The 55075-nt window shown below is 62.5% G+C and carries 48 protein-coding genes and 2 tRNA genes; 39 read left to right on the forward strand and 11 right to left on the reverse strand.

Features of this window, described 5'->3' with window-relative positions:
* The first annotated feature begins 348 nt into the window (after positions 1-348).
* The 3 genes from AC1MHZ_RS22405 to AC1MHZ_RS22415 all read left to right on the forward strand — a co-directional run bounded on the left by AC1MHZ_RS22405 (position 349) and on the right by AC1MHZ_RS22415 (position 6834).
* Positions 349-2850 carry a hypothetical protein gene (locus AC1MHZ_RS22405; RefSeq protein WP_482966938.1) on the forward strand — a complete coding sequence of 834 codons (2502 nt, stop codon included), beginning with the start codon at positions 349-351 and terminating at the stop codon, positions 2848-2850.
* A 56-nt stretch (positions 2851-2906) separates the two neighbouring features.
* The gene (locus tag AC1MHZ_RS22410; protein ID WP_482966939.1) at positions 2907-5069 is read left to right on the forward strand and encodes a hypothetical protein; all 2163 of its coding nucleotides are present in this window, start codon (positions 2907-2909) and stop codon (positions 5067-5069) included.
* A 79-nt stretch (positions 5070-5148) separates the two neighbouring features.
* Positions 5149-6834 carry a hypothetical protein gene (locus tag AC1MHZ_RS22415; protein WP_482966940.1) on the forward strand — a complete coding sequence of 562 codons (1686 nt, stop codon included), beginning with the start codon at positions 5149-5151 and terminating at the stop codon, positions 6832-6834.
* A 138-nt stretch (positions 6835-6972) separates the two neighbouring features.
* Here the strand turns inward: AC1MHZ_RS22415 and AC1MHZ_RS22420 are convergent, their stop codons facing one another.
* Both AC1MHZ_RS22420 and AC1MHZ_RS22425 read right to left on the reverse strand, forming a co-directional pair.
* A complete protein-coding gene (locus tag AC1MHZ_RS22420) occupies positions 6973-7383 on the reverse strand; it encodes a PA2817 family protein (protein WP_465001851.1) in 411 nt (136 codons plus the stop codon).
* Between the two features lie 155 nt (positions 7384-7538).
* Positions 7539-9986 carry an acyl-CoA dehydrogenase gene (locus AC1MHZ_RS22425; protein ID WP_465001852.1) on the reverse strand — a complete coding sequence of 816 codons (2448 nt, stop codon included), beginning with the start codon at positions 9984-9986 and terminating at the stop codon, positions 7539-7541.
* A gap of 204 nt (positions 9987-10190) precedes the next feature.
* Here AC1MHZ_RS22425 and AC1MHZ_RS22430 point away from each other — a divergent pair, with 204 nt between their 5' ends.
* A complete protein-coding gene (locus AC1MHZ_RS22430; protein WP_482966941.1) occupies positions 10191-11933 on the forward strand; it encodes a hypothetical protein in 1743 nt (580 codons plus the stop codon).
* Positions 11934-11987: 54 nt separating this feature from the next.
* On the opposite strand, the gene AC1MHZ_RS22435 is transcribed toward AC1MHZ_RS22430, so the two are convergent.
* The 4 genes from AC1MHZ_RS22435 to AC1MHZ_RS22450 form a co-directional block, all read right to left on the reverse strand.
* Positions 11988-13034 carry a fimbrial protein gene (locus tag AC1MHZ_RS22435; protein ID WP_482966942.1) on the reverse strand — a complete coding sequence of 349 codons (1047 nt, stop codon included), beginning with the start codon at positions 13032-13034 and terminating at the stop codon, positions 11988-11990.
* 55 nt (positions 13035-13089) lie between these two features.
* Positions 13090-15519, reverse strand: a complete 2430-nt coding sequence (locus AC1MHZ_RS22440; protein ID WP_482966943.1) for a fimbria/pilus outer membrane usher protein — start codon at positions 15517-15519, stop codon at positions 13090-13092.
* 99 nt (positions 15520-15618) lie between these two features.
* Entirely contained in the window at positions 15619-16356 is a 738-nt protein-coding gene (locus tag AC1MHZ_RS22445) for a fimbrial biogenesis chaperone (RefSeq protein WP_482966944.1), read from the reverse strand.
* A gap of 56 nt (positions 16357-16412) precedes the next feature.
* Positions 16413-16943, reverse strand: coding sequence for a fimbrial protein (locus tag AC1MHZ_RS22450; protein ID WP_324815366.1), 531 nt, complete (start codon positions 16941-16943; stop codon positions 16413-16415).
* 363 nt (positions 16944-17306) lie between these two features.
* Here AC1MHZ_RS22450 and AC1MHZ_RS22455 point away from each other — a divergent pair, with 363 nt between their 5' ends.
* The 3 genes from AC1MHZ_RS22455 to AC1MHZ_RS22465 all read left to right on the forward strand — a co-directional run bounded on the left by AC1MHZ_RS22455 (position 17307) and on the right by AC1MHZ_RS22465 (position 19778).
* Positions 17307-17930 carry a glutathione S-transferase gene (locus tag AC1MHZ_RS22455; protein WP_084855008.1) on the forward strand — a complete coding sequence of 208 codons (624 nt, stop codon included), beginning with the start codon at positions 17307-17309 and terminating at the stop codon, positions 17928-17930.
* A gap of 139 nt (positions 17931-18069) precedes the next feature.
* Positions 18070-19002: an ABC transporter ATP-binding protein gene (locus AC1MHZ_RS22460; protein WP_084855009.1), complete on the forward strand. Its 933-nt coding sequence runs from the start codon at positions 18070-18072 to the stop codon at positions 19000-19002.
* Positions 18999-19778 (forward strand): ABC transporter permease, encoded by a 780-nt coding sequence (locus tag AC1MHZ_RS22465; RefSeq protein WP_084855010.1) that lies wholly within the window; start codon positions 18999-19001, stop codon positions 19776-19778. Before AC1MHZ_RS22460 ends, AC1MHZ_RS22465 begins: the two co-directional genes overlap by 4 nt.
* Here AC1MHZ_RS22465 and AC1MHZ_RS22470 read toward each other — a convergent pair.
* Positions 19662-20291, reverse strand: coding sequence for a DUF2062 domain-containing protein (locus AC1MHZ_RS22470; RefSeq protein ID WP_143515168.1), 630 nt, complete (start codon positions 20289-20291; stop codon positions 19662-19664). The two genes, AC1MHZ_RS22465 and AC1MHZ_RS22470, sit on opposite strands and share 117 nt — an antisense overlap.
* 143 nt (positions 20292-20434) lie before the next feature.
* Between AC1MHZ_RS22470 and AC1MHZ_RS22475 the strand changes: the two genes are divergently transcribed.
* The 9 genes from AC1MHZ_RS22475 to AC1MHZ_RS22515 all read left to right on the forward strand — a co-directional run bounded on the left by AC1MHZ_RS22475 (position 20435) and on the right by AC1MHZ_RS22515 (position 27882).
* Positions 20435-22654 carry a DNA internalization-related competence protein ComEC/Rec2 gene (locus AC1MHZ_RS22475; RefSeq protein WP_482966945.1) on the forward strand — a complete coding sequence of 740 codons (2220 nt, stop codon included), beginning with the start codon at positions 20435-20437 and terminating at the stop codon, positions 22652-22654.
* Between the two features lie 122 nt (positions 22655-22776).
* Entirely contained in the window at positions 22777-23412 is a 636-nt protein-coding gene (locus AC1MHZ_RS22480) for a MotA/TolQ/ExbB proton channel family protein (RefSeq protein ID WP_084855012.1), read from the forward strand.
* Positions 23409-23843 (forward strand): ExbD/TolR family protein, encoded by a 435-nt coding sequence (locus AC1MHZ_RS22485; RefSeq protein ID WP_084855013.1) that lies wholly within the window; start codon positions 23409-23411, stop codon positions 23841-23843. The genes AC1MHZ_RS22480 and AC1MHZ_RS22485 overlap by 4 nt, the downstream gene beginning before the upstream one ends.
* Positions 23843-24862, forward strand: a complete 1020-nt coding sequence (gene lpxK, locus AC1MHZ_RS22490; RefSeq protein WP_084855014.1) for a tetraacyldisaccharide 4'-kinase — start codon at positions 23843-23845, stop codon at positions 24860-24862. Before AC1MHZ_RS22485 ends, lpxK begins: the two co-directional genes overlap by 1 nt.
* 33 nt (positions 24863-24895) lie before the next feature.
* Complete coding sequence (locus tag AC1MHZ_RS22495) at positions 24896-25081, forward strand: Trm112 family protein (protein WP_003247142.1); 186 nt, start codon at positions 24896-24898, stop codon at positions 25079-25081.
* Positions 25078-25842 (forward strand): 3-deoxy-manno-octulosonate cytidylyltransferase, encoded by a 765-nt coding sequence (kdsB, locus tag AC1MHZ_RS22500; RefSeq protein ID WP_482966946.1) that lies wholly within the window; start codon positions 25078-25080, stop codon positions 25840-25842. The genes AC1MHZ_RS22495 and kdsB overlap by 4 nt, the downstream gene beginning before the upstream one ends.
* A complete protein-coding gene (locus tag AC1MHZ_RS22505; RefSeq protein ID WP_482966947.1) occupies positions 25842-26306 on the forward strand; it encodes a low molecular weight protein-tyrosine-phosphatase in 465 nt (154 codons plus the stop codon). Before kdsB ends, AC1MHZ_RS22505 begins: the two co-directional genes overlap by 1 nt.
* Positions 26303-27322 (forward strand): UDP-N-acetylmuramate dehydrogenase, encoded by a 1020-nt coding sequence (gene murB / locus AC1MHZ_RS22510; protein WP_482966948.1) that lies wholly within the window; start codon positions 26303-26305, stop codon positions 27320-27322. The genes AC1MHZ_RS22505 and murB overlap by 4 nt, the downstream gene beginning before the upstream one ends.
* A gap of 104 nt (positions 27323-27426) precedes the next feature.
* Entirely contained in the window at positions 27427-27882 is a 456-nt protein-coding gene (locus tag AC1MHZ_RS22515) for an REP-associated tyrosine transposase (protein WP_084855018.1), read from the forward strand.
* A 173-nt stretch (positions 27883-28055) separates the two neighbouring features.
* Here AC1MHZ_RS22515 and rne read toward each other — a convergent pair whose 3' ends face one another.
* Entirely contained in the window at positions 28056-31301 is a 3246-nt protein-coding gene (gene rne / locus AC1MHZ_RS22520; protein WP_482966949.1) for a ribonuclease E, read from the reverse strand.
* 785 nt (positions 31302-32086) lie between these two features.
* Between rne and rluC the strand changes: the two genes are divergently transcribed.
* The 3 genes from rluC to sppA are packed head-to-tail and all read left to right on the forward strand — an operon-like array spanning position 32087 to position 34721.
* Complete coding sequence (gene rluC, locus AC1MHZ_RS22525) at positions 32087-33043, forward strand: 23S rRNA pseudouridine(955/2504/2580) synthase RluC (protein WP_084855020.1); 957 nt, start codon at positions 32087-32089, stop codon at positions 33041-33043.
* A gap of 6 nt (positions 33044-33049) precedes the next feature.
* Positions 33050-33736, forward strand: coding sequence for an HAD family hydrolase (locus AC1MHZ_RS22530; protein ID WP_084855021.1), 687 nt, complete (start codon positions 33050-33052; stop codon positions 33734-33736).
* Positions 33729-34721: a signal peptide peptidase SppA gene (gene sppA / locus AC1MHZ_RS22535; protein ID WP_482966950.1), complete on the forward strand. Its 993-nt coding sequence runs from the start codon at positions 33729-33731 to the stop codon at positions 34719-34721. The genes AC1MHZ_RS22530 and sppA overlap by 8 nt, the downstream gene beginning before the upstream one ends.
* Before the next feature lie 76 nt (positions 34722-34797).
* On the opposite strand, the gene AC1MHZ_RS22540 is transcribed toward sppA, so the two are convergent.
* Entirely contained in the window at positions 34798-35376 is a 579-nt protein-coding gene (locus AC1MHZ_RS22540) for a Maf family protein (protein ID WP_084855023.1), read from the reverse strand.
* A 96-nt stretch (positions 35377-35472) separates the two neighbouring features.
* Between AC1MHZ_RS22540 and AC1MHZ_RS22545 the strand changes: the two genes are divergently transcribed.
* From AC1MHZ_RS22545 to AC1MHZ_RS22625, 17 genes are all read left to right on the forward strand, one after another.
* Positions 35473-36000, forward strand: a complete 528-nt coding sequence (locus AC1MHZ_RS22545) for a YceD family protein (RefSeq protein WP_084855024.1) — start codon at positions 35473-35475, stop codon at positions 35998-36000.
* Positions 36001-36013: 13 nt separating this feature from the next.
* Positions 36014-36196, forward strand: a complete 183-nt coding sequence (gene rpmF / locus AC1MHZ_RS22550) for a 50S ribosomal protein L32 (RefSeq protein ID WP_008096416.1) — start codon at positions 36014-36016, stop codon at positions 36194-36196.
* A 3-nt stretch (positions 36197-36199) separates the two neighbouring features.
* On the forward strand, positions 36200-37210 hold the full coding sequence (plsX, locus tag AC1MHZ_RS22555) for a phosphate acyltransferase PlsX (RefSeq protein WP_482966951.1): 1011 nt from the start codon (positions 36200-36202) through the stop codon (positions 37208-37210).
* A gap of 124 nt (positions 37211-37334) precedes the next feature.
* Positions 37335-38273 carry an ACP S-malonyltransferase gene (fabD, locus tag AC1MHZ_RS22560; RefSeq protein WP_465001861.1) on the forward strand — a complete coding sequence of 313 codons (939 nt, stop codon included), beginning with the start codon at positions 37335-37337 and terminating at the stop codon, positions 38271-38273.
* Positions 38274-38289: 16 nt separating this feature from the next.
* Positions 38290-39030 carry a 3-oxoacyl-ACP reductase FabG gene (fabG, locus tag AC1MHZ_RS22565; protein ID WP_084855027.1) on the forward strand — a complete coding sequence of 247 codons (741 nt, stop codon included), beginning with the start codon at positions 38290-38292 and terminating at the stop codon, positions 39028-39030.
* A 204-nt stretch (positions 39031-39234) separates the two neighbouring features.
* Complete coding sequence (gene acpP / locus AC1MHZ_RS22570) at positions 39235-39471, forward strand: acyl carrier protein (protein WP_084855028.1); 237 nt, start codon at positions 39235-39237, stop codon at positions 39469-39471.
* A 153-nt stretch (positions 39472-39624) separates the two neighbouring features.
* Positions 39625-40869 carry a beta-ketoacyl-ACP synthase II gene (gene fabF / locus AC1MHZ_RS22575; protein ID WP_084855029.1) on the forward strand — a complete coding sequence of 415 codons (1245 nt, stop codon included), beginning with the start codon at positions 39625-39627 and terminating at the stop codon, positions 40867-40869.
* Positions 40869-41690 carry an aminodeoxychorismate lyase gene (gene pabC, locus AC1MHZ_RS22580; RefSeq protein WP_482966952.1) on the forward strand — a complete coding sequence of 274 codons (822 nt, stop codon included), beginning with the start codon at positions 40869-40871 and terminating at the stop codon, positions 41688-41690. The genes fabF and pabC overlap by 1 nt, the downstream gene beginning before the upstream one ends.
* Positions 41691-41693: 3 nt before the next feature.
* Entirely contained in the window at positions 41694-42875 is a 1182-nt protein-coding gene (gene mltG, locus AC1MHZ_RS22585) for an endolytic transglycosylase MltG (RefSeq protein ID WP_084855031.1), read from the forward strand.
* Between the two features lie 9 nt (positions 42876-42884).
* Positions 42885-43517 (forward strand): dTMP kinase, encoded by a 633-nt coding sequence (gene tmk, locus AC1MHZ_RS22590; RefSeq protein WP_224458408.1) that lies wholly within the window; start codon positions 42885-42887, stop codon positions 43515-43517.
* Positions 43510-44496, forward strand: coding sequence for a DNA polymerase III subunit delta' (locus AC1MHZ_RS22595; RefSeq protein ID WP_084855033.1), 987 nt, complete (start codon positions 43510-43512; stop codon positions 44494-44496). The genes tmk and AC1MHZ_RS22595 overlap by 8 nt, the downstream gene beginning before the upstream one ends.
* A gap of 36 nt (positions 44497-44532) precedes the next feature.
* Positions 44533-45315 carry a TatD family hydrolase gene (locus tag AC1MHZ_RS22600; RefSeq protein ID WP_084855034.1) on the forward strand — a complete coding sequence of 261 codons (783 nt, stop codon included), beginning with the start codon at positions 44533-44535 and terminating at the stop codon, positions 45313-45315.
* A gap of 418 nt (positions 45316-45733) precedes the next feature.
* A complete protein-coding gene (locus AC1MHZ_RS22605; RefSeq protein ID WP_084855035.1) occupies positions 45734-46369 on the forward strand; it encodes a TetR/AcrR family transcriptional regulator in 636 nt (211 codons plus the stop codon).
* Between the two features lie 177 nt (positions 46370-46546).
* Entirely contained in the window at positions 46547-47515 is a 969-nt protein-coding gene (locus AC1MHZ_RS22610; RefSeq protein WP_084855036.1) for a GTP 3',8-cyclase MoaA, read from the forward strand.
* A gap of 65 nt (positions 47516-47580) precedes the next feature.
* A complete protein-coding gene (locus AC1MHZ_RS22615; protein ID WP_084855037.1) occupies positions 47581-48186 on the forward strand; it encodes a DUF4823 domain-containing protein in 606 nt (201 codons plus the stop codon).
* Positions 48187-48196: 10 nt separating this feature from the next.
* Positions 48197-48754: a DUF1285 domain-containing protein gene (locus AC1MHZ_RS22620; protein WP_084855038.1), complete on the forward strand. Its 558-nt coding sequence runs from the start codon at positions 48197-48199 to the stop codon at positions 48752-48754.
* A 158-nt stretch (positions 48755-48912) separates the two neighbouring features.
* Positions 48913-49326 (forward strand): cupin domain-containing protein, encoded by a 414-nt coding sequence (locus tag AC1MHZ_RS22625; protein ID WP_084855039.1) that lies wholly within the window; start codon positions 48913-48915, stop codon positions 49324-49326.
* A 65-nt stretch (positions 49327-49391) separates the two neighbouring features.
* Here AC1MHZ_RS22625 and AC1MHZ_RS22630 read toward each other — a convergent pair.
* Both AC1MHZ_RS22630 and AC1MHZ_RS22635 read right to left on the reverse strand, forming a co-directional pair.
* A tRNA-Asn gene (locus AC1MHZ_RS22630) sits at positions 49392-49467 on the reverse strand.
* 63 nt (positions 49468-49530) lie between these two features.
* Complete coding sequence (locus AC1MHZ_RS22635) at positions 49531-50727, reverse strand: amino acid aminotransferase (RefSeq protein WP_324813962.1); 1197 nt, start codon at positions 50725-50727, stop codon at positions 49531-49533.
* 277 nt (positions 50728-51004) lie between these two features.
* Between AC1MHZ_RS22635 and uvrB the strand changes: the two genes are divergently transcribed.
* From uvrB to AC1MHZ_RS22650, 3 genes are all read left to right on the forward strand, one after another.
* The gene (uvrB, locus tag AC1MHZ_RS22640) at positions 51005-53020 is read left to right on the forward strand and encodes an excinuclease ABC subunit UvrB (RefSeq protein ID WP_368829251.1); all 2016 of its coding nucleotides are present in this window, start codon (positions 51005-51007) and stop codon (positions 53018-53020) included.
* Between the two features lie 164 nt (positions 53021-53184).
* Positions 53185-54666 carry a glutamate--tRNA ligase gene (gltX, locus tag AC1MHZ_RS22645; RefSeq protein ID WP_084855042.1) on the forward strand — a complete coding sequence of 494 codons (1482 nt, stop codon included), beginning with the start codon at positions 53185-53187 and terminating at the stop codon, positions 54664-54666.
* A gap of 333 nt (positions 54667-54999) precedes the next feature.
* A tRNA-Ala gene (locus AC1MHZ_RS22650) sits at positions 55000-55075 on the forward strand.

Genomic DNA, 55075 nt, shown 5'->3' on the forward strand with positions numbered 1-55075 from the left:
GGGAATAGCTCAGTTGGTAGAGCACGACCTTGCCAAGGTCGGGGTCGCGAGTTCGAGTCTCGTTTCCCGCTCCAAATCGAAAACGCCCTCTCAATCGAGAGGGCGTTTTTTTATGCCTGGAATTTGATGGCTGTGCGGTTTGAGCCTTGTGGGGCGTCAATCGAGCACTGTGAACGCATCGCAACCGCCTTGTTCACGATATTTTTCATCCCCAGCCTAGTAGTTCAATCAGTTTCCCCGCTCCACCTCCTGTGTCGAAATAGTAGCGTTGAATAGGGCTTCGTTTGTAAGTCGTTATTCGATGTTCTTGCTGATTGTTTCGATATTTAATTGGAAGGGTGGAAAACTATGTCTGGCTATTCTGAAAAAGAATTGGTGGCGTGGATGAAGGAGAAGGATGAACATAATATAGATAAAATGTTCGGTTGGGGGATTATTGCGGCTGTGCAACGCGTGAAGGCCAATCATGTGATATTACAGGCGTATATCAGGCACTTCGAGAGAGGTTCATATATTGAACCACAGTCCGGTGAAGTCCAGACCGATGGAGGTAATAAGTACATAATCGAAAACGCTGTATTGGATGTGCCTCGGATGTCGTTCGAAAATGCCCGTCTGCTCGATTCAAAGTCGCGCTTGCGCATGGCGATGGTGGGGGGGAATCTCGTTGAAATTGAAGAAAAAGTTAGGGCTGTGGTGCGTTCGATAGCGCAATATGGTCCGATATTACGCCCTGAACTGCAGATGGACCTTGCGTTGACGGAAGCGAATGGCCATGTGGCAGCCGGTGGGGAAATTTACCTCAACCTGGCGAAGGCCACTAATTTTCTGTTCAATTTTGGCGGGGTGCCGGAGGCGCAAGCGAAACTGGGCGCGTTCTTCGAGAAGAAGTTCAAGGCGCTGCCTGAGGAAAAATGTATCTATCAGTTGGGGCGCATTATGCCGGGCGGTAACGAAGCGATGCGCCCGGATGAGTTCATGTTGGTCACTCACCCGCGTGACCCCGAGAACCTGGACGGTGAAGGGGCCATTATCAGTTTAATTAAGTTGGAAGGGGATAAACGCGGGACGATCCCCAGTGACGACACCCAATTAAAATACTTGATTCCTAATGATGCCGGTAAAGACTACTCGGCTACCGTGATGCTTGGCAGTAGGCGTCTGGCACTAGGGCAGATGATGCACGCGCTGCGGGAGGTAATCGAGGACGCGACATTTGAACTCGAATACAAAGACGAAGGCGGGCAGCGATTGCTCACTGGGGCCAAGCTGACTAAAGGAGAGCTCAGGATCCCGGCGCAGGATGTTGAAATCACCCATGATGCAGGTGCTTTGTTTAGGGAACTCATTGCTTCGATTCACATTGATAGTATTCATTGTGACCTGGCGAACAGCTTAAAAATTAAATTTGGCGCTGATGGGGTCATAGAGCTCGATATGGAGCTCATGGGGTGGGTCACGTGTAAGACAACGAACGTGAGAAGTAAAAACGGATACGGGTTTCTCGAATGGTGGGTAAAGGTACATGGTATTGATTTGGAAAGACTGTATAAATCTAGTTCCGAAACATTTGTAGCTGATGTCTCTGCGGGTTATAAACTGGTTGCGGACGAGGGCGGTAAACTAGAAAAACAATACTTTGAATATAAGCCGCGTTATCTGGCGTCGCACGCTGATCCAGCGTCGGCATGTGCAGGTCCAGCTAAAGATGATGAGGCGGATTCAGAGACATCAAGTGAGGATTTGACTTTGCCTGAATTCTTGCTGACTATTCTTGCGACGGCTCAGTTACTTACGATCCTCCGGCTTTTTTACGAGGTCGGAGCAATTCCGAATGCTACCTCCGTTCGCGGCGTGCTCGAAGATACATTAAATAAGACTTTCTCGTTACCCTCTACAGTCAAAACCCTTATCGATGACACGATAAAATTCAACTTCGGCAATGCGATCATCGCCGATAACACCCATTTGCCTTCGGGTGCCGTGGCATTCGGCAGGGTCAACCCTAATACCATCAGCTTCGTCATTGATGACCTGGAACCTATCCTAGGGAGCGGTCAAAAACATAAGTTCAATACAGTGCCTGCCCGAAAGGGGTTGACATGGCGAGTTGAGTCCCTGGGCGGGCAGGCTGGCACTATTACCCCAGACGGTGAGTACACCGCGCCAGAGGCCGAACATATCGATGGCCTATTCACGCGAGTACGAGTGGTTGCCACGGATGGTCAATTCGAAAGTTCAGCATTGGCCACCGTGGTTCGCCAGAGTCTTATGATCACCCCCTTGGTAGCAACAACCTGGGGCTATGAAAAGGGCACTGCCGAGGGCGATAAAAAGACCGTTGACTTGCAGGTTGGCGCATTGGGTGCGGCGGCAGACTTTGAATGGGGCTTCGAGAATGACAATCCCCACGGTACGCTAAAAAAATCTGAAGCTACAACAGCAGCAATTACCTATGTAGCAGGCCCCGAGTTAAAGGACAAAGACTTCGTTATCGATGTTATATCGGCGCGTAATATAGCCACTGGCGAGAAGGTCGAAAGTGTTATCGTCACCGAGGCTGCTGTCCCGACCCTGAGCCTGGAAACTATCGACACCAATGTCGATGAGGGTACTGTCAGTTTTCGCGCCAAGTTACTTAGAATGGATGTTACTGACCGGACTGAGTTTAAGATAGCCTATGGGTCAGGCGAATTCAAAGGCGCTACTTATACTGTCGACAAATCGAAGCCTGCGTCGTTCGTCATAGTGACTGGTGAATGTGATGGTTACGCGAGTTTCATCATCATACCCCTGCCGCTGGCTAAAAATACTCGGGCACTCGAGGCCCTTCGCGTAAAGGCTAATTGAAAATGACATATACTATAAATCCAGACCTGCTCGCCTGGGTGTATGAGCACCCAAACTTGTATGGCTTCGATACATTGACCACCGTTTCGGTCGATCAGCTCAATACTGCTATTGAGAAAGAGCACCGGATTCGCTTGAGCACTGAGAAAGTACTTGTCGATATTAGCGGCCGCATCTCCGATGGGGTGGGCAATATTGACTATCACTTGGCGGGCTATCACATGGCGGCACCTTCGCTGGAAACGCCCACCGCTACCAGGTTCGTTATAACCAGCCAGTTGGACAGTGGCGTGCAGGTTCAAACAAGGAGTGGCGAAGTGGAGTCGGTGTCGCAACACGATGCACTGGATTCCCTGCCGCTGAGCTGCGCTGTGATGTTAAGCACGACTGTTTCAGCTTCGCAGTTGCAGTTGGATGTGGCTCAAGGTTTGGAGATGCGACTGGGCATGAGCGAGTACGACGCGCTGAATAAGCGTGGTGGTGAGTTCATCCAGGCACTGATGAAAGAACAAGCGCAGCTCAATGAGCCATATGTTTTGGTGGGCATGGGGCAGGGTGCGGACAGTGCTGTGGACATGAAGCGCATCGACTTGCGAGTACAGAAAGACTCCAAGGGCGAGCAGCGTGATCTGCTGCTGTGGGGGGTGACGCAACTGGGCAAGACAGGGGTGATTCCGCACGATGCTCATGTTCCAGGGCTCGATCCTGCTGTCAACACGAGCGTGGTCAGTGAGCCCTTGTTGTATCGCGTCAGTTATGGTCAAGGTCTTTCGAAGTTGCTCGTGGATGGCGAGTTCGAAGAGCGACGGGATTTGAACGACATGCTGGTTGGCCTGAACGCCACGGCCGGGCATTTGGCCGTCCCAACGTCCAAGTACCAAAGCGCCGAGTTCGCCTTCGTGTGCGAAGCGTTCACGGTTCCGGCAGTGGGGCTGTCGGTCAACTTTGAAAAAAACGGAGTCGATCAGGCCTGGAAGTCGCAGTGCATCGTTAAGTTGCGTTACGTCCCTCTGTTGGGGGGCGATACAAAGGAGTTCACGGTCACCTTCCAATTGGATCTGACGCACCGCTTCGACCTGCTCAAAGGCCAACGCCAACCCGGTTACATTCTTCAGGGGCAACTCTACTCGCCTTGGTCGGCCAATGCGCAAGTCACCGCTCTCTCTGGCTTGCCCGGTGAAATTAAAGGCCCTGAGCGTGCACAGATCGAAGAGTTCGTCTCGCATGCGGTCAAGCGTGCGATCGTTTCCGGCCTGTCGAAAAGGCTGAGCGCGGACGTACCGGAACGCTGGTTGGCCGGTGTGCAGATAGGGGCAGACCAGGGGATGTTCCTGCAGGCAGCGGATGTCACGCCAAGCAACGATGTGGTCATGATCACGACGCCCACCGAGTTTCGTGTCGAGCCCAGCAATGTCGTGGTGCTGGCGGGTGGGGAATGTGATGTGCGTCTGGTTCCGCCGCGATCGAATGTCTACTGGGAGGTCCAAAGTATATCCGTCAGCGCCGACGATCCAGGGACGATGCTCAAAAACCGGGGAGAGGAAGGGATCTATCTGGCCGCGCCAGCTTCCTCTCTGGATGGCAAGCCGAGCAAAGTACTGGTACTGGCGAAGGATGAGGAGTCGAGCGAGGTGCTGGCTTCGGCGTTGGTGACCACTGTGCCTCGGGCCGTGACGGTGAATCCAATGATTCATACCTGTTACACGACAACAGAACTGACCCTTACTGCGGGGTCGTTGGCGGGCGGTAATCTGGAGTGGGACAAGACGGGTGTGAAAGGTACGCTGACCCCCGAACAGGGTGGCAAGCGTTGTCATTACAAGCCGGCCCCTGCAGACGACGAGATATATGTCCTCGACAAGATACAGGTAAAGGACTCTGAAACGGGAGATCAATGCACGGTCTATGTATTGGTGATACATGATGAAGTAACTGTGAAGGTCAAGGCGATTCCTCAGGAGGACGGCAGCCTTGCGTTGGAGGCCTATGTTTTGAACAAGCCGTTCGACAAGGTGAAATGGTCATTACCCATTGAAGGTCAAGGCACCATCGACAATGGGAGGTATGTGCCTGCCGATGCCCATAAGGCGGGGTTTGTCCTGATTTTTGCCGAAGGCACATATGACGACAGCATTGCTGTGAGTGGCCATTTGATCTTGCCATGGCCATTGACCGATTTTCCTGCGCTCACCCAACAACTGCTTGCGCCTGGCGCATGATCGTGCGTGCTGGTTGCTGACACCATTCAAGGAGATCCGGAAAATGTCCGGCAATTCTATCGAGCACGTGCTCGAAACCATGAAAGCAATCAACGTGACCCTGGGATGGGGCGCGTTGGCTGTCTATAACCGCAGTTGTATGAACGACCTGCTCAAGCGCCATTATCTGGAGCGGTTGCATGACTTGCGTTCGTTGCCGCTGTTCGAGGCGATGATCGACCCTGACGGGCAGGGGCGCACGCAGGTGCAGGCTATCGAATTCGGTATGCCGACCCTGTCCTTCGCCACTGCCTCGGCCGGTGGCCGGCGCGTGCAGGTGACCCTGCCGATCCTGTCGGGGACCTACCGGCGTGAAGGGCAGTACGCCGATGGCGAGCAGCACTATTTCGTCATCAATGAAGCCATGGGCTATGCGGTGCAAGCCGATGTCGATCTGGAGGTGCTCTCCTACAAGGAGCGTTGGGGCCTCGTGCTCGATCTGCGCAATGTGTCGCGTGTACGTTGCAATCTGGGTGTGGCCGATGACCGCCTGCCCGCTGAGCTGGCGCGATGGTTCCGCGATTTGCCTGACTACCAGAGCCAGTTCGCCCTGGTGAATGTCGATCGTCAGGGCGATGAACCCTGGACACCGACCGGCATGCGGGTATACACCCAGGCGGCGCCTGGTTCGCAGGCGCCCGACGCGGCCAACCATGGGCAAGGTGCGCTCTTGGTGTTCTTCAAGGTCAAGGCAAGAGCGCGCGAGGGCTTTGCGCCGACGGATACTTTCCCCTACCTGGTCGTGGATGAGCAGGGGATCGAACCCTATCCAGCGGCTCTGGTGCAGGACCGGGCGTTGAATCATCTGCAGGGCAGCCTGTCGCAAAAACTGTGGTACCAGCCGAGCCCGTACGGCTTCGCCGAGCGCGCCAGGCATGTGCCGTTCGATACCGTCATGTTCGGTGACCTGCTGCCACTTGGGCCGTCGTTCACCGTGGAAGCACCTCGCTACACGATGATGGTGGGCCGCAGTTACGACTTCATCATGCGCGACCAACACGGCAAGGCCGTCCAGGCCTCACGCTGGACGGTAAGCGGTCTTGATGCGTCGGGCTCTGGGGAATATGGGCATATCGATGCGAAGGATGGCCGCTACCGGTTTGAATCGGTCGAGCGCCTCAAGCCGGGTGGGCAGGCCATCATGGTGACCGCCGAGCTGTACCAAGATGGCATGTTCTACAAGGCGTCGGCACGCGCACGGGTATCGGTCGAGTTTTTCGAGCTGCAGCCGGAAGTCGCGTTCATCTCCCCCAAGGCACCGATCGAGCTGCAGATGGCCGGGGTGGGGCCAGGTTATGCCTGGCGACTGCTGGGTGAACGTAATGGCCAGCTACAGTTGCACAACTTCAAGCAGGCGACGTTCATCCCCGACGCTGCCGCCAAGCGCAAGGGGCTGGTCATTCAGCAAGTGGGGGTCGACAGCAAACACCGTCGCAGGTTCTCGATTGTCATGGCCAATGGGCCGCAGCTGTTGTCTGTCCGGCCTGGGGTGTTCCGAAAGGTCGGGTACCGAGATTCGTTGCGCCTGGAGGAGCAGGACACCAGTTTCATGCCGGAGGCGAAACGGTGTTGGCGGCTGTTTGGCGTCGGTGAGTTGAGTGAGGATGGGCTCTTTACCGCACCGGCCAGCGGTGCCCCGGGCTTTTCCGTGGTGACCTGCGAGATCGAGCACGGCGGTGTGGTGCTGGCAACAGGGTATAACGTGCTGGAAGTTGGCAGGCTGTAGACCAGGCTGCTCTGCGTCCCCTCACGGGCAAGCCCGCTCTCACAGGGATTTCGCAAGTCTTGAAAGCGGCGCAATCTCGGTGGGAGCTGGCGACAGCCTGCGATGGGCTGCGAAGCAGCCCCAAGCCCTCAAAGCACGTCAGTGCTTCGGGGTTTGCTCCGGTAGGCTCAGCAATTGTTTTTGCTGGTTCCAGTCGAAGGGCTCACCCTTCTGTTCAGCTTCGTAGCGCAGGTCTTCCAACTGTTGGTAAACGCTGAGCTCCTCGTCCGGCATGAAGTGCAGGCAGTCGCCACCGAAGAACCACAACAGGTCGCGTGGCACCAGGTGGGCGATCTGTGGGTAGCGCTGGATCACCTGGCAGATCAGGTCCTGGCCCAGGTACTGGCTTTCCAGCGGGTCCTGGGGCAGCAGGGTGAGCAGTTCGTCGAAGCGCTCGAGGAACAGGGCGTGGCTCTCCTCCGGTACCTGCTCGGCCTCGCCCAGGGCCGCCAGTATGGTGCGCAGGTGCTGGAGCAGTTGCAGGTGATATTCCAGGTGCGGGTTGGCCATGGAAAGGTCCTCGGTATGGCTGAAACGGGGGGCGGAGTATACGCCGGTTGTTCGGTTTGTGCCTTGGGGCAGGCCTTGAAAGGGTGATGTCTGTAAGATCGAGCGCCGCCCGCGCGGCGCGGGATCTCACCGGCACCGAAACGCCTGTGGCGAACTCAGCGCACTTTATCCGGTACCGCCTGCAATGCCTCCTTCTCGAACGCATCCACATCGATGACCCGCCGCCGCGCCGCCTCGGCCTCGTGCAGCCGTTGGCCTTCATCGGCCTGCAACACACCGGCCTCGACTGCCGCATCGATGGCCGACTGGCCAGGAGCGGTGTGTAGCCTGCCGTCCTTGATCGCCTCATGCACGGCCTTGTGCAAGGGGGCGCATGCGTCCAGCAGATCACAGGCACGTTGCAATGCCGCCACCGGGTCGCCTTCCGCGCTGGGGCGCAGGCAGCCGGCCAGCAGCTCTTCGAGTGCCGGGTCGCCTTTGCTCCGGCCGATCAGCGCCGCCACCTCTGCATCCAGTTCATCGCTCGGGCCGGTATGGCGGCGGCCGAAGGGGAACACCAGCACGCGCAGGGCACAGCCGATGAAGCGGTTGGGGAAGTTGTCGAGCAACCGGTCCAGGGCATGTTCCGCCTGGCCCAGGCTTTCCTCCAGGGCCCAGCGCAGCAAAGGCTGCATATGCTCGGGCGAGCCCAGGTCGTGGTAGCGCTTGAGCGCCGCCGAGCTCAGGTACAGGTAGCTCAGTACATCGCCCAAGCGGGCGCTGAGTCGTTCACGGCGCTTGAGCGCCCCGCCCAGGAGCATCATCGACAGGTCGGCCAGCAGGGCGAAGGCGGCGGCCTGGCGGTTCAGGGCGCGGAAGTACCCTTGGCTCAGCGCATCCCCCGGCACCTTCTCGAAGTGGCCCAGGCCCAGCCCCAGTACCCAGGTACTGGCAGCGTTGCCTGCGGCGAACAGGATGTGCTTCATCAATAGGTCGTCGAACTCCCGCAGGGCCTGCTCCTGGTCCGGGCGAGCGGCGAGGGCCATTTCGTCGAGCACGAACGGATGGCAACGGATGGCACCCTGGCCGAAGATCATCAGGTTGCGCGAAAGAATGTTGGCCCCCTCTACGGTGATGAAGATCGGTGCGCCCAGCCAATTGCGCGCCAGGTAGTTGTTCGGGCCCATGATGATGCCCTTGCCGCCGTGCACATCCATGGCGTGCTGGATGCATTCACGGCCGCGCTCGGTGAGGTGGTACTTGAGGATGGCCGACAGCACCGAGGGTTTTTCGCCCAGGTCCACGGCCAGGGCGGTGAGCAGGCGTGCGCTGTCCATCAGCCAGGCGTTGCCGCCGATCCGTGCCAAGGACTCCTGGATGCCTTCGAAGGCCGCCAGTGGCACGTTGAACTGCTCGCGCAGGTTGGCGTACTGCCCGGTCACAAGGCTGGTGTACTTGGCCGCGCCGGTGCCTACCGCCGGCAGCGAGATGGAGCGCCCCACCGACAGGCAGTTCATCAGCATCATCCAGCCCTTGCCGAGCATGGCCTGGCCGCCGATCAGCAAGTCCAATGGGATGAACACATCCTTGCCGCTGTTGGGGCCGTTCATGAACGCGGCGCCCAGGGGCAAATGGCGTTTGCCGATTTGCACGCCGGGCAGGTCGGTGGGAATCAAGGCCAGACTGATACCCAGGTCTTCTTCCTCCCCCAGCAGGTGGTCCGGGTCGTAGGCCTTGAATGCCAGGCCGAGCAAGGTCGCCACCGGGCCGAGGGTGATGTAGCGCTTTTCCCAGTTCAGGCGCAGGCCGATGACTTCTTCGCCTTGCCACTGGCCTTTGCACACCACGCCGGTGTCGGGCATGGCGCCCGCGTCGGAGCCTGCCAGGGGGCCTGTGAGGGCGAAGCAGGGGATCTCCTCGCCACGCGCCAGCCGAGGCAGGTAATGGTTGCGTTGCGCCTCGGTGCCATAGTGCAGCAGCAATTCGGCCGGGCCGAGGGAGTTGGGCACCATCACCGTGGAGGCCAGGTCACCGCTGCGGGTGGCCAGCTTCATGGCCACCTGGGAGTGGGCATAAGCGGAAAAACCCTTTCCGCCGTAGTCCTTGGGAATGATCAGGGCGAAGAAGCCCTGTTCCTTGATGTAGGCCCAGGCCTGCGGCGGCAGGTCCAGGTCCTGGCCGATCTGCCAGTCGCTGACCATTGTGCAGAGGGTCTCGGCCGGGCCGTCGATGAAGGCTTGCTCTTCATCGGTGAGCTTGGGTACCGGGTAGTCGAGCAAGGTGTGCCAGGCCGGGCGGCCGCTGAACAGCTGGCCGTCCCACCACACGGTGCCTGCGTCGATCGCCTCGCGTTCGGTGCGCGACATCGGCGGCAGGGTGCGTTGGAACCAGCGGAACACCGGTTCGGTGAACAGCGTGCGGCGCCAGTCGTGCAGCACCAGGAAGGCGGCCTTGCAGGCCAGGGCCAGCCACAGCACTGCCAGCAGCCAGCCTGGGCAATCGCTCCAGATGCCCATCGCCAGCACGTAGGCCGCGACGGCCCCGAGGATCTGCAGCGGCGCCAGCCGCCTGTGCGTGAGGTACGCCGTGCCGACCACCAGTAATAGCAACCACAACAGCAACATAGATAGTCCTCCATGGAACCTGGTTTTTGAACGGATCTATTCAGCTTAGCCATGAACAGCGGCTTGCCTGGCAAAGTCCAGGGTCAGGTGTTCACTGGCAGACTTGCTAGCTGTTGTGGGCTGCGAGGGGCATGTAGAACAGCGGGCTCATTGCGCCGGCGAACGCCGCGCATTCCATACCACGCCATAAAGGATGCCGTGTTCATGAGTAACGACTTCGCAGCCCCAGAAATACCCGCGTTGGACGGGGGAGAATCGCTCGACTTGAAGAGCTTGAATGGTAATGACCTGGACGTGTTGTTCACGTACGACGAGATCGACGAAAACGACTATTGCATCATTAACTTTCGCGGTCGCTCTGCCGACGGGCGTAATCTGGTCTACAAAGGAGGTGGGAGAGTCGGAGAGCTGGATGACCGAAAATACGCAACGATGTGGATTCCAAACGCCCAATTGGAGGAGCTCTCAGGCGGTTGGGGATTCGTATCGGTCGATCAGGACGATGGATTCGGCAAGCTGACGGAGTCTGGCCTGGCGTTTTTCTATGTGGACAAGGCGGCGGATACGGTTAGAACGCTGCCACCGGCTCAAGTCATCGGTGGCAACGGCTTGCGTATCGATCGGGATCGGGAGCCGGGTGACGCTATGGTCGTGGTCGGGCCTTATGCGGCCATGGCCGTTGACGATAAGGTAAAGTACTTCTGGTACGGTCAGGACAAGCATGGCAAACCGCTTGGCCCGATCAGCCTGCAACATGTGATTACTGCCCAGGACATTGGGAAACCGCTTCTCTGGCTTCTGGATGGCAACGAGTTGCACTTGGCCAGCGAGGGGCAAGGGGAGGTGAGCTATACGATCGACTACGCCGATTCTGCAACGGGCAGTCAGTCCCCAAGGCAATTATTGCGTATTGTCCAGGGTGAACCCGAAGGGCCGAAACTGCCGAGCCCGCGCATCGAAGGCCTCACTGGAGATCATGTGGATCCGGGGGCGTATCCCGACGGTATCGTTGTCCAGGCCGACGACTATGGCATGCAGTTGGACGATGAGGTCGTGCTGCACGTATATGGTCGGGCGCCCACAACCTGTGTGGTGCAGGTGGATGTCAGCATTCTGCAGAGCGGCAAGATCAGGTTCGGCCTGGGGCATGATTGGCTGCAGGCCAACACCAGCGGGCGGGTCACGCTTGTCTATCAATTCAGCCGGTTGGGCACTTTGCAGGTGAGCGAAGCGCTGTCCCTGACCATCGGCACGGCACCGGTCTTGCCAGCACCCACCGTGGACGGTGTTGAGTTCGAGGGGGACGCAAAGGGCTCGCTGACTCCGGAAAGGGCCGTGAACGTACGTATTCCTAAGGAGGTAGAGGCCAGGAAGTTCGAGATGATCGCGGTCAACCGAATGGGGGACCGCTTCCCTGCCAACCCGACCCTGGGGGGCGACAAGACTTTCCAGTTTCCAATGGAAGTAATAGCCGCCAACCTGGGCCAACGCCTCGAGCTTTTCTATTCGTTCAAGCATGATGATGGAACTGTCGAATACTCGAAGGCCTACGACCTGGGCATCAGGAACGTTGTGAACCCTAACCACTTCAAGAGGATCGAATGCAAGGCTGCCAAGGAGGGGAAGTTGTCTTTGAGCACAGTGCCGGAAGAGGGCGTATTGCTGGAATTGCCTATGTGGCAGTTCAGCCGCCCGGAGCAGCCGGTTCGTATCCAGGCGATGGGGCACGATGCGGGTGGGGCGATGTTGCCGGTCGAGATCGTGCGTGACGACCTGCCTTTGACGCTCGCAGAGCGCCAGGCTGGCAAAGTGCAGGCCTATATGGCCAAGCGCTTCGTGCAAAGCCTGAAACTCAATGACACCTTCCGTATCCATGCGGCGGTCAGCTTTGATGAAGGACGCTCCTTCAAGACCTTACCGGCGCTGGTACTGACATTGGTGCCTTGAGTTACCTATTGCGGTAAGCCTTGGGCCCGGCGTTGGCCGGGCCTTTTCCAGAGGTTATCGATAGCTGATGGTGAACTTCAGTGCGCCGTTTGCCGAGCCCGGCTTGATTTTTTCGGCGGGCAGCGTCTGGTAATAATGGGCCTTGAAGGCGAGGCGGGTGATGCCTTTGGTCAAGTTAGCCATGTCCTCTTCTGTCTCCAGCGGCATCGGGGTTCCGTCGCCTTTGAGGATCTGTATGCCAACGCCTTCGGCGTCTGAATCGTCGGTGAGGGTGAAAACCCCGGGCTTACCCGATATGGGTGTCGAACCGTCGATGCCCTCGAGTGTGATGGCGACGCGCGTCATGCCCTTAGGGTCGCTTTCGCAATTGGTCAACTCGATCGCGAAATCTGTCGAGGCGGTGGTATGGTCAATCCCCTTGAACTCCGATTTTGGCCAGCGTTGCAACTGCACGACGGCGGGGCTGGAGGTTGTGGGTACGGTGCATGGGTTGCTGACGACGCGGCTGGTCAACCGGTAGTCCATGAACTGGCCGCCGATGCTAGTGCTGGCTCTGAACAAGGGGGTGTCGATGTAGTGCACACCCGGCGCGATGTCGCCAATCTTGACCAGTTGAATCCTGTGGAGCAGCGTCGTGAGCACCATCTGGTTCCCTCCGGTGTTTCCGAGGGTACCCGTGAAGGGTACAGAGCTGTTGTCGGTTGGTTTGAAATAATTGTTTGCGCCCCCGGTAAACGGGACGCCGAGCTGCACTGCGACGCCAATGCCGGCAACATTGGTTTCCATTACCCGCACGCCTCCAGGACCGGGGACGGTTGACTCCCCGGTTAGCGTGTCGACGTTCAAGTTTATGGGGTTCGTGTCGTCGTCATTCTCACAGGTGAATTTCGTACCTGAAATGGGGGGTAGGTTGTCTTGCCTGACCGCACTAATTGCTTCACCGGGGCGAAGGCTGGCATCGACTTTGACGATGTCGGGAAGCGCGTACTCATAACTGAGCTGACCGCTATCCAAGGTGCAGTAGCGAGCGGCCATGGCAAGTGGGGCGTGTCCGAGCGTCATCAGCAGTGCTGGTAATAACAGGGCGACGGGTCGATTCATTGGATGCTCCAGGGCATGTCAGCAGGTTCAGGCATGGGGTCGAATGTGGATGCCTTCACCCACAGGTCAGTGTTTGCATGCGGTACCCCTGTTCCTGAGGCATTTGGGCCACATCCAGTTCCAGCTGGCATTGCGCATCTGCCGCCTCGCTCCAGCGCACGCTCACCTGTTGGCTGGGCTGGGTCGTCGAGAGCAGTACCATGCCGGCTTGGCCAACCACACCCAGCGATGTGCCTGCGCTATCGGAGACCTGCGCGCCGAATGGCACAGGCTGGCCCTGGGGGGTATGCAGGGTGAGTACCAGGCGGTTGACCTTGCGCACTTCGAAGCGCTGCTTGACCACCGCGCCACGGCGCGGCACGACCTGTGCGCTGCCGTTGTCGATCTCGATTTCCGGCCCCAACTGGTCGGTTTGCAGGACAAGCTGGTTGCGCTTGTAGGGGCTCAGGCTAGGCACGAGGGCGAAGCCGCGTGCGTTGGTGCGAACGCTCGAGGCGCTCTGTACACCGACGCCAGGTGTATTGGGCACTTCGACCAAGCCAATGGTTTCGCCAAGGCTCGGGCCGAATTCGACGCCATCGGCGTGGGCCAGCAGCGAGCCGCTGGCGTTGAGCGATAGGCTGCGATAGTCGGGGCCAACGCTGACACCGGCACCCAGCGAGGCGCTGGTCGTCTGGTAGCCCAGGTTCAGGCCGAGGGTTTGTCGCTGTCGCTCGTCACGGCTGACGCTGGTGTTGTAGCTGAGGCGATAGTCGTTACCGCTGCCGTTCATGCTCACGCGCTGGCGATTGCCGAGGGCGCTGTGTTGGGTGTCGAAATACAGGGTACTGCTGTGGCCGAAATCCAGGGGCAGGGAAACGCTCAGCCCTACCTGCCGATCGCTGCCACGCCTGGAAGTACGCAGCGACTGCGAAGCATGCAGGCCATAGCTGACCTTGTTGTGGGAGGTATTGAAGGAGAGGCGGAACTGGCGTTCCACGTCCGCGCGCTGCCAGTAGTCTTGTTGGGAAAACGTCAGGTTGAACGAGCTGCGTGTGCCGAGGCGCTGGAGAATCGTAGTGTCCAGTCGGCTGCGACGGCTGCCGGTGAAACGGGTGTCGTGGCTGCGTTGGCTGACCCATTCATCGAAATCACGGTAGCCCTCGGTCGAATAGCGATAGCCGGCGAAGCGCAAGTCGGTGCCTGTGCCGAAGGTCTTGCTGTACTTCAACGCATAGCTTTGGCCTTGCACATCGGCGGCGCTGTCGAACTGGCTGCTGGCGTGGGTCACGTCGAATGCCAGTGCGCCCAGGCTGCCCAGGTCACGGGCGACGCCGACGGCGTGGGCCAGGTAGCCTTCGCTGACCATCAAGCCTCCGTAGAGTGTGGTGTGCCAGGGCGTACCGTAGGCCAGGGTGCCTTGCCAGAGTGTGGGAGTGTCCAGGTCGCCGGCGGGGTTATAGCGGCCCAATGCCGCGCTGTAGCGCCATACGCCTGGGCGCAGCAGGTTGTCGATGTTGGCGTAGGGTTGGGTGAAGCGGCGCACCTGGCCATCTTCCTCGGTCAGCACGACCTCCAGTTCGCCTGTGCCGCCGACGCTCAGGTCGTCGATGGCGTAGGGGCCAGGGCTGACATAGGTGGAATAGATGGGGTAGCCGTTCTGCAGAACCTCGAGCTTGGCTCGGGTTTGCGCGACACCGCTGATGATGGGCGCATAGCTGCGCATGATGTTCGGCAGCATGTCGAGGTCGGACGCGATGCGAGCACCCAGTATCGGTACGCCACGAAAGACCTCGCTACCGGTGAAGGTCTCGCCCAGGGTGAAGGTACCCAGGGTGCCGGGAAGGTCGCTCTGGGCGTAGGTATAGGCGCGGCTCCAGCTGCGTTCGCCATCGCTGTCCTGGCGCCAGGCCTGGCTGCTGCGCAGGCGCCAATCGCCGAGGTTCAGGCCGCTGTTCAAATACAGGTCGTAATGGTTGGTGCTGCCCTGGGTACGGCTGTCCCGTTGCTGGGTGGATACCTGGTAATTGGCGAACGCTGCGGAAATCCCGCTGTCCCAGCGTGCCGGGTCGACATAGCCGGTTATTTCCCGACGCAGGGCAATGTGTGGAATGGATACCGCCACGCGCAGTGCAGCGCTGTCGAAGTCCACCCGGGCTCCAGGAACGACGGTCGGTAGATCCAGGCAGGCTTGCTCGAGCAGGGCCGGGTCTGGCAAGGCATCCAGGCGCAGGCCCAGCTCACCCAGCAGGGCTGGCGAAAGACAAGGTTGCAGGCGGTTGTGCCCAGCGGCCAGGGAAAAGTCCAGTTCCCGTTGCCCGACCAAGGTGGAGTTGACCTGTAGCTCGGCCAAATAGCGGCCAGGGCCCAAGGCATGCTCATTGGCCAGCGCGTTTAGGGCGGCAGTGGCGGTAGCGCCACTCAGGCCCGCCTGGTGCAGGAAGCTTGACTGGAACTCGACCGTGGGCTGTTCGCTTGGGGCTGCCAGGGCTGTACAGCCGCGCATGCCGATGATCAGTAGGCAAAAGCGAGGCAGCCGTGAGCGGCCCCGCGCCCCGTGCGCAGAAGTCATAGATCGTTTCTCCGTAAGAGTGTCGCGAGGCGATCAGGGCGTGCCGTGCACCGGCAAGGTCATGGGCGCACTGTTGCTGCCATAGTCGGTGATCACCGAAAAGACAGCCTGCAGACCATGGGCGGGCAGGCCGCTCGGCATGGGGTAGGTTTGCTCGCTCATCGGGGCGATCATGTCGACACCAGGGACGGCCTGTTGCCGGCCTGCGGCTTCGAGGTCCAAACGGCTGAACGTGAAGTGGAAGGGGGAGGGGTTATGCACATGCAAGTGTGCTTTACCTTCAACTGTAGTAAGCGAGAAGCGCAGGTCCTTCAGATGCTCCGTGACGGGCCCTGACAATTGGCTGGGGCGATAGAACAACTTGATCCGCGTACGCAAGGCGATGTTCAGGGCGTTGCGCTGCCCCGGCACGGTTTGTGGAATCTCCTGCAGATTGAAAAAGAACAGCGATTCACGATCGACCGGCAGGTCATTGGGAAGGCTGGCGATCTGCACGGTGCGCTCTTTGCCGGGGTCAAGGCGAAACAGTGTCGGAGAGGCCGTGAAGGGAACGGCGGTCGTCGTATCGTCGGCACGTGTGTTCACCCACGCTTGTGCCGCATAGGTACGTTCGCTGGGGTTGGCGACGATGATCGACGTGCTGCGCTTGTCGCTCTCATAAATGAGGCGTGTAGCATTGAGCGTGAGTGCAGCATGGGCACTGGAAAAAGAACCCAGCACTGCGAGCAGGCAACTGAGTGAAAGTGCGCGCGTATAGGGAAAAGAGAGCATGGTGTTCAGCGATACTGGAAGAGTATGGTCCAGGCGCAGGGTGCGCCTGGTAAGGGTTAGATCAATTCGACGGTAATATCGATATCGCCCAAGACCCGCCCTTCACCTACGCTGCCGGTGGAAACGAGTTCTGCGCTGTAATTGAACAACCCAGTGCCGATGTCATACTCGTTTTCAGTGCCAGGCTGGAGGGCGGTGTTGGTGTGGTCCTTGATTCGAATGCCAAGTCCGGTCGCCGAGTCAGCGTCGCTCTTTATGCCAAACAGGTTCGCGCCCGGAGAGGGCTCCTTCGAGGTGAACGTAAACTTGGCTGTTTTCAGGGTGGCGGCGCTGCAGGTCGAGTCGCTTCTGTCCACCTTGAGTTGGAAATTCTTGGGCGCAGAGGCGGCGCCCGAGCTCTTGAATACCGAAGTGGACAGTTTTTCGAAGTCCACGGACCCCTTGACCCCACCAGGCCCGATCACTTCGATAGGGCAAGTGCCGCCATCATAGATTTCGCCCTTGAATTGAATGTTGCCGCCACCGGTAGAGGCGAAGGCGCTGGTAGAGGCCAGCCCCAGGGCCAATGCCATGAATGCTTGTTTCATTTGCTTACCTAGATATGAGTTGTGTTGGTAATCGCGTGAGCGCTATTCCGGTATAGTCACAAGTGACTGCAACTTCCGGAACGGTGGCAAGCTTAAGAGCGGCGAGGGAGAGGGTATGTAGGTATTATTCCTCCGACAATGAGGATAATTCTGAAAAGTGCGTAGGGTAGGTCTCTAAAGAATTATCCTGACGCCTTTTGGTTTCAGGTTCGGAAATGTCTTACCTGGTGGCCGGTAAGGCATGGCCGGGCAAGCCCGGATCGCGGGCGGCGCTCGATCTCATAGCCCACAAAGCCGCCGCGACGAACTTACCCCCGATCTTGAAGTAAACTGCTGCACCTGCACATTCATAAGGACATCGCCATGCTGAAGATCTGGGGCCGCAAGAATTCGAGCAACGTGCGCAAGGCGCTGTGGATCGCCCATGAACTGGGCCTGGACTTCGAGTCGATCGACGCCGGTGGTGCCTTCGGCGTGGTCGACGAACCTCACTACCGCGCCCGCAACCCCAACGGCCTGGTGCCCATGCTCGAGGACGGCGACCTGGTGCTGTGGGAGTCCAACACGATCGTGCGCTACCTCTGCGCCCAGTATGGCCGCGACCAGGGCTGGTACCTGGACGACCCCCGCCAGCGCGCCCTGGCGGACAAATGGATGGACTGGACCACCTCATCCTTCGCCACGCCGTTCCGCCCGCTGTTCTGGGGCCTGCTGCGCACCCCCGAGGCGCAGCGCGACTGGGTGGCGATCAATGCCGCGCAAAAGCAATGCGCCCAATTGCTGTCGATCGCCGACCAGGCCCTGGCGCAGCAGCCCTATCTCTCGGGCCAGGAAATCGGCATGGGCGACATCCCGCTGGGGAGCTTCATCTACGCCTGGTTCGAGATGCCCATCGAGCGCCCGGACATGCATCACCTGCGCGCCTGGTACGAGCGCCTGCGCGAGCGGCCGGCCTACCAGGCGGCGGTGATGACGGCATTGACCTGAACACCTTGGCTGCTTCGATAGTCATTATCGATACACATGACTGTACTTGTGCGGCCAGGCCTTGCACCATGGGCCGCACTCACTGCGCCAGTGACTTGACCTGGCGTGTCCTGAACCCTTTTTCGGTACCTGACCCGCTATGAGTTCCGCCCTGTCCATACGACAGCTGACCAAGACCTACGGCAACGGCTTCCAGGCCCTCAAGGGCATCGACCTGGACGTTTCCGAAGGTGACTTCTTCGCCTTGCTCGGCCCCAACGGCGCCGGCAAATCCACCACCATCGGCATCCTCTCGACCCTGGTGAACAAGACCAGCGGCACGGTGAACGTATTCGGCCACGACCTGGACCGCGAGCCCGCGGCGCTCAAGCGCTGCCTGGGCGTGGTGCCCCAGGAGTTCAACTTCAACCAGTTCGAGAAGACCTTCGATATCGTCGTCACTCAGGCCGGCTACTACGGCATCCCGGCCAAACAGGCCAAGGAGCGCGCCGAGCAGTACCTGACCCAGCTGGGCCTGTGGGACAAGCGCGACGTGCAGTCGCGTTCGTTGTCCGGCGGCATGAAGCGCCGCCTGATGATCGCCCGGGCGTTGATCCACGAGCCGCGCCTGCTGATCCTCGACGAGCCCACCGCCGGGGTGGACATCGAGCTGCGCCGTTCGATGTGGAGCTTCCTCACCGAGCTGAACCAGAAGGGCATCACCATCATCCTGACCACCCACTACCTCGAGGAAGCCGAGCAGCTGTGCCGCAATATCGGCATCATCGACCACGGCACCATCGTCGAGAACACCAGCATGCGCAAGCTGCTGGGCAAGCTGCACGTAGAGACCTTCGTGCTCGACCTCAAGCAGGACCTGCCCCAGGCACCGGTGCTGCAAGGCTACCCGTGCCGCCTGATCACCCCCCATACCCTGGAGGTGCAGGTGGACAAAGACATGGGCATCACCGCGCTGTTCGGCCAGCTGGCCCTGCAGAACATCGAAGTGCAGAGCCTGCGCAACAAGACCAACCGACTCGAGGAGCTGTTCGTGTCCCTGGTGGAGAAAAACCTGTCGAAGGTGGCGGTATGAGCGTGGAACTGCGTACCAACTGGGTGGCCCTGAATACCATTGTCTACCGCGAAGTGCGGCGCTTCCTGCGCATCTGGCCGCAGACCCTGCTGCCGCCGGCGATCACCATGGTCCTGTACTTCGTGATCTTCGGTAACCTGATCGGCCGGCAGATCGGCGACATGGGCGGCTTCACCTACATGGAATACATCGTGCCGGGGTTGATCATGATGTCGGTGATCACCAACTCCTATGGCAACGTGGTCTCGAGCTTTTTCGGCAGCAAGTTCCAGCGCTCGATCGAGGAGCTGATGGTCTCGCCGGTGTCGCCGCACACGATCCTCGTGGGCTATGTGCTCGGTGGCGTGCTGCGTGGCCTGGCGGTCGGGGTGATCGTGACCCTCCTGTCGCTGTTCTTCACCCAGTTGCAGGTGCACCACCTGGGCGTGACCGTGGTGGTGGTGCTGTTGACCGCGACGATCTTCTCGCTGCTGGGTTTCGTCAACGCCGTGTTCGCACGCAACTTCGACGACATTTCGATCATCCCGACCTTCGTGCTGACACCGCTGACCTACCTGGGCGGGGTGTTCTACTCGATCAACCTGCTGCCGCCGTTCTGGCAGACCGTGTCGCTGGCAAACCCGGTGCTGCACATGGTCAACTCGTTCCGCTACGGCATCCTAGGGGTGTCGGATATCCGTATTGGCACGGCGATCACCTTCATGCTGGTGGCCACCGCGGTGCTCTACGTGCTGTGCGTGCGCCTGCTGGTCAGCGGCCGCGGCATGCGCGCCTGAGGCGCGTTCCCCCTTGCGCCGGCGCCACTGCCGGCCCACCCACCAGCGCCAGTACAGCATGGTGGCGAAGTAGGCCAGTGCACCCAGCACCAGGCCGCAGACCACCGAACCGAGCAGGAAGGGTTGCCAGATCGTCGACAACTGGTCGGTGACCCACTGCACGGTGATTTCGTCGGGCAGGCTGCGCGGCGGCACCTGCATCAGCCAGGCGCCGGTCATGTAGGTGACGAAGAACACCGGTGGCATGGTCAGCGGGTTGGTCAGCCAGACCAGGCTGACCGCGATCGGCAGGTTACCCCGCAAGGGAATGGCCAGGCTTGCCGCCAGCAGCATCTGCATGGGCATGGGAATGAGCGCCGCGAACAGGCCGACGCCCATGGCCCGCGCCACCGAATGACGGTTCAGGTGCCAGAGGTTCGGGTCATGCAGCAATTTGCCGAAAAAGCGTAAGGATTTGTGTTCCCGAATGCTGGTCGGATCTGGCATGTAGCGTTTGAACAGGCGGCGAGGCATGTAGGCTCCCGGCGGGTTGATGGGGGAAGTATGCCTTTTTTCCCTGACCGCCTTGTTCAGAGTTTGTGACAATTGTTGAGCAAAGGGTGGCGCCATTTTCGGCTATGCCTCAGAAGGTCGTTTCGCTTTCGGGGCTCTGTCTCATGCGCACAGGGATGTTTGCGCTCGCACTCGGGCTGTTGAGCCTGGGTGTTCTGCCGGCCTTGCCATCGGTCGGTTGGTGGGCGGTTTTGCTGGTGCTGGGCCTGGTAGGCCTGTGCAGCCGGGCATGGCCATTGGGGTGGTTTCTGCTCGGCGTCTGCTGGGCGTGCTGGTCGGCCCAGGTGGCATTGGATGACCGCCTGGCTCCCGTACTCGATGGTCGCACCTTGTGGCTCGAAGGGCGGGTAGTGGGGTTGCCTATCCAGGCGCCGCACAGGGTGCGCTTCGAATTGGAGGATGCGGTCTCGCGTCGTGCCGGGCTGCCACGACGCTTGCAACTGAACTGGTTCGATGGCCCCGACATCCGCGCGGGCGAGCGCTGGCGGCTGGCTGTCACGCTCAAGCAACCCCATGGCCTGCTCAACCCCCACGGCCCGGACCGGGAGGCGGCCTTGCTGGCGCGGCGCATCGGGGCGGTCGGTACGGTCAAGGCCGGCCATCTGCTGGAGGCGGCGCCAGGCAACTGGCGAGACGGGTTGCGTCAACGGTTGCTGGCGATCGACGCCCAGGGGCGCGAAGCCGTCCTGGTCGCGCTGGTGCTGGGGGATGGTTCGGGTCTTTCCCAAAGCGACTGGCAGGCCTTGCAGGCCACCGGCACGGTGCATCTGATGGTGATTTCCGGCCAGCATATCGGTTTGGTGGCCGGGTTGGTCTATGGCCTGGTGGCGCTGCTGGCGCGCCTGGGGGCCTGGCCGGCACGCATGCCCTGGTTGCCCTGGGCGTGTGCGCTGGCCCTGGTCGCCGCCTTGGGCTACGGCTGGCTCGCAGGCTTCGGGGTGCCGGTGCAGCGGGCCTGCCTGATGCTCGCGGTGGTATTGCTGTGGCGCCTGCGTTTTCGTCACCTGGGCGTATTCACACCGTTGCTGATGGCCATGTGCGGTGTCCTGCTGGTCGAGCCGCTGGCCAGTTTGCTGCCGGGTTTCTGGCTCTCGTTCGCCGCGGTCGGGGTGCTGACCTTCTGCTTCGCCGGGCGGCTGGGGGCTTGGCGACCCTGGCAAGCCTGGAGCCGGGCTCAATGGGTGATTGCGGTCGGCCTGCTGCCGCCATTGCTGGCGTTGGGGCTGCCGATCAGCCTGACGGCTCCGCTGATGAACCTGGTGGCGGTGCCCTGGATCAGCTTCGTGGTGCTGCCGTTGGCCTTGCTCGGCAGTGCGTTGTTGGCCGTTGGCGCACTCGCAGAAGGGCTGTTGTGGCTCGCTGGGGGCTCGCTGGATGCGTTGTTCGAGGTGCTGGGCTGGGTGGCGAGCCGGCGCCCGGCCTGGCTGCCGCCGGCCTTGCCGCTGGGGGCGTGGCTGCTGGTTTGCCTGGGCGCGATGTTGGTGCTCCTGCCTCGGGGGATCCCGCTGCGGGGCTTGGGTGGCGTCATGTTGCTGGCGCTGTGGACGCCCCGGGACCATGTGCCCCACGGGCAGGTGGAGGTGCTGCAGTTGGATGTCGGGCAAGGCCTGGCCGTGCTGCTGCGCACCCGCCACCACAACCTGCTCTACGACGCCGGGCCCGCCAAGGGCAGCAGCGACCTGGGCGAGCAGGTCGTGTTGCCGACCCTGCGCAAGCTGGGTGTGAGGCAACTGGACCTGATGCTGATCAGCCACGGCCATGCCGACCATGCCGGCGGCGCCGCGGCCATCGGTCGAGGCCTGCCGATCGCCCAGGTGCTCGCCGGCGAGCCCGGGCAGCTGGCGGCCGAACTGGAGGCGCTGCCGTGCGCCAGCGGTGAGCGTTGGCGCTGGGATGGGGTGGACTTCGCGCTCTGGCAATGGCCACAGGGGCCCGACAGCAACGAGCGATCCTGTGTGCTACAGGTCGAGGCGCAGGGCGAGCGCCTGTTGCTGGCAGGCGACATGGAGGCCGGTGCCGAGCGGGCCTGGCTGGCCACGACCGAGTCGCCGCGTATCGACTGGCTGCAGTCGCCTCACCATGGCAGCCGCAGTTCGTCCACCGAGCCGTTCATCCGGGCCTTGGCGCCGCGTGGCGTGTTGATTTCGCGCGGGCGGTACAACGGTTTCGGACACCCGCATCCGCAGGTATTGGAGCGCTATCGGCGGCATGGGTTGAGTGTGCATGACACGGCGTTGGAAGGGGCATTGCGTTTGCGGCTGGGGAGCCATGGGGGAGTGGAGGGTATGCGGGGGCAGCGGCGGTTCTGGCGGCAGGTGCAGTGAGGTGTCGGCGTTATTGGTTGTAATGGCGTTCGCCGCACACGAGGCATTCCCTGACCTCCGGCAGATGAGCCCCTTGCGTGGCTATGGTAGAGTGCAGGCCTTTTTCCAAGGGGATGCTTACTGTGTGGGAATTGGTCAAGTCCGGTGGTTGGATGATGCTGCCGATCATTCTGAGTTCCATCGCCGCCATGGCTATCGTCGCCGAGCGCCTGTGGACCCTTCGCGCCAGTCGCGTGACCCCGCCGCACCTGCTGGGCCAGGTGTGGGTGTGGATCAAGGACAAGCAACTGACCAGTGACAAGCTCAAGGCCCTGCGTGCCGATTCGCCGCTGGGCGAGATCCTCGCCGCGGGCCTGGCCAACTCCCGCCATGGCCGCGAGATCATGAAGGAGTGCATCGAGGAGGCCGCCTCGCGGGTCATTCACGATCTGGAGCGGTACATCAGCACCCTGGGTACCATCGCCGCCATGGCCCCGCTGCTGGGCCTGCTGGGCACGGTACTGGGCATGATCGATATCTTCAGCGCCTTCATGGGTTCACAGATGACCGCCAACCCGGCCGTGCTCGCCGGCGGTATCTCCAAGGCCCTGGTCACCACCGCGGCAGGCCTGATGGTCGGTATCCCGGCGGTCTTCTTCCACCGCTTCCTGCAACGGCGCATCGATGAGCTGGTGGTCGGCATGGAACAGGAAGCGATCAAGCTGGTCGAGGTGCTGCAGGGCGACCGCGAAGTCGAAGTGGCCGGAGGCAAGGCGTGAAGTTCCGGCGCAACCGGCAACGGGAGAACGTCGACATCAACCTGGCGTCGCTGATCGACGTGGTGTTCGTGTTGCTGCTGTTCTTCGTGGTCACCACCACCTTCACCCGCGAGACCCAGCTGCGCGTCGAGCTGCCCGAGGCGGTCAGCGCCTCCCAGCCGCCGGCGGAGGAGGGCAAGCGCGTGGAAGTCACCATCAGCGCCGATGGCGTGTACTCGGTGAACAACCACTTGCTGCCCAAGAGCGATCTGGCGACCTTGACCGAGGCCCTGGAGCGTGAGTCCGGCGGCGACATCACCTTGCCGCTGTCGATCAGCGCCGATGGCAAGACGCCGCACCAGGCCGTGGTCACCGCGATGGATGCGGCCGGCAAGCTCGGCTTCAGCAAGCTGCGCATGACCACGGTCGAGGCGGCGCAGGGCACGCCCTGATGGCCTTCGCCGACCGCCTGCTCGCTGCCTGGTACACCGGGCACCCGGCCCTTGCGCTGCTGCGACCGCTGGAAGCCTTGTACCGGCGCGTGGTCTTGCGCAAGCGTGCACGTTTTCTCAATGGCCAAAGCACCAGCTACCGTGCGCCGGTGCCGGTGATCGTGGTGGGTAATATCACGGTGGGCGGTACCGGCAAGACACCGATGATCCTCTGGTTGATCGCGCATTGCCGCCGCCAAGGCCTGAAGGTCGGCGTGGTCAGCCGTGGTTACGGCGCCACGCCGCCCAGCGTGCCTTGGCGGGTCCGGGCCGACCAGGACGCGAGCCAGGCTGGGGACGAACCCTTGTTGATCGTGCAGCGCACCGGTGTGCCGCTGATGATCGACCCCGAGCGCTCCCGCGCTGTGCAGGCCCTGTTGGCCAGCGAGCCGTTGGACCTGATCCTGTGCGACGACGGCATGCAACACTACCGCCTGGCCCGTGACCTCGAATTGGTGCTCATCGATGCCGCCCGTGGCCTGGGCAATGGCCGCTGCCTGCCGGCCGGGCCGTTGCGCGAGCCCGTCGAGCGCCTGGCCGAGGCGGACGCTGTGCTGTACAACGGCGCCGAACATGACCGGGACGGTGGCTTCGCCTTCGGTCTGCAGCCGGCGGCGCTGGTCAACCTGCGCAGCGGCGAGCGCCGCCCCCTCGAACATTTTCCGCCAGGCCAGGCCGTGCACGCCGTGGCTGGCATCGGCAACCCGCAGCGTTTCTTCAATACCCTGCAGGGGCTAAACTGGCAGCCGATACCGCACCCCTTTGCCGACCATGCGCAGTTCAGCGCCCGGAACCTGGCATTCAGCCCGGCCCTGCCGCTGGTGATGACCGAGAAGGATGCGGTGAAGTGCCGGGCCTTCGCTGCCGAAGACTGGTGGTACCTGGCCGTGGATGCGGTGCCATCCCAGGCCTTCGCCGCCTGGTTCGATGGCCAGTTGCAGCGGCTGCTGCCCGGGCGCCCCGCACCTCAAGACTCTTAACTTTCCGGCCTCTGGCCTCGTAAGGAAGCCTCCATGGACACCAAACTGCTCGATATCCTGGCCTGCCCGATCACCAAGGGCCCGCTCAAGCTCAGCGCCGACAAGACCGAGCTGATCAGCAAAGGCGCAGGCCTTGCCTACCCGATCCGCGACGGCATCCCGGTGATGCTGGAAAGCGAAGCGCGCACCCTGACCGATGACGAGCGCCTGGATAAATGAGCCTGAACTTCACTGTGGTGATTCCCGCCCGCCTGCGCTCCACGCGCCTACCGGGCAAGCCGTTGCTGCCGATCGCCGGCAAGCCGATGGTGCAGCATGTCTGGGAGCAGGCACGCAAGAGTGGCGCCAGCCGCGTGGTCATCGCCACCGATGACGCCAGCATCGTCGAGGCCTGCCAGGCCTTCGGCGCCGAAGTCCTGCTGACCCGTGCCGACCATGAGTCGGGCACCGACCGCCTGGCCGAAGTGGCCGCGCACCTGCAATTGCCTGCCGATGCCATCGTGGTCAATGTCCAGGGTGACGAGCCGTTGATCCCACCGGTGATCATCGACCAGGTGGCCGCCAACCTCGCGGCCCACCCGGAGGCCGGCATCGCCACCCTGGCCGAGCCGATCGCCGAGCCGGAAACCGTCTTCAACTCCAACGCGGTGAAGGTGGTCAGCGACAAGAATGGCCTGGCCCTGACTTTCAGCCGCGCTCCGCTGCCTTGGGCTCGGGATGCCTTTGCCAAAGACCGCGAAAACCTTCCTGGGGGCGTTCCGTACCGTCGTCACATCGGCATGTACGCCTACCGCGTGGGCTTCCTGCAAGACTTCGTCTGCTGGGGGCCATGCTGGCTGGAGCAGACCGAATCGCTGGAGCAGCTGCGCGCTCTGTGGCATGGCGTGCGCATTCATGTCGCCGATGCCATCGAGGCACCTGCGGTCGGCGTGGATACCCCTGAAGACCTGGAGCGCGTAAGGCGCTTGCTGGAGGCCTGATGCGCGTTCTGTTCGTCTGCCTGGGCAACATCTGTCGTTCGCCGACTGCCGAGGGCGTGCTGCGTCATCAACTGCAGGCCGCAGGCCTGGCCGAACAGGTGCACGTGGCGTCTGCCGGCACCGGTGACTGGCATGTGGGCAAGGCGCCCGACAACCGTACCTGCAAGGCGGCCCTGGCGCGTGGCTACGACCTGTCGCGCCAACGTGCCCAGCAGGTCAAGGCCGAGCATTTCGGTGATTACGACCTGATCCTGGCCATGGACAAGAGCAACCTTGGCCACCTGCAGGCCATGCGCCCGCATACCGCCCGCAGCGAACTCGACCTGTTCCTGCGCCGCTATGGTGCGGCCCTGGATGAAGTACCAGACCCTTACTACGGCGGCGCCGAAGGTTTCGAGCAGGTCCTCGACCTGATCGAGGCGGCTTGCCGGGAGCTGGTCGTGGAAATCAAGGGGCGGCTATGACGGCGAGTTGGCAGGAGCGGGTATCGCTCAAGCCCTACAACACCTTTGGCATCGACGTGTGCGCACGGTACTTCACCCAGGTCCATGACGACGGCGAAGTGCGCCAGGCCCTGGCCGAGGCTGCCGAGCGGCAGGTGCCGGTGCTGGTGATCGGTGGCGGCAGCAACCTGCTGCTGACCGGTGATATCGACGCCCTGGTGCTGCACATGGCCAGCCGTGGTCGCCGGGTCGTGCAGGAGGACGGTGACCGGGTCGTGGTCGAGGCCGAGGCCGGTGAGCCTTGGCATCCTTTCGTGCAATGGTCCCTGGAGCAGGGGTTTTGCGGCCTGGAAAACCTCAGCCTGATTCCTGGCACCGTGGGCGCTGCGCCCATGCAGAACGTCGGCGCCTACGGGGTGGAAATCAAGGACGTGTTCGCCGGGCTGACCGCATTGGACCGGGAAACCGGCGAGCTGCGCGATTTCGCGCTTGATGAGTGCGCCTTCGCCTACCGCGACAGCCTGTTCAAGCGTAGCCCTGGGCGGTGGTTGATCTTGCGGGTACGTTTCGCCCTCAGCCGGACCTTGAGGGCCCACCTGGACTATGGGCCCGTACGCCAGCGCTTGGCCGAGCAGAGTGTCGAAGCGCCTACCGCCAAGGCCATCAGCGAAGCGATCTGCAGCATTCGCCGGGAAAAACTGCCAGACCCGGCCGAACTGGGCAACGCTGGCAGCTTCTTCAAGAACCCGGTGGTTCCGGCGGCAGTGGCAGAACGCATTCGTGAGCACTACCCGAACGTGGTGGCTTATCCACAACCCGACGGCCAGGTGAAACTGGCCGCCGGCTGGCTGATCGAGCAAGCTGGGTGGAAGGGCTATCGGGATGGCGATGCCGGGGTGCATCGCCTGCAGTCGCTGGTGCTGGTGAATTATGGCCAGGCGACGGGTGCCCAGCTGCATGATCTGGCGCGTAGGATCCAGGCCGACATCTTCGAGCGCTTTGGTGTGGTGCTGGAGATGGAGCCGAACCTGTACTGACTGTGTTACCGATTGGGGCTGATACATCTTGTACGGGTTGATCCCGTTCCAGCAGCTCCTCGACGACTAGCCTGATAGGCAGAACAGTAGTAGGAGCAGGGCATATGGATCGCCCCCATTCCAATCGGCTGAGGTTCGGCCGATTCTCCGAATCGAACAGGCTGTACCTTCTCACCAGTACGACGCTGCACAGGGCGCCGGTATTAAACGGGTTGCATTCTGCTCGCCTGGTTGTCACTGAGTTTCGTAACGCTCAGAAGGAAGGCGCTGTGCGGTCTCTGGCATGGGTAGTCATGCCTGATCATTTCCACTGGTTGATCGAACTGGGTCCTTTGAGCCTGGAGGTGTTGATGCGCCGAGTGAAGTCTCGCAGCACCCAAGCTATCAATAGGTATCAAGGGCGCAACGGGCGGCTCTGGCAAAAGGGGTTTCATGATCGAGCACTTCGGCGGGAGGAGGATGTGCAGACCGTGGCGCGTTATATCGTCATGAACCCGAAGCGAGCAGGGCTGGTTGAGCGTATCGGTGATTACCCGCACTGGGATGCGATCTGGCTTTGAACAAGGGGTTCGTCTTCATCGCCGGCAAGCCGGCTCCCACAGGATGGGTGTTGGTGCTGCACTTGTGGGAGCCGGCTTGCCGGCGATTGGCCAGGGTAGGCAACACAAGACCGTAGAAATGAAGAAGCCCCGCCAGTTCGCACTGGCGGGGCTTCTTCATTCAGCCGATGGCATCAACCGTGGTTAGGCTTTTGCGCTTCGGTGGTTTCCAGCGCCTCGGGCTCCTGGGCTGCTGCAGCGGCCTTGGCGGCAGCGGCGGCGGCTTCGGCTTCGCGCTTGCGGCGACGCACTTCGCGTGGGTCGTTCGGAGCACGGCCGTTGGGCAGCATGACAGTGGCCGGTTCGACCGGGGCCGGTGCCTCTGGCTCTGCCGCTGCAGGCGCAGCTTGGGCAACGACCGGAGCGGGTTCGACCCCTTCAGGCTTGGCCTCGGCGACCTCGGCAACCGGCTCAACGACCGGCGCTTGCTCTGGCACTTGCTCGGTGGCAGGGGCTTTCTCGGCTTCGCCGGACTCAATGGCCGGTGCTTGTGCGGCAGTTTCGACGGCAGGGGCTTCGACAGCGGGCTGTTCAGCCGTTTCCACGACAGGTTCGGCACCAGGCTCGACTACGGCAACCGGTGCGCTGACAGGCTGCTCTACCACTGGGGCGATAGCGGCTTGCTCGACCTGGGTAGCCGGCTCTGCGGCAACCTGTTCAGCCGGCAGGGCGATGACTTCACCTTCGGCAACCGTGGCGGTGGCCTGTTCGGCCTGCTGGTTGGCCTGGGCTTCGGCGTCGGCGCTGATGTTGCTGGTGGCGACGGCGGCAGTCACGGCCAGGCCGGCAGCCAGTTCCGCACCCAGCTCGGTGGCCTGGTGCTGCGGTGCTGCCTGCTCTTCGCCGGTAGCGTCCTCGTCTCCGCCTTCGATCAGCTCGCCGTTGGCGTTGCGCTGACGTTCGCGACGGTTGCTGCGACGACGCTGGCCACGGGAGCGACGGCGTGGGCGTTCGCCATCGGTGCCTTCCTGTTGCTCATCCTGCAGCAGCTCTTCGTTGGGCAGTTGCTCCTCGGCGGCCTCGGCAGCTTGCTCGGCGGCACGCGGCTGGCGCTCTTCGCGTGGTGGACGCGGCTGGCGTTCTTCACGCTCGGCACGCTCTTCTCGCGGAGCACGTTCTTCACGCGGAGCACGTTCTTCACGCGGGGCACGTTCTTCACGCGGGGCACGTTCTTCACGTGGAGCGCGTTCTTCACGCGGGGCACGTTCTTCACGCGGGGCACGTTCTTCGCGAGGCGTACGCTCTTCACGCGGTGCGCGTTCTTCGCGGGTTACGCGTTCTTCGCGTGGCGCACGTTCTTCGCGCGGCTGGCGCTCCTCGCGGGCGGCCGGTGCGGCGTCCAGCGGTTCACGCAGCTCGCGTACACGCTCTTCGCGGTTGCCACGGCGGTCTTCGCGTGGCTGGCGCGGCTGGCGCTCTTCACGTGGTGCGCGTTCCTCGCGAGGTGCACGTTCTTCACGCGGTGCACGCTCTTCGCGTGGCTGGCGCTCTTCACGCGAGGCTCGCTCGCCACGCTCTTCGCGCGGCTTGCGCTCCTCATCGCGGCGGCCGTTGCGATTGCGGCTCTGCTGGCGGCCGTTGCGACGTTCTTCGTTACGCTGTGCCCGCTCGGTGGCAGGTTTTTCGGTGGCGACAGCCGGAGCGGCAACAGGCTCTTCCTTGCCGGCGAACAGGCTGACCAGGGACTTGACCAGGCCTTTGAACAGGCTCGGTTCAGGTGCGCTTGGCGCCGGCGCGGCGGGGGCGGCTGGTTGCGGTTCGGGCGTGGCCGGTACCGGGGCGTTGGCGCGGGCCGGAGCGGTCTTCACTGCAGCTTCCTGGCGAACCAGGGTGCGGGTGGCGGTCGGCTGCGGCGCTTCTTCGGTTTCGGCGGCGGCGATCTCGTAGCTGGACTGGCTGTTGAGCACGTCCGGGTTGTCGTCGCGCAGGCGCTGGACTTCGAAGTGCGGGGTTTCCAGGTGATCGTTCGGCAGGATGATGATGCGCGCACGGGTGCGCAGTTCGATCTTGGTGATCGAGTTGCGCTTTTCATTGAGCAGGAAGGCGGCCACCGGGATCGGCACCTGGGCGCGTACCTCGGCGGTACGGTCCTTGAGGGCTTCTTCCTCGATCAGACGCAGGATTGCCAGGGACAGCGACTCGACGTCGCGGATGATGCCGGTGCCGGAGCAGCGTGGGCAGACGATGCCGCTGCTTTCGCCAAGCGATGGGCGCAGGCGCTGGCGGGACATCTCCAACAGGCCGAAGCGCGAAATGCGGCCAACCTGGACGCGGGCACGGTCGGCCTCGAGGCATTCGCGTACGCGCTCTTCCACGGCGCGCTGGTTCTTCGCCGGGGTCATGTCGATGAAGTCGATGACGATCAGGCCGCCGATGTCGCGCAGACGCAGCTGGCGGGCGATTTCCTCGGCCGCTTCCAGGTTGGTCTGCAGGGCAGTTTCCTCGATGTCGCTACCCTTGGTGGCGCGCGCCGAGTTGATGTCGATGGAAACCAGGGCTTCGGTCGGGTCGATGACGATGGAGCCGCCCGACGGCAGGTCGACCACACGCTGGAAAGCGGTCTCGATCTGGCTTTCGATCTGGAAGCGGTTGAACAGCGGGACGCTGTCTTCGTACAGCTTGACCTTGCTGGCGTACTGCGGCATCACCTGGCGGATGAAGGTCAGGGCTTCTTCCTGGGCGTCGATGCTGTCGATCAGCACTTCGCCGATGTCCTGGCGCAGGTAGTCGCGGATGGCGCGGATGATGACGTTGCTTTCCTGGTAGATCAGGAACGGCGCGGCGCGGTCCTGGGACGCTTCCTTGATGGCAGTCCACAGTTGCAGCAGGTAGTCCAGGTCCCACTGCATTTCTTCGCTGCTGCGGCCAAGGCCGGCGGTGCGCACGATCAGGCCCATGTCACCCGGGACGGTCAGGCCGTTGAGGGCTTCGCGCAGCTCGTTGCGCTCTTCGCCCTCAATGCGGCGGGAAATGCCGCCGGCGCGCGGGTTGTTGGGCATCAGCACCAGGTAGCGGCCGGCCAGGCTGATGAAGGTGGTCAGGGCGGCGCCTTTGTTGCCGCGCTCTTCCTTCTCGACCTGGACGATGACTTCCTGGCCTTCGCTCAGTACTTCCTTGATGTTGACGCGGCCTTCGGGCGCCTTCTTGAAGTATTCGCGGGAGATTTCCTTGAGTGGCAGGAAGCCGTGGCGTTCGGAGCCGAAGTCGACGAAGGCGGCTTCGAGGCTGGGTTCGATCCGGGTGATCCGGCCTTTGTAGATGTTGGCCTTCTTCTGCTCGCGCGCCCCGGACTCGATATCCAGGTCGTAGAGGCGTTGGCCATCCACCAGGGCTACACGCAACTCTTCGGGTTGAGTCGCGTTAATCAGCATTCTTTTCATGTTGTACCGTCGGTTTCCGGGCTGCCGGAAACGGCGTTCGGCACACACGACTGCTCATGGTCGGTGCCAAGGTGCGCAAAGGGTGGCGGGCCACCCCCGTGTCCAGCGACGTTCGGCACCAGCCGGTTACCCAGCCTGCCGTGGTCGCGACGACGCGTCCTGTTTGCTGCGATGCCAAAAAGACCTGTGGTATCCGAATCAACCATACAGGCCCCGTGCACTCAGTCAGGAGGAGGAATCAACCGTCGGCCGTGGACGCCCGAGGGGCATCTGTCCAGGACCGGGTCCGCTCATCGGCCAAACAAGGGGCCGGTGGCCGGACGCGGTGCTACACGGTCCGAGGGCTGTGCATCTCCACCCTGCACGTATCCTGATCATTCGGGTGCTGCCGCGCGCTGAATCCGCAACGGGTTGCATTTTTCGCCAGCTCCGATTCGGGAACTGGCGCCATTCATATCCAAGGCAGGTATTTCCGAAGCATTCGCCGGGCGATGCGTGCAAGCGCCGGAGCGGGCAGAGGTACGGCGAAAAGAAGCGGGTAAGCAGGTGAAATACCGCACTTGTCGTTTTTTTTCGGTCTTCTCTACACAGCGCTGGTGGCGATTCCAGGCATTTCGGTAAACTGGCGAAAACCCCGTAGGACGGCCTCGCGTCCTCGAGAATTGCGATGGTCAGGGGCGGGCCTGGAGCCTGCTGCCGCTGGCCTGCCGCTTTTGGCGGCGTTCGCGACTATAGCAGTAATGATTAAGTGCTTCAATTCCATAAAAAATTGTTATGATTCCTCCATGACGACCAATACCCCCCCGACTTCCGGCGTACAGCTGATCGAAGTCGCGCCGGAGCTTGCCGGCCAGCGCATCGACAATTTCCTCATCACAGCCCTCAAGGGCGTGCCCAAGACCCTGGTCTACCGCATCCTGCGCAAAGGCGAGGTGCGGGTCAACAAGGGGCGGATCAAGCCCGAGTACAAGCTCCAGGCCGGCGATATCGTGCGCGTGCCGCCGGTGCGCCTGCCCGAGCGTGACGAGCCGGCCCCGGTGGCCCAGGGCCTGCTGCAGCGCCTGGAGGCGGCCATCGTCTACGAAGACAAGGCACTGATCGTGCTCAACAAGCCGGCCGGCATTGCCGTGCATGGCGGCAGCGGCCTGAGCTTCGGGGTGATCGAGGCGTTGCGCCAGTTGCGCCCGGACGCCAAGGAGCTGGAGCTGGTCCATCGCCTCGACCGCGACACCTCCGGTCTGCTGATGATCGCCAAGAAGCGCAGCATGTTGCGCCACCTGCACGCGGCCCTGCGTGGCGATGGTGTCGACAAGCGCTACATGGCCCTGGTGCGCGGCCATTGGCCGACGTCCAAGAAGCAAGTCAGTGCGCCGCTGCAGAAGAGCAACCTGCGTTCGGGCGAGCGCATGGTCGAAGTCAACGACGAAGGCAAGGAGGCGCTGACCCTATTCCGCGTGCTGCGCCGCTTCGGCGACTTCGCCACCCTGGTCGAGGCGCGTCCGGTGACCGGACGCACCCACCAGATCCGTGTGCACACCCTGTATGCAGGGCATAGCATCGCCGGCGACAGCAAGTATGGCGACGAGGACTTCTCCAAGGAGATACGCGACCTGGGCGGCAAGCGCCTGTTCCTGCACGCCTATGCCCTGACCGTGCCGCTGCCCGACGGCGGTGAGCTGAAGGTCGAGGCGCCGGTGGACGAGGTATGGGCCAAGACCGTGGAGCGTTTGAGTGCGACCTGATTTCCCATGAACAAACCTTATGAGCTGTTGATCTTCGACTGGGATGGCACCCTGGCCGACTCCATCGGGCGGATCGTCCTGGCCATGAACAGTGCCGCCGAGCGTGCCGGCGAGGCGCCCAGTGATGAAGGTGCGATCAAAGGCATCATCGGGCTGGCCCTGGGCGAGGCGATCGCCACGCTGTACCCGCATCTGGATGTTGGTCAGGTCGAAGTGTTCCGCCAGCACTACGCCGATGTGTACATGGCGCTGGACCAGCAGCCTTCGCCGCTGTTCGAGGGCGTGGTGGAATCACTGGAGGCGTTCCGTGCCGAGGGTTATCGCCTGGCGGTCGCCACCGGCAAGGCGCGCCGTGGGCTGGATCGAGTGCTCAAGGCCAATGGCTGGGAGCGTTACTTCGACATCACCCGCGCCGCCGACGAAACCCGTGGCAAGCCGCACCCGCTGATGCTCGAGCAGATCCTTGCCCATTGTCAGGTCGAACCGCAGCGTGCATTGATGGTCGGAGATTCGGCGTTCGACCTGCAGATGGCCAGCAATGCCGGGATGCATTCGGTCGCCGTGGGATATGGTGCCATGTCCTTGGAGGCCTTGAGCGAGTTCGGCCCGCAGGTGTGCATCGATCATTTTTCACAGTTGCGTGAGTGGCTGGCCACATCGCGCACCCATTCCAAGGTAGGTGAGCATGGCTGACGAGTGGCGGGCACCCGAGCCCGAGGGCTCCGGGGACAACGACGAGCGCAAGAGCTGGAAGCTGCTGGAGAAGACTCTGCTGGCAGGTGTGCAGGAGCAGCGTCGGGCACGGCGCTGGGGGATCTTCTTCAAGCTGCTGACCTTCGCCTACCTGTTTGGCATCCTGCTGTTGTTCACCCCGTTGATGGACATGGACAAGGCGGCTTCGCGCAGTGCCAGTCATACCGCCTTGGTCGAGGTGCGCGGCATCATTGCCGACCAGGAGCCAGCCAGCGCGGACAATGTCGTCAAGAGTCTGCGCGAAGCGTTCAAGGACCCGAAGACCAAGGCTGTTGTCATGCGCATCAACAGTCCGGGCGGCAGCCCGGTGCAGGCGGGCTACATCTATGACGAGATCCGTCGCCTGCGCGGCGAATACCCGGCGATCAAGCTCTATGCGGTGATCGCCGACCTGGGGGCGTCGGGCGCCTACTATATCGCCAGTGCGGCCGACGAAATCTATGCCGACAAAGCCAGCCTGGTGGGTTCGATCGGTGTCACCGCGGCCGGTTATGGTTTCGTCGGCACCATGGAGAAGCTTGGCGTGGAGCGGCGTACCTACACGGCCGGCGAGCACAAGGCCTTCCTCGATCCCTTCTCGCCGCAGAAGCCTGAGGAAACCGAGTTCTGGCAGGGCGTGCTGAACACCACCCATCAGCAGTTCATTGCCATGGTCAAGCAGGGGCGGGGTGATCGGCTCAAGGACAAGGAGCACCCCGAGCTGTTCAGTGGCCTGATCTGGTCGGGTGAGCAGGCCAAGGCCCTGGGGCTGGTGGATGGCCTGGGCAGTGCCAGCTATGTGGCGCGTGAGGTCGTGGGCGAGAAGGAGTTGGTAGACTTCACGGTCGAAGAGTCGCCGTTCGATCGCTTCTCCAAGCGCCTGGGAGCCAGCGTGGCCGAGCGCCTGGCCATGTGGATGGGGTTCCAGGGCCCTGCCTTGCGCTGACCTGGGGTCGGGGCCGCTGTGCGGCCCTTTCGCGGCACAAGGCCGCTTCTACCAGGAAGGGCGATGCCTGGGCGCTTCAGGGAACCTGCACGCCTTCTTTCAGCAGCATGTCCACCAGGCGGATCAGCGGCAAGCCGATCAGGCTGGTGGCATCGCACCCGTGGGTGCTTTGGAACAGGCTCACGCCCAGCCCTTCAGCCTTGAAGCTGCCTGCGCAGTCCAGCGGCTGTTCGGCCCTCACATAGCGCTCCACGCGTTCACGGTCCAGCTCCCGAAGATGTACGGTAAACGGCACGCAGTCCACCTGGCAGCGGCCGGTGGCGCTGTTGTACAAGGCCAGGCCGGTGAGGAAGCTGACCTGTTGCCCGCTGGCGGCCAGCAGCTGCTCGCAGGCACGTTCGAAGGTGTGCGGCTTGCCCAGGATCTGTTCGCCGAGGACCGCCACCTGGTCGGAGCCGATGATCAGGTGGTCGGGGTGGCTGCTCGCCAGGGCCTCGGCTTTTTGCCGGGCCAGGCGGCGAACCAGGTCGACGGCCGGTTCGTCATCCAGGCGCCGCTCGTCTATGTCGGGGCTTGCCCAGGTGAAGGGCAGGCGCAGGCGCTCGAGCAGTTCGCGCCGGTAGGGGGAGCTGGAAGCCAGTAACAGGGGAAGCATGATAGACTCCTGGGCAGATGACCCCGATTCTAACATGCGTGATGCTGCCGAATTTCCTTTGACAGGGGCGGGGGGCATCCCTAGAATGCTGCGCCTATGTTGAATGACCCGATTCCACCTCACGTTGACCCGCGCAAATTGGCTGATCGCGGCGTAACCATCCAAGGTTCGCTGCAACTCGCTGATTTGGAAAGACTCTGCGACCCGCTTTCCGACGATGTCGGTACGGTGCAGGCGAAGTTCGATTTTGAGCGAGACGAACAGAACGCCGTGGTTATCCACAGCGAACTCGATGTCGAGGTCAAGATGGTTTGCCAGCGTTGTCTTGAGCTGGTCACCCTGCCGATCCACAGCGAATGTACGTACGCCGTGGTGAAGGAGGGTGCGAATACCCAGTCGTTGCCGAAAGGCTATGACGTGCTGGAACTGGGCGAAGATCCTTTGGATCTGCAGGCGCTGATCGAGGAAGAGCTGTTGCTCGCCCTGCCGATCGTACCTGCTCATCATCCGGAAGAATGCCAGCAGCCGGCGGGCGCCGATGAGCCCGAACCGAGCAAGGACGAGGTATCGCGGTCCAACCCGTTCAGTGTTTTGGCGCAGTTAAAGCGTGACCCAAACGTTTAGGAGTTAATCAATTATGGCTGTTCAGCAGAACAAAAAATCCCGCTCTGCCCGTGACATGCGCCGTTCCCACGACGCCCTGTCGGAAAACGCGCTGTCCGTAGAGAAGAGCACCGGTGAAGTACACCTGCGCCACCACGTTTCGCCAGAAGGCGTATACCGTGGTCGCAAAGTGATCGACAAGGGCGCTGACGAGTAATCCTTGTCTGCTCAGATCATCGCGATCGACGCAATGGGCGGGGACTTCGGTCCCCGCAGCATTGTTCAGGCAAGTATTGCTTGCCTCTTGGCTACCCCCTCGCTGCACCTGACCCTCGTCGGTCAACCTTCCCTCCTCGAAGAACTCATCAGTGGCCTTGCAGCTGCGGATCGCGCACGCCTGCAAATTGTCGCGGCCAGTGAGGTGGTGGGTATGGATGAGCGGCCATCCCAGGCGTTGCGTGGCAAGCCTGACTCGTCGATGCGCGTCGCCCTTGAGTTGGTGCGGGACGGCAAGGCCCAGGCCTGCGTGAGCGCCGGTAACACGGGTGCCCTGATGGCCTTGTCGCGTTTCGTGCTCAAGACCTTGCCGGGCATCGACCGGCCGGCGATGGTGGCGGCGATCCCGACTCAGGGCGGCTACTGCCAGTTGCTCGACCTGGGCGCCAATGTCGACTGCAGTGCCGAGAACCTCTACCAGTTCGCCGTGATGGGTTCCGTGGCCGCCCAGGCCCTGGGTATCCAGCGCCCGCGCGTGGCGTTGCTGAATGTCGGTACCGAGGACATCAAGGGCAACCAGCAGGTCAAGCTGGCGGCCAGCCTGCTGCAGAATGCCCGCGGCCTCAACTACATCGGTTTCGTCGAAGGCGATGGCCTGTATCGGGGTGAGGCCGACGTGGTGGTATGCGACGGTTTCGTCGGCAACATCCTGCTCAAGTCCAGCGAGGGCCTGGCGACCATGATCGGGGCGCGCATCGAGGCGTTGTTCCGTGGGGGAGTGCTGGCGCGTGCTGCCGGTGCCTTGGCCATGCCGCTGCTCAAGCGCCTGCAGGCCGACCTGGCTCCGGCGCGACACAATGGCGCGAGCTTCCTCGGTCTGCAAGGTATCGTCATCAAGAGCCATGGCTCTGCCGGGGTGCAGGGCTTCCAGAGCGCCATCCAGCGGGCGCTGATCGAAATCCAGGAGAACCTGCCGCAACGCTTGCATGGTCGCCTGGAAGATCTCTTGCTTTAATTCCCGCCGTGAAATGGTTAAATGTGACCGCTTGGTCTCTTTTCCCATCCAAGTTTTCAGTTTCCGCGTCCAGCCCTTGGCTCGACGCACCCTATCCGACGACAAGATCATAAGGGCTTGTTCAATGTCTGCATCCCTCGCATTCGTCTTTCCCGGTCAAGGCTCCCAGTCGCTGGGCATGCTCGCCGAACTCGGCGCAGAAAAGCCGGTGATCGTCGAGACCTTCAAGGAAGCTTCCGAGGCTCTGGGCTACGACCTGTGGAAGTTGGTCCAGGAAGGTCCGGAAGAACAACTCAACCAAACCGACAAGACCCAGCCGGCAATCCTCACCGCCTCCATCGCCTTGTGGCGCCTGTGGCTGGAGGAGGGCGGGGCGCGTCCGGCCTTCGTCGCTGGCCATAGCCTGGGTGAGTACAGCGCGCTGGTCGCCGCTGGCAGCCTGAGCTTGAAGGACGCCGTGCGCCTGGTCGAACGCCGTGGCCAATTGATGCAGGAAGCCGTGCCGGCCGGTCACGGTGCCATGGCTGCGATCCTCGGCCTGGATGACGCCGACGTGGTCGCCATCTGCGCCGAAGCGGCCGAAGACGAAGTGGTCAGCGCGGTCAACTTCAACTCGCCAGGCCAGGTCGTCATCGCCGGTAACAAGGCTGCGGTCGACCGGGCCATCGAGCTGTGCAAGGCAAAGGGTGCCAAGCGCGCGTTGCCGTTGGCGGTCAGCGTGCCGTCGCACTGTGCATTGATGAAGCCGGCTGCCGAGCGTTTTGCCGACGCGGTCAACGCCATCGAGTGGAAGGCCCCGCAGATTCCCGTGGTGCAGAACGTCACCGCCGCGGTCGCCGCCGACCTCGCTGCCCTCAAGCAGGACCTGCTGGCCCAGCTGTACCAGCCGGTGCGTTGGGTCGAGTGCGTGCAGACCCTGGCGGCCAATGGTGCGGTCAACCTGGTCGAGTGTGGCCCGGGCAAGGTCCTGGCCGGCCTGAACAAGCGCTGCGCTGACGGCGTGACCACCTACAACCTCAACACCCCTGACGCTGTCGCCGCCACCCGTGCGGCGCTGGCCTGAAATTGGAGAAGCTTGCATGAGCCTGCAAGGTAAAGTCGCACTGGTCACCGGCGCCAGCCGTGGTATCGGCCAGGCCATCGCCCTCGAGCTGGGCCGCCAGGGCGCGACCGTGATCGGCACCGCCACGTCGGCTTCGGGCGCAGAGCGCATCGCCGCCACCCTGAAGGAGCACGGCATCAATGGCACCGGCATGGAGCTGAACGTGACCAGCGCCGAGTCCGTGGACGCCGTGCTGGCCGCCATCGGCGAGCAGTTCGGTGCTCCGGCCATCCTGGTCAACAATGCCGGCATCACCCGTGACAACCTCATGCTGCGCATGAAGGACGACGAGTGGTTCGACGTGATCGACACCAACCTGAACAGCCTCTACCGTCTGTCCAAGGGCGTGCTGCGTGGCATGACCAAGGCGCGTTGGGGTCGTATCATCAGCATCGGCTCGGTCGTCGGTGCCATGGGTAACGCCGGCCAGGCCAACTACGCCGCCGCCAAGGCCGGCCTGGAAGGTTTCAGCCGCGCCCTGGCGCGTGAAGTGGGCTCGCGCGGCATCACCGTCAACTCGGTGACCCCGGGCTTCATCGACACCGACATGACCCGCGAGCTGCCAGAAGCGCAGCGTGAAGCGCTGCAGACCCAGATTCCGCTGGGTCGCCTGGGCCAGGCCGAGGAGATCGCCAAGGTGGTTTCCTTCCTGGCATCCGAAGGCGCAGGCTACGTTACCGGCGCCACCGTGCCGGTCAACGGCGGGATGTACATGTAAAAAACCCAGTGCGATGTGACGGATTGCTTCAAAAAAGAGTCATACACGAAGCCTAAAATCCGTTATAAAGCTGCAACCAGATTCCAGGCAGAGGGTGGAGTGACTGGGTGAACGGCGCGTTGCGCTTGAAAAGCAGGCGTCTTTCTATAAACTTGGTCACCGGCCAGCTGCCTGACATATGTCCATTAGGAGTGAAAACTAGGTATGAGCACCATCGAAGAACGCGTCAAGAAAATCGTCGCCGAGCAACTGGGCGTCAAGGAAGAGGAAGTGACTGAATCGAAGTCCTTCGTCGATGACCTGGGTGCCGATTCGCTTGACACCGTTGAGCTGGTGATGGCTCTGGAAGAGGAATTCGAGACCGAAATCCCTGACGAAGAAGCCGAGAAGATCACTACCGTTCAAGCTGCAATCGACTACGTCAAAAGCCACCAGGCCTAAGACGCAGTAGTCGACGCTTCTTGTCGGGAAAAACCGCACTGCCTTTGCCGGCGTGCGGTTTTTTCTTTGCGAGCCCCCAGAGCCTGTTGCATTGCATTTCGTCACCATTGAATGCAATGGCAAGAGACTCTGTTATCAGAAGAGGAGAGTACTGTGTCGCGTAGACGCGTCGTGGTCACCGGTATGGGTATGCTGTCGCCACTGGGTACCGATGTACCGAGCACCTGGCAGGGCATTCTGGCTGGCCGCAGTGGCATTGGGCCGATCGAACACACGGACCTGTCTGCCTATACCACCCGTTTTGGCGGCTCGGTGAAAGGCTTCGAGGTCGAGCAATACCTGTCGGCCAAAGAGGCCCGCAAGCTCGATCTGTTCATTCAGTACGGCCTGGCGGCCGGTTTCCAGGCGGTGCGCAACGCCGGCCTGGAAGTCACCGACGCCAACCGTGAGCGCATTGGCGTGGCCATGGGCTCGGGCATCGGCGGCCTGACCAACATCGAGGAAACCAGCCGGACCCTGCATGACCAGGGCCCACGGCGGATTTCGCCGTTCTTCGTGCCTGGCTCGATCATCAACATGATCTCCGGCTTCCTGTCGATCCATCTGGGGTTGCAGGGCCCGAACTACGCCATTTCCACGGCCTGCACCACCGGCACCCACTGCATCGGCATGGCCGCGCGTAACATCGCCTACGGCGAGGCCGACGTGATGATCGCCGGCGGCGCCGAAATGGCTGCCTGCGGCCTGGGCATGGGTGGCTTTGGTGCCTCCCGTGCGCTCTCGACCCGCAATGATGAACCGACCCGCGCCAGCCGTCCGTGGGACAAAGGGCGCGACGGTTTCGTGCTGTCCGACGGTGCGGGTGCCCTGGTGCTCGAAGAACTCGAGCACGCCAAGGCCCGTGGCGCGACGATCTATGCCGAGCTGGTCGGTTTCGGCATGAGCGGCGATGCCTACCACATGACCTCGCCACCCGATAGCGGTGACGGCGCCGCACGTTGCATGGTCAATGCGCTGCGTGATGCCGGCATCGCCCCCGAGGCGGTCAGCTACATCAACGCCCATGGCACCTCGACCCCGGCTGGCGACATCGCCGAAGTGGCCGCGATCAAGAAGGTGTTCGGCGAGCATGCCTACAAGCTGGCGGTCAGCTCGACCAAGTCGATGACCGGCCACCTGCTGGGCGCCGCAGGCGCGGTGGAGGCGATCTTCAGCGTGTTGGCGATCAACAGCCAGATGGCGCCACCGACCATCAACCTGGACGAACCGGACGAAGGTTGCGACCTGGACTTCGTGCCCCACGAAGCCCGCAGCATGCCGATCGACGTGGTGCTGTCCAACTCGTTCGGCTTTGGCGGAACCAACGGTTCGCTGGTATTCCGCCGGTTCGTCGGCTGATGCACAGCTGGATCGACGGCCAGCCCGCTGCTGCACTCAACCTGCAGAATCGCGGCCTGGCCTACGGCGATGGCCTGTTCGAGACCATCGCCGTGCGTGCCGGCAGGCCCAGCCTGCTCACGCAGCACCTCGACCGCCTGGCGCTGGGTTGCCAGCGCCTGGCGATCGAAGCCGACCTGCCCCTTGTCCGCAATGAAATCATCGCCTATGCCAGCCAACTCGGCGAGGGCGTTGCCAAGCTGATCCTCACCCGTGGCGATAGCCAACGCGGCTACGCCCCCATGGTGGGCGCCGCCCCCCGGCGCATTCTCCAGGGCAGCCCGTTGCCCGCCTATCCGAAGGAACACGCCGAGCAGGGCGTACACCTGTTCGATTGCCAGACCCGTCTGGCGGAACAGCCGCTGCTGGCCGGCCTCAAGCACCTGAACCGCCTGGAGCAGGTGTTGGCACGAAGCGAATGGCAGGGTGGCGAATATGCCGAAGGGCTGATGCGGGACATGCACGGGCGGTTGATCGAGGGTGTCTACAGCAACCTCTTCCTGGTCCGCGACGGCGAGCTGTTGACGGCCGACCTGAGTCGTTGCGGCGTGGCGGGCGTCATGCGTGCGGCGTTGCTGGAGCAGGCCGCTGCCCTGGGCATCGCGGCTCAGGTGCGCGACCTGGCGCTCGACGACCTGGAACAGGCCGACGAAGTGTTCCTGTGCAACAGCGTCTATGGTGTATGGCCGGTGCGTACACTTTCTGCCTTGAAGCTCGACTGGCCGCCAGGCCCACTCACCCGTAAACTGCAGGCCGTTGCCCGTACGTTACTGGAAACCTGATTCGTGAGACGTAAATTCCTGCTGCTGCTGGAAATGGGGTTGATCCTCGCTGGCCTGGCCTTCGGCTGGTCGGCCTGGAAGGTCAACTCGGTCCTGGAGCAGCCTCTGCACGTGACGCAGGAGCAACTGCTCGACGTGCCCACTGGCACCACGCCCAATCGCATGTTTTATCGCATGCAGAACGAGGGCCTGCTGGACGACGCCATCTGGTTGCGCCTGTACTGGCGCTTCAACATGGCCGGCACCCCCTTGCACACCGGCGAATACCGCCTCACCCCTGGCATGACCGTGGCCGAGCTGTTCGATGCCTGGCGCCGTGCCGACGTGGTGCAATACAACCTGACCCTGGTCGAAGGCTGGACCTTCCGCCAGGTGCGTGCTGCGGTCGCCAAGCATGAAAAGATCAAGCACACCCTCGACGGGCTATCCGACGCGCAGGTGATGGAAAAGCTTGGCCATACCGGGGTGTTTCCCGAAGGCCGCTTCTTCCCCGATACCTACCGCTTCGTGCGCGGCATGAGCGATGTCGAACTGCTGCAGCAGGCCTACATGCGCCTGGAGGAAGTACTCGCCAAGGAATGGGCCGAGCGCGCCACCGACCTGCCGTACCGCGACCCGTACCAGGCACTGATCATGGCGTCGCTGGTGGAGAAGGAAACCGGTATTCCCCAGGAGCGTGGGCAGATCGCCGGCGTGTTCGTGCGCCGCCTGCGCCTGGGCATGATGCTGCAGACCGACCCGACCGTGATCTACGGCATGGGCGAGCGCTACAACGGCCGCATCACCCGCGCCGACCTGCGCGAGCCGACGCCCTACAACACCTACACCATGACCGGGTTGCCGCCGACACCGATCGCCATGGTCGGCCGCGAGGCCATCCATGCCGCGCTGAACCCCGCCGACGGCTCCAGCCTGTACTTCGTCGCTCGCGGCGACGGCAGTCATGTGTTCTCCGATGATCTGAACGACCACAACAGCGCGGTGCGGGAATTCCAGCTCAAGCGGCGCAGTGACTACCGTTCGAGCCCCGCGCCCCAAGCGCAACCTGGCGCTGGCGAGCAGGCGCCGGTCGAGCCTGCGCCACCTGCCAGCGAGCCATCAGGCGAAGGCCTGGCGCCCGAAGGTGATGCGCCTGCCAGCGAACCCGTGCCGGCCGAGACGCCGGCCCCTGACGAACAACAGTAAGGACTGCCCGTGAGCGGTTTGTTTATCACCCTGGAAGGCCCCGAAGGCGCGGGCAAGAGCACCAATCGCGAATACCTGGCCGAGCGCCTGCGCGAACAGGGCCTGGACGTGGTCCTGACCCGCGAACCGGGCGGTACGCCGCTGGCCGAGCGGATCCGCGAGCTGCTCCTGGCGCCGAGCGACGAGGCCATGGCCGCTGACACCGAGCTGCTCCTGGTGTTTGCTGCCCGAGCCCAGCACCTGGCCGAGGTCATTCGCCCGGCACTGGCCCGCGGTGCGGTGGTGCTGTGCGACCGTTTCACCGATGCCACCTACGCCTACCAGGGCGGTGGCCGCGGCTTGTCCCAGGAACGCATCGCCACCTTGGAGACGTTCGTCCAGGGCGCACTGCGCCCCGACCTGACCTTGGTCTTCGACCTGCCGGTGGAAGTGGGCCTGGCCCGCGCTGCCGCCCGCGGTCGCCTGGACCGTTTCGAGCAGGAGGGCCAAGCTTTCTTCGAGGCCGTGCGCCAGGCCTACCTGCAGCGCGCCGGGCGCGAGCCCCAGCGCTACCGCTTGCTGGATGCCGCACAGCCGCTGGAGGCCGTGCAGCGCGCCATCGATGCGTTGCTGCCGGGCATCCTGGAGCGCTGCCGTGGCTGAGGCCTACCCCTGGCAGCAGGCGCTCTGGCAGCAGTTGGCCGGGCGCGCCCAGCACGCCCATGCCTACCTGCTCCATGGGCCCCAGGGTATCGGCAAGCGGGCCCTGGCCGAGCGCCTGATGGCCCGCCTGCTGTGCCAGCAACCTCAGGGCCTGGATGCCTGCGGCCAGTGCAAGTCGTGCCTGCTGCTCAAGGCCGGCAGCCACCCGGACAACTTCGTGCTGGAGCCGGAAGAGGCCGACAAGCCGATCAAGATCGACCAGGTGCGCGAGCTGGTGTCGTTCGTGGTGCAGACCGCGCAGCAGGGCGGGCGCAAGGTGGTGTTGATCGAGCCGGTCGAGGCGATGAACGTCAATGCGTCCAATGCCTTGCTCAAGAGCCTCGAGGAGCCTTCGGGCGATACCGTGCTGCTGCTGGTCAGCCACCAGCCCAGCCGTCTGCTGCCGACCATCAAGAGCCGCTGCCAGCAAGTCGCCTGCCCGCAGCCGAGCCTGCCCCAAAGCCAGGCCTTCCTCGCCGGAGCCCTGCCCGACGTTGCGCCCGAAGAGCGCGACGAGCTGTTGACCCTGGCTGCCGGCTCGCCCTTGATGGCCATGAGCTTGCAGGCTCAAGGCGTGCGCGAGCAGCGTGCATTGGTCACCGATGGCGTGAAGAAACTGCTCAAGCAGCAACAGTCCCCCAGCCAGCTGGCCGAAGCCTGGAGCAACGTGCCGTTGCTGTTGCTGTTCGACTGGTTCTGTGACTGGTCGCACCTGATCCTGCGCTACCAATTGACCCAGGACGAAGAGGGGCTAGGCTTGGGCGATATGCGCAAGGTGGTGCAGTACCTGGCGCAGAAAAGCCGGCAGGGCAGGGTGCTGGAGGTCCAGGCATGGATCCTCGAGCAACGCCAGAAGGTGCTGGCCAAGGCCAACCTCAATCGTGTCCTGCTGCTCGAAGCCTTGTTGGCCCATTGGGTCCAATTGCCGGGTTCGCGCTGATTCCTCTTTCGTTTCCTTCATGTGTGCCGTAATCCCATGCTCGTAGATTCCCATTGCCACCTCGACCGACTTGACCTGAGCGCCCATGGCGGCTCCCTCGATGCCGCCTTGCAAGCAGCCCGTGAACGGGGCGTGGGGCATTTCCTGTGCATCGGCGTGAGCGCCGACAATGCCGGGGCGGTCAAGGCCCTGAGCGAGCGATACGCTGACGTGGACTGTTCGGTCGGTGTGCACCCGCTGGACCTGGCGCCCGGTGAAACGCCAGCGCTGGAATGGTTGTTGCGCGAGCTGGCCCACCCGCACGTGGTGGCCATCGGCGAGACCGGCCTGGACTACCACTACGAGCCTGAGGCCGCTGAGCTGCAGCAGGCCTCCTTCCGCCTGCACCTGGAAGCCTCGCGCCAGACCGGCAAGCCGGTAATCGTCCACACCCGCGCGGCGCGGGCCGATACCCTGGCGCTGCTGCGCGAGGCAGGCCTGCCACAAGCTGGCGTGCTGCACTGCTTCACCGAGGACTGGGACATGGCCCGGGCGGCGCTGGACCTGGGCTACTACATTTCGTTGTCGGGCATCGTCACCTTCCGCAATGCCGACGCCCTGCGCGAGGTGGCGCGCCAGGTCCCGGCCGACCGCCTGCTGGTGGAAACCGACTCGCCGTACCTTGCGCCGATTCCGTACCGCGGCAAACCGAACTTGCCGCAATATGTGCGCGAAGTGGCCGAATACGTGGCCTCGCTACGTGGCGTGAGCTATGCGCAGCTGGCCGAGCAGACCACGGCCAACTTCAAGCGCCTGTTCCCGTTGGCGCGGGTGGCCTGATTCCCTGCCGGTGCTTGGCGCTCCCCCTCCAGAGGCAAGCACCTGTTCCGCGGGCAAAAAAAACCCGGGTTCTGGGGGGGGAATCCGGGTTAAGACCATTAGGAGTAAAACAAAGGTACCGCGGTCCCTGGGCACCTTTATTGACGCGCCACTTGGGGGGATGCGCCGCGCCAACACTCCAAGTATCGATCAGGTTTGGCACAGTGCCAGCGACAACTGGTCGTTTTTTAAACAGATTTGGAATACGCCTGGAAACCATAGGGTCTTCCCTGCATGTCCAGGGGGACAAACGGTTACTCTTCACGCCGCCAGGATTACGCTCGACACGCATCGTGATACATAGAAGCGAGGATGATCCGTGCATTTTCCTGCAAGTTAGGCATAATAAACCGCTTCGATTGTCCATCCAGTCCTTCCTATGCAGAAAGAACCTCGTAAGGTCCGTGAGTTTCGCCGCCGCGAACAAGAGATCCTCGATACCGCGCTCAAGCTGTTTCTCGAGCAAGGTGAAGACAGCGTCACCGTCGAGATGATCGCCGACGCCGTGGGTATCGGCAAAGGCACGATCTACAAGCACTTCAAGTCCAAGGCGGAGATCTACCTGCGCCTGATGCTCGACTACGAACGCGACCTGAATGCCCTGTTGCACTCGGACGACGTCGACCGCGACAAGGAAGCCCTGTCGCGCGCCTATTTCGAGTTCCGCATGCGCGACCCGCAGCGTTACCGGTTGTTCGACCGCCTGGAAGAAAAGGTCGTCAAGGGCAACCAGGTGCCGGAGATGGTCGAGGAGCTGCACCGCATCCGCGCCTCCAACTTCGATCGCCTCACCCTGTTGATCAAGGGCCGTATCAGCGAGGGCAAGCTCGAGGACGTACCGCCTTATTTCCACTACTGTGCCGCATGGGCGTTGGTGCATGGCGCCGTGGCACTGTATCACTCGCCGTTCTGGAGCAATGTGCTGGAGGATCAGGAAGGCTTCTTCCAGTTCCTCATGGACATTGGCGTGCGCATGGGCAACAAGCGCAAGCGCGACCCGGAGATCGCGAACTAGAGCATCGCGAGACAAGTCGCTCCCGCAGGCCTCGTACGTCTGTAGGAGCGGCCTTGTGCCGCGAAAGGCTGCATCGCAGCCTCCGTTCGCTAGCCGGCCAGAAGTTGGGGCTTGCAAAAACCTGATTTATGAGTCAGGTTTTGCCGGCCCTGATTCATCCGTGCCGGAGTCCCACCCATGATCGTCGATCGTCAAGGCAGGCGCTTTCGCAACCTGCGTGTCAGCCTGACGGCTGCCTGCAACTATGCCTGTACGTACTGCGTGCCTGATGGCAAGCGCCTTGTGGCGGCACAGGATGAGCTCCCGGCCGAATTGATGGCCCGTGGCGTGGCCTACCTGGTCGAAGCTGCCGGGATCGAGCGGCTGCGTATCACTGGTGGCGAGCCGTTGGTCAGCCCGCGCCTCGAGGCCTTTCTCGAAGCAGTCGGAACGCTGGGCCTGGCGGATATTGGCCTGACCACCAACGGCCAGTTGCTCTCGCGCAAACTCCCATTGCTCAAGGCCGCCGGTATCCGTCGTCTGAATGTGTCCCTCGACACGCTCGACCCCGACGCCTTCCGTCGCATTGCCCGTGGCGGCGACCTGGCCACGGTGCTGGCTGGCATGGAGCAGGCCAGTGCCGCCGGCATGGGCATCAAGGTGAACATGGTACCCATGCGCGGGCAGAACCTGGATCAGGTATTGCCACTGCTCGACTACTGCCTGGAGCGAGGTTACGAATTGCGCTTCATCGAGCTGATGCGCATGGGCCATCTTGCCCGCGACCACAACGCATTTCTTCAGCAATTCGTCGGCCTCGAACAATTGCTCGATCTGATTGGCCAGGCCCATGCCTTCCAGCAGGCCAGCGCGCCACTGGATGCCACCGCCTTGCGCTATCGAGTGGCCAGCAAAGGCCATTTTGGCGTGATCGCCAACGAGAGCGTGCCGTTCTGCCGGACCTGCTCACGGCTGCGCTTGTCCTCCACGGGCTGGTTGCACGGCTGTCTGTCATCAGGTAGCCGGCATTTCGTCGGCGACCTTCTGGAAAAGCCTCGCCACCAAGCCCTACCGGCCTTGCAACGCTTGCTGGTCAAGGCCCTGGCGGATAAGCAGGACCTGGCGTTTTCCGGCGGCGTGACGGTGATGAAGGTGATCGGCGGCTGACCTGGCGTAAAAGCTGCATCTGGCGGCTATTCGCCGGTTTTTCGTCGCCGGTTTCTGGAGGAAGAATGCGTAGGCTGGTCTTGTCGCTGGCGCTGTTGGCGCTGGGCGGTTGCATGAATGTCAGTGATATGGGCGAGGGGGTTCGCTACCACATGAGCGATGCCGGGCTGCTGGACCACAGCGATACCCGGCGCAGCCTGTCGGTGCGCCTGCAGCCCGACTCGTTCATCTTCATCGGCCAGGGGCATTTCGCACCGCCGGGCAAGGGGCCGGTGCCCCGGCCGAACGTGGTGGCCGAGGAAGCCTACAAGAGCTTCGTCGAATACTTCCCGCTGGTGCGTCGCGCCCAAGGGCCGCTGGGGCTGGAGGAGGCGCTGGCCGAAGCCCGCTCGGTGGGCGCCCATTATGTGCTCTACACCCGTTTCGCGCGGACCGATGACCGCATCGGCAATGGGGACGAATGGTACGACGAGCAAGCCGTCGATCGCCTGGGGGTCGATACCGGTGTGGTGCAGATGATGCTGATCGAGACCAGCACCCGCTATTTGATCGATACGGCGCGGATCAAGAGCCGTGGCGGTTTGTTGACGTTCCACGACAAGGCGCCGGAAGATTTGCTTGGCCCCCCCATGCGCGATTACGCTCGTAGTCTCCTGGGCATGAGTCGTTGAGGATAGGGTGATGACGGATACCGGCAAGGCCAATGATCTCTTGGCACAGATCCCCAAGGAAAAGGGATTGCCTCCGGTACACCTGTGGAACCCGGATTTCTGCGGCGACATCGACATGCGCATCGCCCGCGACGGGACCTGGTACTACCTGGGTACGCCGATCGGGCGCAAGCCGATGGTCCGGTTGTTTTCCACCATCATTCGCCGCGATGGCGATGATTATTTCCTGGTTACGCCGGTGGAGAAGGTCGGAATCCGGGTCGATGACGCACCCTTCGTCGCCGTGCTGCTGGAGGTGCAGGGCAGTGGCGAGCAGCAGGTGCTGCGCTTTACCAGCAATGTCGATGACCAGGTCGAGGCGGGCCCGGAGCATCCGCTGCGGGTCGAGATCGATCCCCTGACCCAGGAGCCTTCGCCCTATATTCTGATGCGCAGTAACCTCGAGGCGCTGATCCATCGCAATGTGTTCTACCAGTTGGTGGAGCTGGCGGTGCCGCGTGAAATCGAGGGCCAGGAGTGGCTTGGGGTTTGGAGCGGCGGGGCGTTCTATCCTGTGGGGCGTCTTTGAGAATGCTGGGGCTGCCTTGCAGCCCTTTCGCGGCACAAGGTGCTCCTGCAGGTGCACAGCACACGTATCGATAGGCCTCCTGGTTTTTCCTTGTATTGGCCATTTGTCCGCAAGCCACCCGGGCATAACCTGCTGGCAATCGCCCACAGGAGAACGCCATGAACATCCCCCGTCTATCCCTTGCCGTGCTGCTTGCCTTCAGCGTGACAGGCATCCAGGCTCCCGCCTGGGCCCACGGCGAGCAACCTGACCAGGTCAAGGTCCTACAGGAACAGCGCCCTAGCAATGCGCCCGGCAAGAAAGCCGTGATGCTCACCGTCCACTATGCCCCGGGCCAGGCATCGCCCGCCCACCAGCACCCTGGCGCGGTGATGGCCTACGTACTCGAAGGTTCGGTGGTATCGAAGCTCAACGATGACCAGGAGAGGACCTACAGGGCCGGTGAATATTGGTACGAAGCGCCTGGCACCGTGCACAGTGTGTCTCGCAACGCCAGCGAATCCGCTCCGGCCAAGCTGCTGGTCTGGAGCCTGGTGGACGAAGGCAGGCCGGTGACCGAACCGTTGAAATAGCGAGTGCAGGCGGCAGAAACGAAAAAACCTCCAGTGCTTGCGCAACTGGAGGTTTTTTCAGTGTTTGGCTCCGCGACCTGGACTCGAACCAGGGACCCAATGATTAACAGTCATTTGCTCTACCGACTGAGCTATCGCGGAATCTGCTGCGTATCTTACTGATAGCCAGGGGGAAGTCAAGCTTACCCCCTGGCAATCAATGGGTTACAGCACTTCGACGATGGCCTTGGTGACCACGTGGATGTTGCTCTGGTTCAGCGCGGCCACGCAGATACGACCGGTATCCAGGGCATAGATGCCGAACTCGTCCTTCAGGCGGCCGACCTGCTCGGCGGTCAGGCCCGAGTAGGAGAACATGCCGCGCTGGCGACCGACGAAGCTGAAATCGCGCTTGGCACCGTATTCGGCCAGCAGCTCGACCATCTGCTTGCGCATGCCATGGATGCGGCCACGCATCTCGCCCAGCTCGGCTTCCCACATCTGGCGCAGCTCAGTGCTGTTGAGCACGGCGGCGACGATGCTGGCACCGTGGGTCGGCGGGTTGGAGTAGGTGGTCCGGATCACGCGCTTGACCTGGGACAGCACACGGGTGCTTTCGTCCTTGGAGCCGGTGACGATCGACAGGGCGCCGACGCGCTCGCCGTACAGCGAGAACGACTTGGAGAACGAGCTGGAGACGAAGAAGTCCAGGCCCGACTCGGCGAACAGGCGCACGGCGAAGGCGTCTTCGGCGATGCCATCGCCGAAGCCCTGGTAGGCCATGTCGAGGAACGGCACGTGGCCCTTGGCCTTGACCACTTCCAGGACGTTCTTCCAGTCGTCCAGACCCAGGTCGACGCCGGTCGGGTTGTGGCAGCAGGCGTGCAGGACGATGATCGAGCCGGACGGCAGGTTGTTCAGGTCTTCGAGCATGCCGGCGCGGTCGACGTCGTTGCTCGGTGCGTCGTAGTAACGGTAGTTCTGCACCGGGAAACCGGCGGTTTCGAACAGGGCGCGGTGGTTTTCCCAGCTCGGGTCGCTGATGGCGACCACGGCGTCGGGGGAGAGGCGCTTGAGGAAGTCCGCGCCGATCTTCAGAGCACCGGTGCCGCCGACCGCCTGCACGGTCACCACGCGGCCTGCGGCCAGCAGCGGCGATTCGGCGCCGAACAGCAGCTTTTGCACCGCCTGGTCGTAGGTGGCGATACCGTCGATCGGCAGGTAGCCGCGGGAGGCATGCTGAGCGGCACGCTGGGTCTCGGCTTCGATCACCGCGCGCAACAGCGGGATACGGCCTTCCTCATTGCAATAGACGCCCACGCCCAGGTTGACCTTGGCGGTACGGGTATCGGCGTTGAATGCTTCGTTGAGGCCCAGGATGGGGTCGCGGGGTGCCAGCTCGACAGCGGAAAACAGGCTCATTGTTACCTTGGCTCTGAATTGGAGAGTGATAGGGCGCGCACGCTCCGGCCGAGTGCGTTGAAGCGGTGCGCAAACGGGGAGTCAGTATAGTGATACCGACCGGTCACCGCGACAGTCTGGCGCAGCTTTTGCGGGCTTTTGTGCGAATATTTTTCGACCATTGGTCTAATTGCCCGGTCCACTGAAAGGCCAGTCCTTGAAACGGGCGCCGGGTGCGCTCATTTGGGTTAGACTACTGGCTAAATTTACAGTTGCCGCGTCATCCACGAGGTCCGTCATGTCCGAGTTCCAGCTCGTCACCCGTTTCCAGCCGGCCGGCGACCAGCCCGAGGCCATCCGTTTGATGGTCGAGGGCATCGAGGCCGGGCTTTCGCACCAGACCCTGCTCGGGGTGACCGGCTCGGGCAAGACCTTCAGCATCGCCAACGTCATCCAGCAGGTGCAGCGCCCGACCCTGGTGCTGGCACCGAACAAGACCCTCGCCGCGCAGCTGTATGGCGAGTTCAAGGCGTTCTTCCCGAACAACGCGGTGGAGTATTTCGTTTCCTATTACGACTACTACCAGCCGGAAGCCTACGTGCCGTCGTCGGACACCTTCATCGAGAAGGACGCCTCGATCAATGACCATATCGAGCAGATGCGCCTGTCGGCGACCAAGGCACTGCTGGAGCGCCGCGATGCCATCATCGTCACCACGGTGTCGTGCATCTACGGCCTGGGCAGCCCGGAGACCTACCTGAAGATGGTCCTGCACGTCGATCGCGGCGACAAGCTCGACCAGCGTGCCTTGTTGCGCCGCCTGGCGGACCTGCAGTACACCCGCAACGAGATGGACTTCGCCCGCGCCACCTTCCGCGTGCGTGGCGATGTGGTCGACATCTTCCCGGCCGAATCGGACCTCGAAGCCATCCGCATCGAGCTGTTCGACGACGAGGTGGAGAACATCGCCGCCTTCGACCCGCTCACCGGCGAGGTCATCCGCAAGCTGCCGCGCTTCACCTTCTACCCCAAGAGCCACTACGTCACCCCGCGCGAAACCCTGCTCGAAGCGGTGGAGGGCATCAAGGAAGAACTCAAGGACCGCCTGGAGTACCTGCACAAGGCCAACAAGCTGGTGGAGGCCCAGCGCCTGGAGCAGCGCACCCGCTTCGACCTGGAGATGATCCTGGAGCTGGGCTATTGCAATGGCATCGAGAACTACTCGCGCTACCTGTCCGGGCGTCCGGCCGGCGCGCCGCCACCTACCTTGTACGACTACCTGCCGGCCGATGCGCTGCTGGTGATCGATGAGTCCCACGTCAGCGTTCCCCAGGTCGGCGCCATGTACAAGGGCGACCGCTCGCGCAAGGAAACGCTGGTGGAGTACGGCTTCCGCCTGCCGTCGGCGCTGGACAACCGCCCCATGCGCTTCGATGAATGGGAGGCGGTCAGCCCGCAGACCATCTTCGTGTCCGCCACGCCCGGCCCCTACGAGGCCGAGCATGCCGGCAGGGTAGTGGAGCAGGTGGTCCGGCCCACCGGCCTGGTGGACCCTCAGGTGGAGGTGCGCCCAGCGCTGACCCAGGTCGACGACCTGCTTTCGGAGATCGGCAAGCGAGTCGCGGCAGGCGAGCGGGTGCTGGCCACCACCCTGACCAAGCGCATGGCCGAAGACCTCACCGACTACCTGGCCGACCACGACGTGCGTGTGCGCTACCTGCACTCGGACATCGACACCGTCGAGCGGGTGGAGATCATCCGGGACCTGCGCCTGGGCACCTTCGACGTGCTGGTGGGTATCAACCTGCTGCGCGAAGGTCTGGACATGCCCGAAGTGTCCCTGGTGGCCATTCTCGATGCCGACAAGGAAGGTTTCCTGCGCTCGGAGCGTTCGTTGATCCAGACCATCGGCCGGGCCGCACGCAACCTCAACGGCAAGGCGATCCTCTATGCCGACCAGGTCACCGGTTCCATGCAGCGGGCCATCGACGAGACCGAGCGGCGCCGGGCCAAGCAGATCGACTTCAACCAGGCCCACGGCATCGTGCCCAAGGGCGTGGTCAAGGACATCACCGACATCATGGAAGGCGCCAGCGTGCCCGGCGGGCGAAGCAAGAAACGCAAGGCCATGGCCAAGGCGGCAGAGGAGAGCGCCCGCTACGAGGCCGAGCTGCAGACCCCGGCCCAGATCACCAAGCGCATCAAGCTACTGGAAGAGAAAATGTTCCAGTTGGCTCGCGACCTGGAGTTCGAGGCCGCGGCGCAGCTGCGCGATGAAATTGCCCAGTTGCGCGATCGCCTGATCGCCAGCTGAGCGCCTGTAGGAGCGGGCTTGTCCCGCGATAAGGACGGCCCAGCCTCCAAAGCTGCAGAAGGCCGCAGCGGCCGTCGACATTCGCCTGCGCGCCATCGCTGGAGCCCGACGCCTGCTCCCTGCTACCATTCGGCCTTTGTTTCATCTTTCGTTCGAGACTCTCCATGACCACCGTTCGCACGCGCATCGCGCCATCGCCCACCGGCGATCCCCATGTCGGCACCGCCTACATCGCCCTGTTCAACTACTGCTTCGCCAAGCAGCACGGCGGTGAGTTCATCCTGCGTATCGAAGACACCGACCAGCTGCGCTCGACCCGTGAGTCGGAACAGCAGATCTTCGACGCCCTGCGTTGGCTCGGCATCGAGTGGAACGAGGGCCCGGACGTCGGTGGTCCCCATGGCCCCTACCGGCAGAGCGAGCGCGGCGAGATCTATGCCAAGTACGCCAAGCAGTTGGTGGATGCCGGCCACGCCTTCTATTGCTTCTGCACTGCCGAAGAGCTGGAGCAGATGCGTGCCGAGCAGATGGCCCGCGGCGAGACCCCGCGCTACGACGGTCGCGCCCTGTTGCTGAGCGCCGAGGAAGTGCAGCGCCGCCTGGATGCCGGCGAACCCCACGTGATCCGCATGAAGGTGCCGAGCGAGGGCGTTTGCGTGGTGCCGGACATGCTCCGTGGCGACGTCGAGATCCCATGGGACCGCATGGACATGCAGGTGCTGATGAAGAACGACGGCCTGCCGACGTACTTCCTGGCCAACGTGGTCGATGATCACCTGATGGGCATCACCCACGTCCTGCGCGGCGAAGAATGGCTGCCATCGGCACCGAAGCTGATCAAACTGTACGAGTACTTCGGTTGGGAGCAGCCCAAGCTGTGCTACATGCCGCTGCTGCGCAACCCCGACAAGAGCAAGCTGTCCAAGCGCAAGAACCCGACCTCGGTGACCTTCTACGAGCGCATGGGCTTCATGCCCGAGGCGATGCTCAACTACCTGGGCCGCATGGGCTGGTCGATGCCCGACGAGCGCGAGAAGTTCTCCCTGGCCGAAATGGTCGAGCACTTCGACCTGTCGCGTATCTCCCTGGGCGGCCCGATCTTCGACATCGAGAAGCTGTCCTGGCTCAACGGCCAGTGGCTGCGCGACCTGCCGGTGGAAGAGTTCGCCGCACGCGTGCAGAAGTGGGCCTTCAACAGCGACTACATGATGAAGATCGCCCCCCATGTACAGGGCCGGGTCGAAACCTTCAGCCAGATCGCCCCGCTGGGTGGCTTCTTCTTCGAAGGCGGCCTGAAGCTCGACGCCAAGCTGTTCGAAAGCAAGAAGCTGTCCGCTGACCAGGTACGCCAGGTGATGCAGTTGATCCTGTGGAAGCTCGAGAGCCTGCGCCAGTGGGAAAAGGACCGTATCACCGGCTGCATCCAGGCCGTGGTCGAAGCGCTGGAGCTGAAGCTGCGTGACGCCATGCCGCTGATGTTCGCTGCGATCACCGGCCAGGCCAGCTCGGTCTCGGTGCTCGATGCCATGGAGATTCTCGGCCCTGACCTGACCCGCTATCGTCTGCGCCAGGCCCTGGACCTGCTCGGCGGCGTGTCGAAGAAGGAAAACAAGGAGTGGGAGAAGCTGCTGGCGACCATCGCCTGAAGGTTTTGCGCAACCCTGTAGGAGCGGCCTTGCGCCGCGAAAGGACCGCAATGCGGTCCCCGTGTTTGCATCTTGATGCCAAGCCCATGGGGCCGCTGTGCGGCCCTTTCGCGGCGCAAGGCCGCTCCTGCAATCCTCGCTTGCAGGAGCAAGTGGCCTCGAAAACGGGGCAGGGCGATAAGTGATTGTTATCTGTGAAAAAATTTTTGGATATTTTCAAAAATATGTTTGACAGCCCAGCAATCGGAACTTAATATGCGCCCCGTCCACAGCGATGAGCTAAAACGAAACGCCAGGCACCCAGCCGGTGATTCGAGTTCAGCGCAACATTGTGGGGCTATAGCTCAGCTGGGAGAGCGCCTGCATGGCATGCAGGAGGTCAGCGGTTCGATCCCGCTTAGCTCCACCA

This window comes from Pseudomonas sp. FA-1 (assembly GCF_056856075.1).

Excerpts from the sequence above, each read along its gene's own strand:
- AC1MHZ_RS22515 (WP_084855018.1), top strand. The coding sequence starts at position 27,427 with ATGGATCGCCCCCATTCCAATCGGCTGAGGTTCGGCCGATTCTCCGAA.
- AC1MHZ_RS22455 (WP_084855008.1), top strand. The coding sequence starts at position 17,307 with ATGCTGAAGATCTGGGGCCGCAAGAATTCGAGCAACGTGCGCAAGGCG.
- AC1MHZ_RS22495 (WP_003247142.1), top strand. The coding sequence starts at position 24,896 with ATGGACACCAAACTGCTCGATATCCTGGCCTGCCCGATCACCAAGGGC.
- AC1MHZ_RS22430 (WP_482966941.1), top strand. The coding sequence starts at position 10,191 with ATGAGTAACGACTTCGCAGCCCCAGAAATACCCGCGTTGGACGGGGGA.
- AC1MHZ_RS22415 (WP_482966940.1), top strand. The coding sequence starts at position 5,149 with ATGAAAGCAATCAACGTGACCCTGGGATGGGGCGCGTTGGCTGTCTAT.
- rpmF (WP_008096416.1), top strand. The coding sequence starts at position 36,014 with ATGGCTGTTCAGCAGAACAAAAAATCCCGCTCTGCCCGTGACATGCGC.
- rne (WP_482966949.1), bottom strand. The coding sequence starts at position 31,301 with ATGAAAAGAATGCTGATTAACGCGACTCAACCCGAAGAGTTGCGTGTA.
- rluC (WP_084855020.1), top strand. The coding sequence starts at position 32,087 with ATGACGACCAATACCCCCCCGACTTCCGGCGTACAGCTGATCGAAGTC.
- AC1MHZ_RS22615 (WP_084855037.1), top strand. The coding sequence starts at position 47,581 with ATGCGTAGGCTGGTCTTGTCGCTGGCGCTGTTGGCGCTGGGCGGTTGC.
- AC1MHZ_RS22440 (WP_482966943.1), bottom strand. The coding sequence starts at position 15,519 with ATGCGCGGCTGTACAGCCCTGGCAGCCCCAAGCGAACAGCCCACGGTC.
- AC1MHZ_RS22620 (WP_084855038.1), top strand. The coding sequence starts at position 48,197 with ATGACGGATACCGGCAAGGCCAATGATCTCTTGGCACAGATCCCCAAG.
- AC1MHZ_RS22545 (WP_084855024.1), top strand. The coding sequence starts at position 35,473 with ATGTTGAATGACCCGATTCCACCTCACGTTGACCCGCGCAAATTGGCT.
- lpxK (WP_084855014.1), top strand. The coding sequence starts at position 23,843 with ATGGCCTTCGCCGACCGCCTGCTCGCTGCCTGGTACACCGGGCACCCG.
- AC1MHZ_RS22600 (WP_084855034.1), top strand. The coding sequence starts at position 44,533 with ATGCTCGTAGATTCCCATTGCCACCTCGACCGACTTGACCTGAGCGCC.
- AC1MHZ_RS22465 (WP_084855010.1), top strand. The coding sequence starts at position 18,999 with ATGAGCGTGGAACTGCGTACCAACTGGGTGGCCCTGAATACCATTGTC.
- AC1MHZ_RS22445 (WP_482966944.1), bottom strand. The coding sequence starts at position 16,356 with ATGCTCTCTTTTCCCTATACGCGCGCACTTTCACTCAGTTGCCTGCTC.
- AC1MHZ_RS22505 (WP_482966947.1), top strand. The coding sequence starts at position 25,842 with ATGCGCGTTCTGTTCGTCTGCCTGGGCAACATCTGTCGTTCGCCGACT.
- AC1MHZ_RS22470 (WP_143515168.1), bottom strand. The coding sequence starts at position 20,291 with ATGCCTCGCCGCCTGTTCAAACGCTACATGCCAGATCCGACCAGCATT.
- AC1MHZ_RS22625 (WP_084855039.1), top strand. The coding sequence starts at position 48,913 with ATGAACATCCCCCGTCTATCCCTTGCCGTGCTGCTTGCCTTCAGCGTG.
- AC1MHZ_RS22420 (WP_465001851.1), bottom strand. The coding sequence starts at position 7,383 with ATGGCCAACCCGCACCTGGAATATCACCTGCAACTGCTCCAGCACCTG.
- AC1MHZ_RS22460 (WP_084855009.1), top strand. The coding sequence starts at position 18,070 with ATGAGTTCCGCCCTGTCCATACGACAGCTGACCAAGACCTACGGCAAC.
- uvrB (WP_368829251.1), top strand. The coding sequence starts at position 51,005 with ATGTCCGAGTTCCAGCTCGTCACCCGTTTCCAGCCGGCCGGCGACCAG.
- sppA (WP_482966950.1), top strand. The coding sequence starts at position 33,729 with ATGGCTGACGAGTGGCGGGCACCCGAGCCCGAGGGCTCCGGGGACAAC.
- kdsB (WP_482966946.1), top strand. The coding sequence starts at position 25,078 with ATGAGCCTGAACTTCACTGTGGTGATTCCCGCCCGCCTGCGCTCCACG.
- AC1MHZ_RS22450 (WP_324815366.1), bottom strand. The coding sequence starts at position 16,943 with ATGAAACAAGCATTCATGGCATTGGCCCTGGGGCTGGCCTCTACCAGC.
- AC1MHZ_RS22530 (WP_084855021.1), top strand. The coding sequence starts at position 33,050 with ATGAACAAACCTTATGAGCTGTTGATCTTCGACTGGGATGGCACCCTG.
- AC1MHZ_RS22540 (WP_084855023.1), bottom strand. The coding sequence starts at position 35,376 with ATGCTTCCCCTGTTACTGGCTTCCAGCTCCCCCTACCGGCGCGAACTG.
- pabC (WP_482966952.1), top strand. The coding sequence starts at position 40,869 with ATGCACAGCTGGATCGACGGCCAGCCCGCTGCTGCACTCAACCTGCAG.
- AC1MHZ_RS22405 (WP_482966938.1), top strand. The coding sequence starts at position 349 with ATGTCTGGCTATTCTGAAAAAGAATTGGTGGCGTGGATGAAGGAGAAG.
- AC1MHZ_RS22635 (WP_324813962.1), bottom strand. The coding sequence starts at position 50,727 with ATGAGCCTGTTTTCCGCTGTCGAGCTGGCACCCCGCGACCCCATCCTG.
- AC1MHZ_RS22475 (WP_482966945.1), top strand. The coding sequence starts at position 20,435 with ATGCGCACAGGGATGTTTGCGCTCGCACTCGGGCTGTTGAGCCTGGGT.
- fabG (WP_084855027.1), top strand. The coding sequence starts at position 38,290 with ATGAGCCTGCAAGGTAAAGTCGCACTGGTCACCGGCGCCAGCCGTGGT.
- fabD (WP_465001861.1), top strand. The coding sequence starts at position 37,335 with ATGTCTGCATCCCTCGCATTCGTCTTTCCCGGTCAAGGCTCCCAGTCG.
- acpP (WP_084855028.1), top strand. The coding sequence starts at position 39,235 with ATGAGCACCATCGAAGAACGCGTCAAGAAAATCGTCGCCGAGCAACTG.
- AC1MHZ_RS22610 (WP_084855036.1), top strand. The coding sequence starts at position 46,547 with ATGATCGTCGATCGTCAAGGCAGGCGCTTTCGCAACCTGCGTGTCAGC.
- AC1MHZ_RS22425 (WP_465001852.1), bottom strand. The coding sequence starts at position 9,986 with ATGTTGCTGTTGTGGTTGCTATTACTGGTGGTCGGCACGGCGTACCTC.
- AC1MHZ_RS22435 (WP_482966942.1), bottom strand. The coding sequence starts at position 13,034 with ATGAATCGACCCGTCGCCCTGTTATTACCAGCACTGCTGATGACGCTC.
- murB (WP_482966948.1), top strand. The coding sequence starts at position 26,303 with ATGACGGCGAGTTGGCAGGAGCGGGTATCGCTCAAGCCCTACAACACC.
- gltX (WP_084855042.1), top strand. The coding sequence starts at position 53,185 with ATGACCACCGTTCGCACGCGCATCGCGCCATCGCCCACCGGCGATCCC.
- AC1MHZ_RS22605 (WP_084855035.1), top strand. The coding sequence starts at position 45,734 with ATGCAGAAAGAACCTCGTAAGGTCCGTGAGTTTCGCCGCCGCGAACAA.